Origin of the sequence: Rossellomorea vietnamensis (assembly GCF_008180615.1) — a bacterium.
Classification (GTDB): domain Bacteria; phylum Bacillota; class Bacilli; order Bacillales; family Bacillaceae_B; genus Rossellomorea; species Rossellomorea vietnamensis_D.
In genome coordinates this window covers 1-57671 of sequence record NZ_VTEH01000023.1, presented here as the reverse complement: position 1 = coordinate 57671, position 57671 = coordinate 1, and the positions used below count along the sequence as shown (strand labels likewise).

Here is a 57671-nt window from a genome sequence, read left to right as displayed (position 1 = left end):
GGAGAGGCACCATCTTGTCTATGCGGTTGGCGATGAACTGGTGAACAGGCTGGTCGGTTACGCAGCAACACTGTTTTCGATGCATGCAGGGGAAAACAGCTATGACGCAAAATACAATTAAGTTATGGAGGTTTTAAAATGAATGAAACTGTTATTCAATCAATACGGGAACATTCAAAGGCTTATAAGTCCGAACAGGATCTCGACAAGGTTATCCAAGAGATTGGGGATTCACGGATCGTCCTTCTGGGGGAAGCCTCTCATGGGACATCGGAATATTATAAAATCAGAACAGAGCTCTCTAAACGGCTGATCGAGGAAAAAGGATTCAATATTATTGCAGTGGAAGGAGATTGGCCTGCCTCACAAAACGTAAACAAGTATATTAAAGGAAATGACAAAACAGCCAATCCCCGGGATGTCCTCCAGTCCTTCAAACGCTGGCCGACATGGATGTGGGCCAATGAAGAGGTAGTCGAATTGATTTCCTGGCTGAAAGAGCATAATGCCAAGACAGCTTCTAAACAGAAAGCCGGTTTTTACGGAATAGATGTTTACAGCCTTTGGGAGTCAATGGAGGAAGTCATCCGCTACCTAGAGAAAACAAATTCACCCGATCTGGAAAAAGCAAAGAAAGCGTTCTCCTGTTTCGAACCTTTTAATAAAGAACCACAGGAGTATGCGGTTTCCGCCGGCTATCTTGGTGAGGATTGTACTGAGGAAATTGTCGGGCTGCTCTCCACAATCAGGGCAAACAAAAAGGACTTCGCAGGAAGTCACGAGCAGGAGCTGAACCTGGAAGTAAATGCAATGGTGGCAGCAAATGCCGAACATTATTACAGGGCAATGGTGACAAATGATGAGCAATCTTGGAATATCAGGGATGAACATATGGTAGAAGCTTTGAACGCCGTTATGAAATTCTACGGTGAAGAGGCCAAAGTGATTGTTTGGGAACATAACACACATGTTGGGGATGCTCGGGCAACCGATATGATGGAGGCCGGAATGACCAATGTCGGACAGATCGTCCGCGAACAGAATCCTAAGGAAGATGTATATATTGTCGGGTTTGGCACGCATCGCGGTACCGTCATCGCCTCAGAAGAATGGGGAGTGAATTTTGAGAAGATGGAAGTTCCACCCGCTCGAAGGGGAAGCTGGGAGGACGCAATGCACCAAGCTGGCAATTACAATCAACTATTGTTTTTCAATGATGACAATAGAAAGCTGTTCCACTCGCCGCTAGGCCACAGAGCGATCGGGGTTGTATACCGCCCTCAATATGAGCAGTACGGCAACTATGTACCGTCGATCATGTCTGAGAGATACGACGCGTTCATCTATATAGACGAAACCAACGCACTTGAGCCGCTGGAACTCAGCGATGTAAGATTATAAAACCAAAGTCTTTGCTGTGAAAAATACACCCTTAAACGAAAAAGAAGGCTGATCACAACGGGTTCTGTTTTCGAGTACAAAATTAACTATTACACATCAAAAGGAGTGTCAAATCGCGTTGATTTTGACACTCCTTTGATTTGATTTAGTAGTATTCTTACTGGTAGATCTGTTCAATTGGTTAAACAAAATGCACCCTACCCTAAATAGCAAATGACAGAACTTTTTGTTCTTCAAAATTTTTGACTCAATTTCCTATACACTTACAATCCTACTATTAATAGGAAGGAGAGTTGTTAATTATAAAAACTCCAGCAATGATTCGATTGGAACGGAAGGTGCGTGACCTCCTGCGGGACTAGCGTGACAGGTGAGACCCCACAGGCGAAGCCGAGGAGGCTCATCCAGCTCCAGCGGCCAGCGACTAGCAGATTTCGGTCTCTCTCCTTGCGATAAGTCATCATCGAATCGCTTCGCTCTTCGTGATTCCTTTATCTCATGCGAGAGCCCTAAAATCTGTACGTCGCTGAACGGCCTCTTCCGCTTTTGCTTCACCGCACGCCCCGCGGAGTCACGCATCTGAAGTGGAAATCACTCTACCATCTACCCTTTCTTTGGCTAATTTGAAGTTTGTACTTCAAAATTGAACCCGTTACACTGATCAGCCTTCTTCTGTTTCCACCGGCATTCTAATGACAAACTTAGTACCCTTTCCTTTTTCACTGAATACATCAATAGTACCTTTGTGCATGAGCACCAGCTGCTCTACAATCGAAAGGCCGAGACCGAATTCACCGTACGGATTATTGGTTCGCGATAAATCTGCTTTATAGAATCTCCGCCAAATGGACTGTATTTCTTCGGGATCCATACCCATCCCTGTATCTTCAATCTCAATGATTGTTTCCCCTGAGGATGAACGTCCTCTGAGCCATATGGACCCTCCATTGGTAAATTGAATACTGTTTTTCGTGATGTTGATCAGGATTTGAATGAAGCGGTCATAGTCTGCCTGCACTTTAACATCTGCATCCGCTTCGATATGAATTTCATTTTGTTTTTCTTCTGCCTGTAAATCCAGCTGTTCCTTAATAACTTCAAACACATCCAGCAGTGGAAGACTTACTTTATTGATGCTGATTTGGTTGGAGCGGATTTTTTCGTAATCCAGGTTTTCATTAACAAGTCTGATCAGTCTGCGTGTTTCCTGGCTGACAAGCCCGAAGCTTTTCTCTTTTTGCTCTTCGGGAATCATGTCGTTCCGGATGCCCTCCATGACTCCGCGGATGGTCGTCAGCGGAGTTCTCAGTTCGTGTGAGACATCCGCCATGAACTGCCTTCTGCGGTTTTCGAGGCTGTCTATTTCTTCTTTAGATACCTTCAACTTCATGACCATATTGTTGAAGTCATCTGCGAGGTCACCGATTTCATCGAAGTTCGAACTTGGAACGTGAACATTATAATTTCCCGCGGAAACAAGGGAAGTCGCTTCCCGTATCCGCTGTATCCTTTTTACATGCAGCTTCGATAAGAATAAACTCAGCAAAAATGTAATGGCTAGAGAGATGAGAACGATATATAGCATATATTCATTGATTTCACTCAGCATTTCCCTTGTTCCACTGATTGGCGATATGAGGATCAAGCCGCCGGTCAGTGTTTCATTGATAATCCGTGGCATTATGACCAGCGATACTGCTTGATTAAATCGGCCAAAATCCTTTTTCAGGGGAACGGCCTCGCCGTGTTCAATCATCTGCCACTCTTCCTCGCTTAACTCAATACGAGGATAGATGTTTCCCCGCGAAAAGGATACTACTCCTTCCTGATTGAAGGTAATCAAGTCTATATCCCTGGCTTGAAGCAAGTTGCTGTATTCCTCAAGGTATTGCGGCCTTCGCGGGCTTGGCCTTTCCAGATCTGACAAAATCTTTTCCCCATAGGAGCTCAGTTCCTCCACCTTATTTTGGTAGACTAAGTCTTCAACATAATGTGAAAATAGGGTCCCCAAAATTAACAAGGCAATGATCAGAACACTCGTATGGCTGAGCAGAAGCTGATAAAGATATCTAATTTTCATCAGAAACCGCTGTTTCATCAAATTTGTAGCCTACTCCCCATACCGTATGGAGATAGGGCTGTTCCTTGCTGCCTACCTTATTGCGAAGCCGCTTGATATGGACATCCACTGTCCTTTCATCTCCATAGAAATCATAGCCCCACACCCGCTCGAGCAGCTGTTCTCTGGAAAACACCTGCCGGGGATGCTGCGAAAGATAATAGAGCAGATCAAACTCTTTTGGAGTCAGGTTTGTAAGTGGAACTCCTTTCAGAAGAACTTCACGGGTTTCTTTGCTGATTTGAAAGTCCGCTGTTGATATATCCTTTTTGCCTGGAGAGGAATTCTGGTCAGTTTCATAACGCCTTGTCACTGCCCTGATCCTTGCCATCAGTGCAAGCGGCGAAAATGGTTTTGTGACATAATCGTCCGCCCCAAGTTCCAGTCCCAGAACTTGATCTGATTCACTGTCCTTCGCCGTCAGCATGATGATCGGAACTTTTCCGCCGCCTTCCCTGATTTTCCGGCAAATGGCCACACCGTCCATGCCCGGAAGCATCCAGTCCAATATCACGAGGTCCCATCTGCCTTCCGTGTACCGTTGGTAACCTTGTACTCCGTCATGAACAAATTCCCCTTGAATGCCTTCTTTTATAAAAAACATTTCCAGCATCGAGGTGACACTTTCATTGTCTTCTACTACCAGAACGTCCATCCCTATCGTCCCTTTCCTCTACAAGCTCTAGTATTTAAATTATAGCCCTTTTCTACCTCTTCTTCTATTGATTTCCCCTTTAACAAAGGGAAAAACCCCGCAGAGATGCGGGGATTTCCTGTTTCATTACAGCCTTACAATATATCACCTACAATTAATCTGATTCCTCAGTGTTGTTCAATACCTTTTTCGTGATGGCCTTTTCCATGGCCATGTCCATGATGGCCTCTTTTACCTGCATGGAATAAGAAGCCTTCCTCCTTATTGAACGGGAAAATATCCAATTTCTTTGCTTCTTCTCTATGATCAGTCATGATTTCTTTCATGATCTCTTTTAGTGATTTCCCCTCAGTACTGATGCCCAATTCTTTTGCTGCTTTCATGATTGAAGCATCCATCACTTCATGTTTAAGCTCTTTGTGGTCTTTACCCTCGGTTTCGATCCCCAGCTCTTTCGCTGCTTTGACCAGAGCGGCTTCTCTGACCTCTTGGGCAAGCTTTTCAAGATCCTTGCCGTCAGTTTCGATGCCTAACTCTTTCGCCTTTTGCTTTACTAGCGTTTCCCTGACTTCTTGTGCCAGTTCCTCCTGCTCTTTTCCTTCCGGTGATATTCCAAGTTCCTTTGCTTTTGCTTCAAGTTGGACTCTATGAAATTCTTCCATGAGTGCACGGGAATCCTTGCCATCAGTATCAATTCCTAATTCGTCTGCTTTTTTCTTCAATTCTGCTTCCATGATTTCTTTCGCTAGTTCCCTTGTATCTTTAGCCTCTGGGTCGATGCCAAGTTCTTTCGCTTTCTCTTTTAACTGTTCTTCCCTGTAGTGAAATTTCCCATGGCCGCCAAATACCGGTTCATCCGCTGACACTTCCTTGTTTAATTGAGCGTTGCCCTCTTCAGCTGCGAAAACAGGAATCCCCCCAAGGATACCTATGGTTAATGCACCTGCCATTACATACATGAGTGTTTTTTTCTTGTTCATTTTTTTCCTCCTTATATTTTTGCTAGAAGCTCTAATCCTGATATGTAAAAACACCGCAGAAAGGGATATAGTGCTCTGCAGTGTTAGTATTTCCAAAAGTTATTGCTAAATTATGAACAATCCGCTGCCGGTTTCTTAACTTTTAAGGAGGTTTTCTATTTTATATTCTTCCTTTTGTTCCTGCAGCCAAGCTGGATATTCTGTTTGAAGTGCCTGGTCAAAGAGAATATTTTTGACTTCTTCTTGATGGTCTTCAAGTACCGCTTCCTTCGCGTCTTTCTTGTCCGTTATTTTAATGATATGGTAACCGAACTCCGTTTTGACGGGATCACTTATTTCATCTGTCTTCATTGAAAAAGCCTTCTCTTCGAATTCGGCAACCATGTCTCCTTTGCTAAAGAAACCAAGTTCTCCTCCTGATTCAGCATTGGAACTATCCGTAGAGTATTCTTTGGCCAATTGGGCAAAATCTCCTCCATCGTCCAGCTTTTTCTTTACCTCTTTTGCTGCAGCTTCATCTTCCACCAGGATGTGGCTTGCCTGGACTTGCTCCTGCTGCGCAAAAGTTTCCTTGTTGGCTTCAAAGTATTCTTTGATTTGGTCATCCGTAATAGTCACTCTGTCATTCAGCAACTTTTCAGTTAATAAATAAGATCGGATGTTTTCTTTCACACTCTCCATACTTGCACCGCTGGAGGTTAAAGCCTCGTTGAACGCTTCATCGTTTTCATATGAGCTTTTGAGCGTCTCTAATTCAGCTTCTATTTCACTATCTTTCACTTTTATATCTTTTTCATCGCTTTCTAATTCAACGATTTTATTGGCAATTAGTGTGTCTAATGCAGCTTCGCCGTATTGATCCACCATCATCGTGTACAAGTCATCTTTGCTTATAGAATTGTTCCCCACTTTTGCTACTACTTCCCCTTTTGAAAAAATAAACCCGGTTATAATTAGACTGACGACGACCACACTGCCTATTAAACCTAGTAATTTACTATGATTGTTCTTTTTATCCACGATACCGCTCTCCTTTTTTATAGGCTGTTTTCGTATGAATTTTTGCTTTCAGAAACATCTCTAATCAGAGGGGCTAGCTCTTTTCTTTCTTTATTAAATAGCAGCAAAATTTACGAAAAGAGCCTTTTTATAAGAGGGGCCTGGCAGGTATTATCCCAAGCACCAAGAAGTTTATGTTAGATTAGTTAATCATCATGCTATTGCTTGTAAGAGTCAAACTGATGGACATCTTTTCTGCACCGCGGTAGATTGTCATATCTGCCCTATCGCCTACTTTAAGATCAGAATACAACTGCCTTCTTAAATCTGCTGGTGTTTCAACTGGTTGTCCATTTAATTCAGTAATGACATCTCCAGCTTGAATTCCGGCTTTTGCTGCCGCTGACGTATCGTCGATATTTGCCACAATCACCCCGGCACTTACTGCATCCGGAAGCTCCTCCAAGTAGTTCCTTGGAACATCCGACAGACTCGTCATTCCAATCCCGATATAAGGGCGCTCCACTTTACCTGTTTTAATGATTTCGTTGACAATAGGCATGAACTCTTTACTTGGGATGGCGAACCCGAGACCTTCTACTCCTGAAGTTGAGATCTTCAAGCTGTTAATTCCGACCAATTCACCCTTGCTGTTGATTAAAGCACCGCCGCTATTGCCAGGATTGATAGCTGCATCTGTCTGAATGACATTTAATTCGGACTCACCGGCAGAGGTTGGTACTGCTATCGTACGGTCCACCGCACTGATGATTCCTTGTGTTACGGTTCTCGATAAATCAAGACCTAATGGATTTCCTATTGCGATAACTTGTTCACCGGCACGAAGTTCACTGGTATCTCCGACTTCAAGCAGGTTATCTGCATACTTGCCATCAACTTTCAAGACAGCTAGATCTGTCAACGGATCCGCGCCGATCAGCTCTGCTTTTGTCTTTTCGCCATCATGCAGAGACACTTCTATGTTTGAGGCATCTTCAATGACATGATTATTTGTGATGATATAAGCAAAATCACCTTCTTTTTTGAAGAGGACTCCTGACCCGGTCCCAGCCTTGGCTTCCTGAGAGACTCCAGTATATCGGTTGCTTTGCTCCTGATAGTTAACAATGCCTACGATCGCCTTTGATGCGTCTTCTACAATGTTAGCGATATCCCCTCCGGTTGAGACATTAACAGCATTGATACCTGCTGTTTGGGAGGTTTCCGCCTGCTGCGAGATTCCTGCTGCATTCTGAATGCTGTCCTGAGCAAGATTTTGATAATAATCTGTTTGCGGCAGGACACTCAGTGTAAGGACAGAACCGATGACACCTGCACCCACAGTAGAAAGAAATCCTCTTCCTTTTGATTTTCGATTCTGTTTTTCATATCTATATCTTTCTTCTGTTACAGGCTGCTCTGCTTCGGGCTGTGGTGAAACTGTATGCTGAACTTCTTCATTATTATTTTGATTGTTTTGTTCAAACATTCTATTTCCTCCTCTATAGGTAAAAGCTATTTATCAGCTGATTCATTAAAAGTTTTACGTTGTTGTATCGCTTTCTCTTGGTGCTTGATTTCATCTTAAAGGGAAAATATTACGAAATTATTAACAATCTATGTACAGGTTGGGAAGTTTTCATGAATGGGTATTAAACAAACGTTTGATTAATAAACCCTTAAGCTCCCTATTTTAGAACAGCAGCGTTGATAGCCTGTACTTTGTCAGCCAGTTTTATAGTGCAGCATGAAAAAGCGCAAGCGACTCTTTTAGCCCCGGCAGGTAAATGTTTTCCAGGAAGGAGAAGGGGCGGATTTTCTTGGAGATATGTATGATGAGGAGACTGCTTCGGTCGGGAGGGGCCGATTCTTGTGGAGATATGTATGATGCTGAGGCCGCTTCGGTCAGGAGGGGCAAATTTTCTTGAAGATATGTATGATGAGGAGGCTGCTTCGGTCGGGAGAGGCCGATTTTCTTGGAGATATGTATGATGCTGAGGCCGCTTCGGTCAGGAGGGGCGGATTTTCGTTGAGATATGTATGATGTTGAGGCTGCTTCGGTCGGGAGGGGCGGATTTTCTTGGAGATATGTATGATGAGGAGGCCGTTTCGGTCTGGAGGGGCGGATATTCTTGGAGATATGTATGATGAGGAGGCTGCTTCGATTGCGGTAGCCGCGTTTCCCTTCCAGATTTATATGGTGATACGAAGGGCTAAATTTAGCCAAGTGGATACAAATCCTTTGGCGCTGCAGGCGGCTTAAGGAACCCTGCCATATTTTCAAATCTATAATTTGATACTTTTCTAATCGTAAGAAAGACCGCCAAGTGATGGACGGTCTTAAACATATTTCTATCTTTCTATATAATTGCGGATGTTCTCGAGCACTGCCTGGTAATAGGAGTTTTCATGGGGCACAAAGTCTTTCTTTTGAGCAATTAACTCTTTCTTTTCTTTCTTTCCATCTAAGGTAATCTGGAACCCTTCTAAATGGATGTACTCTATCCCGCCATCTATCAACTTTTCAAATTGGGCAAACTCTGCCCGGAAAATACCGGATACCTCCTCTTCCTCTACAGAGAAGTCCTCCATCGATCCTGTAAACTCATATAAGAAAAGGCGGGCTCTTTCTCTATCAATAAAGTTCTCTGTAGTAACCTCATACGGAATGATCCCCACGGGAACCAAATTTGCAAAAGATACCTCTATCCCTGTCTCTTCCCTTACTTCCCTGATTCCTTCCTCAAATGTTTCATGAGATAAGATATGGCCCGCTGCGGTGATATCAAGCAGATTGGGGTAATCTTTCTTTTGGGGGCTGCGCAGTTGAAAATAGAGATAACAGATGCCTTCTTTTCTTTCAATAAACCAGCAATGAAACGTTTCGTGCCAGTACCCCTTTTGGTGAACCTCATGACGCGGAGCCGTTCCAATTGCTATTCCTTCATTATTAAAAATTGTAAGAGTTTCCTTTTCCAAATCCTTCACTCCTAAGCCTCAGCTCTTTAACGTGCTTAATTTCCGTTTTCTAATAACCTGGTTGATCACTTCTGAAAAGACAAGACCAATAGCAATCGAACCCGAGATCATAAAAGCTTTTGCAGCTAAATTTATTGCCGAGTTATAATCATTCTGCACAAAATTCCTCATCGCATCATAAGCCATCCCGCCCGGAACCAATGGGATGATTCCAGCCACACTGAATATAATGATGGGTGTTCGATAAATTTTAGAATAAATTTGGCTTAGAACAGCGACCAGAAATGACGCGGTTACAGTAGCAAGGACAATATCGACCTCGTTCATTGTCATCACGATATAAACGATCCAGCCGAACATCCCCACACTTCCGCACTTAATCAAAGACTCCCTCGGCGCATTAAAAATAATGCCAAAAGCCGCTGAAGCAATGAAGCTTGTGATAATTTGTTCTATTATATACACTTTGCCGATCATCTCCTATTACTTAATACCTCTCGAAGGGTCAGAGTCCTGTCATGAACCACGGACCGTGATTCTGAAGGGGTATCGACTGATAATATTACTCCTGCCCGTCATAAAACACTGTTTACACGAACGTAAAAACTATCGCAATTCCAGAACCTATGGCAAAAGCCGTCAGAAATGCCTCAGCACCTTTTGACAATCCGGAAACCAGATGCCCCGCCATCAAATCTCTTACTGCATTAGTAATGAGAAGCCCTGGGACAAGAGGCATGACCGAACCAATAATGATTTTGTCGAGCTCAAAACCGACTCCGCTCCAAATGAATCCGAACGAAAGCATCCCAATTGTAAAAGAAGCGAGAAACTCGGCAAAAAATTTAATCGGTACTACTTTGTGAAAGTAAATCAGACTCAAAAACCCTATCCCACCTGTTACTACTGCCGGAAGGAAATCATGCCAGCTTCCTTGGAACATAATCAGAAAGCAACCGCTGGCAATGGCAGCCGCCAGAATCTGAATATAAAAAGGAAACGGCATCGTAGCAGCATCGGCCTCTTCCAATAGCTCATAGGCCCTGTCTATCGAAAGTTCCCCGCTGCTGATTCTTCTGGAAATGCTATTTACTACAGTTACCTTCTTTAAGTCTGTCGTTCTCTCTGAAATCCGGATCAGCTTTGTTTTCGTCGGTTCTGAAGTTTCAATCGAAAAAATGATTCCCGTTGGCGTAACGTAGCTGTGGGACTCTTTTATTCCGAAAGAGGCGGCGATCCTCATCATTGTATCTTCCACCCTGTAGGTTTCCGCCCCGCTCTGCAGCATAATTTTCCCGGCAAGAAGGCAAACCTCCATGATGTCATATTTAATCTCCATTTGTTTTTCCATGCATTCACTCTCTCCAATAAACACCTTAAGGTTATGTAGCTACAATTCTATAGGAAACAGGATTGTATAAGCAACACTTTACTGCTTTAAAGCGTGAAGAGGGACTGTCCCTCTTCACGCTTTAAAGCAGTAAAGTCATCAAACAAAAAGAAGAAGCTGCGGACAGCTTCTTCTTTTCGCTCTATTATTATTTAATTCCGCCCGAAATATTGGATCCTTCGATAAAGTGCTTTTGGAAAAAGAAGAATAACAATACCACCGGTGCCAGCACCATGACGGACATGGACATCAGATAGTGCCACTGCGTCTGCATCTGTCCTTTGAAGGTCTGCAGCCCTATCTGGAGGGTGTACATGCTTTCATCATTAAGATATAGAAGCGGTCCGAGCAGGTCATTCCATGCTCCATTAAAGGAGAAGATCGCAACGGTTATCAATGCCGGCTTTGTCAGCGGCACCATGATATGCCACCAAATTTGAATATGATTCGCTCCATCCAATACAGCCGCATCAAGCAGCTCATTGGGAATGGTAAGTGAAAACTGTCTAAGCAGGAAGATAAAAAAAGCACTTCCCAGGAAAGAGGGAACAATCAAAGGAAGATAGGAATTAATCCAGCCAAGCTTTGAAAACAGAATATACTGCGGCACCATCGTTACAAATCCTGGAATAAGCATAGTAGATAAAACCAGTACGAATAATACGTTCCTGCCTTTAAAAGGAATTTTGGCAAATGCGTAAGCGACCAGTGAGTTAATAAATACACTTCCAATTGTACCTATTGTAGCAACCATCAATGTATTAAGCGTCCATCTCGTAAAAGGTGCAGTCTGCCATGCTTTTACATAGTTTGAAAACTGAAACGTCTCCGGAATGAATGTCGGCGGATACTGAGCAATTTCCTGAGGTGTTTTCAGTGACGTTGAAATCATCCACCACAGCGGAGAAAGAATGACAACGCTCCCCGCTATTAAAATAAAGAGAATGAACCATTTATGCGCTTTTTCCCTGAATTTTTTGGATTGATGAAATTTAAGTTTTTCTGTATTTTCCATTACTTTTTGTCCCCTCCTTCATAATAAACCCATTTCTTCCCAAGCTTCAGGTTGATGAAGGTTAAGAAAAGGACGATAACGAATAAGAACCAGGCCATGGCCGTTGCATAACCCATATCGAAAATTTCAAATGCATTATTCCACATATGCAGGTTGTAGAATAACAATGAATTCGCAGGGCCTCCGCTGCCATTATCCGTCATGACATAAGCTTCCTGGAATATTTGGAACGAACCAATCGTACTTGTAACAATATCAAAGAAAATGATTGGCGTTATCATCGGCAGAGTAATATAGAAAAACTTATGAAAAATATTAGCACCATCTAGTTCTGCCGCTTCATACATTTCTTTAGATACCCCTTGAAGCACTGCCAGATAAAGAAGCATTCCTCCCCCAACGCTCCAGAGCTTCATAATAATAAGGGAAGGCTTGGTCCATTCTGGATCAAACAGCCATGCCGGTCCGTCTACACCAAACCAGGCAAGGAATGTATTGATCATTCCTGTGCTTGGACTCAGAAGCTGCATCCAGAGGAAGTAGACAGCTACTCCGGAAAGAATGGATGGCAGATAAAAGATCGTCCTGAAAAATTTCATCCCTCTGACTTTCTGATTCAACAGGGCCGCCAGGAGAATGGCTCCTGCGGTTGTTGCCGGAACTGAAAAAAGAACAAAATAAAGTGTGTTCCAAAGAGATGTCATAAACATCTCATCGATTGTGAACATCTTTTTATAGTTATCCAAACCAATAAAATTCATTTTGGAAGTGATATTATAGTCCGTAAAACTTGCTGCCAATGAAAATATCATCGGTCCCAGTGTCAACCCAAAGAATCCCAGCAGCCATGGACTGATGAACAAATAACCAAATAGGTTATCCTTTGTTTTTTTGTTAATAATTTTTTTCTTCTTCACAGGCTTATCAACTGCTCTGATTCCGGCTGCTTCGTTTTTTCTTTTTAACTTGACATTTCCAGAGTGAAGGCCGGTTGACCTGCCGGATTCAGTAGTGTCTGAAATTACTTCTGCGTTGGACCCCTTCATAGGAATACCCCCCTTTTTATTAACCCGAGTGCTGGAGCATGACAAAAATGAAAAAGTTTTTTATTGACCAAAAGAGAGAAGGAAACCCTTCTCTCTGGATGGCATTTACCTCTTCACTTTCTCTACTGATTCCTGAGCAGATTTTAGTGCTTCTTCTGCTTCAAGCGAGCCCATCATGAACTCATCGACCTTTGGATTCAGGAGATTCTGATAATCAGGGTATTCAACCGGCATTGGATGAAGTTGAGTGAATTCAAGATTATCAATAGTCGCCTGATAAATTTCTTTATCTTTTCCTTCTAACTCTTCGGCTGCTTGTTCCGCTGCAGCAATATTTGCTACATTATCAAAGTTCTGCTTTGCCCAATACTTTTGGGCTTCTTCCCCTGTTAAATATTTAATGAACTCAGCTGCTGCTTCAGGATTGTCAGCACCTTTAGGAATTTCGGCAACAAACCCGCCTCCATCACTCCATGGCTTGCTGTCTTCGTCAAAAGCCGGAACAGGTGCTACACCAAAGTCCATATCCTGTCCGAATTCTTTAATCTGCGTATAGAAGTTACCAACATTGACCCACATAGCTACTTTGCCGCTGATGAAAGGATTGGACTGCTCGCTTCCAAATTCAGCCTGGAAGCTTTGAACGGTTTTATCTCCGATTCTGTCTTTCCAGCTCTTGATCCATTCAACCGCCTCTACTTTTCTTGGCGTGTTGATAAATACTTCTCCGTCTTCAACTAACTTTTGGCCTTCATCGGCGTTGACCATCCAGGAATTTGCTCCGATGCTTCCCCACAGCGGGTAAAAGCCCACGCGCTCGTAGCGGTCACCGTCTTTAACATCCAGCTTTTGTGCATATTCTTCAAGCTCTTTCCAGGTTTTCGGCGGCTGTTCAGGATCCAATCCAGCATCCTTGAACGCTTCTTTATTGTAGAAAAGCATGCGGGTATCTGTATTGAAAGGCACTGCATACGGCTTTCCTTCATATTCAACCGTATCCCATAGATGTGGATAATATTGTTCCTTAAAATCTTCCCCAAAATATTCGCTTAAGTCTTCAACCTGCTCATTTTCTGCCCGCTGTGCAACCGAGTTGATATCATTGATAATGACATCAGCTGGATCTCCCGCTGCAATGGAAGCAAGGTTTTTTGTCCAAATATCGCCCCAAGGCAGATATGTATGTTTAACAACAATCTCGTCTTGAGATTCGTTAAAGTCCTTAATAATTTTCTCTATCATAGGCTTTCTGGTTTCAGAACCCCAAAACGTCCAGAAATCTACAACCTTTTTACCGTCTTCCGTGACATTTGCACTTGCTCCCTCATCGTTACCGCAGCCGGCTAAAAAGCCTGACATCAGCAGAACAAGAGAAAGAAGCATAGCTAAACTTCTTTTCTTCATTTGTTACTCCCCCTAAACTTGATAAATATTACAATAAACTTACAAATTACTTCTGCTTCTTCTTCTACCCCGCTTCTTCTTCTCCTTAAACATTTATCTACAAAAAAAACTAAAAAAAATTCTGACATTGTCATTTTATGTCTATAGTATGCCTGACTGTCCACTAAGGGAGAAGGACTTGATAGCAGTTTTTACAGGCACATTTGTAAACCAGAGAATTTAACAATCACCTTGGAATTTCTCACACAAATTACCGCAACTTTTTTTGGAATGAATTTATTGACTTTGGATCCTCTTTTCTTGAAAATGATTATATACCTATTTATATAAGGAGTTCACATGAAAACAAAAACCGAGGAACTGTATCATTTTCTAATTGATAATATCCCTTCATTTACCGAAGATTGGCTTCAATTTCAGGAAATAAAGACCGGCTCACATTACTCATTGGATGCACCTCCTGAAGTATTAGGAAAAATCAAGGAACAAAACGGAAAGTATGTTAGACTTGTTGCCGAGTCGCTGCTTCAGAATGAAGAGGAAATGAAAAAAAGCATCGCAGACTGGACCTCCCAAACAGCTTCTGACAGAGCGAACTCTGATACCTCGTTAACGGAAGTGACTAGAAACGGAGGCTATTTCCGTACAATTCTCATTGATTACATCGAGAGATTTGCCACTCAGACTGAACTTGACGTAAGCATAGGAGATTTGTTTCACTGGGTGAAAAAAATTAACACCACTTTTGACTATGTCATGGAAACATTCACAGATAATTTCCTGAAAATCCTGTTAAGCAGACTTTCCTCTCAATCCATGCTCATCAACGAATTAAGCGCCCCTGTCATTACACTTACCGAGGATGTGGGGCTTCTTCCTATCATCGGAGATATCGATACATCGAGAGCCAAGAGTATTTTGGAAACGACTTTGCAGCAGGCGGCTGATTCCGGAATTTCGTACCTTATCATTGATTTATCCGGTGTGGTCATGGTCGATACGATGGTCGCACACCAAATCTTTCAGCTCATAGAATCCCTTAAGTTGATCGGGGTGGAGACCGCTCTGACCGGCATTCGTCCGGAAGTGGCCATGACAGCTGTTCAATTAGGTATCGATTTTTCTGAAATCAAGACAGAAAGTTCTTTGGAAAGAGTCATACTGACTTTAGCCAGGAAATTGGAGAAAAATCTTTAAGGTTTGTTTTGGGGTGCGTTCATCAGGATCGCACCCCTGTTTAGTGTTTCTTCCCTAGACAAGGGGCGACGCGGCAAGGATAAGCTCTTCGTGAAATAGAGATTTGCGGCCCAATGAGACTGCCTTTTAGAAAGATAACGGCCCGGAAAACGGATTTGCCGGCCATTGAGATCCCTTTTTCGAAAGATAACGACCAGGAAAAAAGGAACTGCTGACAAACGAGGTATATACGAAAAAAGCAATAAAAATAAAGGGGGAAGAACCATTGCGAAAATGGTTTTTAGCCGCAGCTGGAATTATTTTATTGGCCATTTTTTTATACTGGCAGAACAATTCTATAGTAAAGACGGGAATAGACATTGCCTCTGGTGATCTCCCGGCTGCATTCAATGGCTATAAAATTATTCAGCTTTCCGACCTCCACAGTAAGTCTTTTGGGAAAAATCAAAAGAACATAATTGAAAAAGTCCGAAGCTCCCAGCCTGACTTAATTGTTTTCACAGGAGATTTAGTCGACGGAAAGAATTACGATGAGGAACCCAGTCTCTTGTTAATGAAGGGACTGCTGCAAATAAGCCCGGTGTATTTTGTAACAGGCAACCATGAATGGTGGTCCGGGAACTTTCAAGAGCTGGAAAAGAAACTTCTGAACTTGGGAGTAACAGTTCTGAGAAATGATCATGTTGAAATTGAAAAGGATAACAGCAAAATTACGATACAAGGAATTGATGATCCCGATGGTCGACTTTCTGTTGAAGAAACCATGGATCTTTCAGCACCTGGGACTGCGGAAGAATTCCGCATCCTTCTTGCTCACAGACCTCAGCATTTCCAACTTTATCAAGAGCACCAGTTCGACTTGATTTTCTCCGGCCACGCCCACGGCGGCCAATTCAGGCTTCCTTTTCTCGGAGGGATTATTGCTCCTGACCAAGGATTCCTGCCGGAGTATGATGGCGGGAGATACCAATCTGGAGACTCAGTCATGATTGTGAACCGTGGACTCGGCAACAGTATTATTCCCCAACGGCTTTTTAACAGGCCGGAAATCATCGAAACCACACTCCTTTCTAAATAACCTTGCAAAGAGCCATGAGGCAGCCGTCGTATGGCTCTTAGTTTCGGGAAGCGATAAGCTAACCTGGTAATCCAGTTTTAGTTCCTGGGTTTTATAATTGCATGACTGGCGCTTAACATCCTCCCTTTATTTCTAGATGCAGTTTTTACCTCTTTTAAAAACAGTTCCATTGCACATATTAAATAATGGTCAATGGACCTAAAAAAGGAGGTAATAACAATGAAGACAAAGCTTAAATCTTTTCTTATATGCGCCATCGCACCCTTGATGATACTGACAGCTTGTAATGGCAATGGAAATAATGAACTTGCGGATCCACAGGATGTAAACTACGATCCTGTAAGCTTCAATGGTGAAAATCCAAACATGAACGAAAACGGCAATGGAAATGCACGTACAAATCGTGATCCTGATGACCCTGCTGTTCAGCGTCAGGGACGCAACCTATTTACACAGCGTTACCTGATTCCAATGGACCCCCGTAATGGCGGACAGCGTTATACCCAGAGAAATGAACAGAGTAATCAAGGTAACCAGGGGAATGGTCAACAAGCCGCTCAGGAACCTGAAACACCTCAGCAGCCTGCAGAAGATAATGAACAGAATGCTGAAGCAAAAAACGGGAACATGGATGAATATGTTCAGCAGGTCATTGATTTAACAAACGGTGAACGCAAAAAGAATGGGCTGCCGGCCTTGAAACCTCATGCTGAATTATCCAATGTGGCCCGCATTAAATCTGAGGACATGGTGAATAAAAATTACTTCTCTCACACGTCTCCAACATATGGATCTCCATTTGAAATGATGGAGAACTTCGGGATCGAGTACAGCACGGCAGCTGAAAATATTGCTGCCGGCCAGAACTCCCCTAAAGAAGTTGTTCAAGCATGGATGGACAGCCCGGGACACCGTAAAAACATCATGAACAATCAAGTGACCCATATTGGAGTCGGCTACGCGGAAGACGGTGGAATGGGAATTTATTGGACACAGATGTTCATTAAATAAGCAGTCCAGACCTTTCAATCTCCCTAAGGAAATTCAGATGAATGAAAGCAGATCACACAAAAAATCCCGGCGAGAAACTCCGCCGGGATTATTTCACTGTTATTACAGGTTGGTGTTCGTACCATTGTTGACTCTTACATTTTCAGGATAAGTGTGAGTATTGACTGCATTGTTGTTTGAGAAATGGCCATAGACTTTATCTTCACGGTTTTCATCCGCTTCAACAAGGACTACAATATTTCCCTTATTTAAATAATTCTCATATTCCTTCGCATGTTCTTCAGGAATACCAGCTCCCGTCAGAGCACCAACAAGTCCTCCTCCGCCGGCACCGATTGCAGCACCGCTCAACGCTGTTGCTAACGGTCCTGCTGCAGCCAGCACACCAATACCAGGGATGGTCAGCAATCCGACCTCGGCAATGATACCAGCGATACCGCCGAGCACACCGCCCGTTCCTGCACCAATACCGAATCCTTTACCAGCGTTCTTGCCGCGTCCGCTGTCTTTTTCAGTTACTTCTGTTTCTGTTTCCTGCTGAATTCCTTTAACATCGTCATTATCTTTTGCAAAAATTGAGATATCTTCTTTCGTATAGCCCATGTCATGAAGTGCTTCAATTGCCCGCACCGCTTCATCTCTGTTTCTGAATACTCCACCGATTATAGACTTTTTCATTTGATATACCTCCTCAAAAGATTTCTACATAAAGTGTAATTCCCTTATAGCCAGCAGCTAAACGTGCAATTATTTAGAAAGCTATTATTCAAATATGAATTTTAGATTTTTTTAAAAAATTCCTGTTGAACCTGCTTTGCAGGCTCTAAAATTTTTCCAGACCCATATAACTTCCTATTCACATATTTGCGGCTTTCTCGCGGAGGATGTGTCGATTTTGTCACAAAGAACTTGGACTTGTTGTTAACGGAGTTTCCACACGCTGTCACTCTAATAATTGCAGAGCTGCATTTCTTCCTGCTCCTAATGGCCAATCAATTTATATAAAAAAGGCATAGGAGAATAACGGATTTTGTTTTCGAGTACAAAACTAAAAAAAGGAGTGTCAAATCGTATTGGTTTTGACACTCCTTTTTGGTTGATTTAGCGGTATCCTTACTGCTAAATCTGTTCAATTGGTTAAACAAAATGCACCCTAAATAGCAAATGACAGACCTTTTTGTTCTTCAAAATTTGTCCACAATTTCCTAGACACTTGCAATCCCATATTAATAAGGAGAGTTGTTAATCCTTAAAAACCCAGCAATGAATTGATTTGAACGGAAGGTGAGTGACCTCCTGCGGGACTAGCGTGACGTCTAGTTTCAGCACTTGGAGTGGAAATCAGTAGACATAGTTTTGGTTGTGAATTACTCAACCATTTCTCTGACTAATTCAAAAATTGTACTTCAAAACAGAACACGGTAAAAGGAGAAGACCCTTTGCCTTTTTGTGTAAGCAGTTTAAAACGCCCAGTTTCCTTTTCTAAAGACAACTTCCTTTGAGCCGTCTTTAAAAAGCCCGTCAATATCCATGTTTTCAGAACCGATCATAAAGTCTTCGTGCACAATGCTGTCATTAAGCCCAACGGCTTTTCTCTCATCTTCGTTTAATGTTTGTCCTCCCTCATAGCAAGTTGGATAGGAAGAACCAATGGCCAGATGGTTAGAAGCATTTTCATCAAACAACGTATTGAAAAACAGGATTCCTGTTTCGGAAATGGGGGATTTGTGCGGAACCAGTGCCACTTCTCCCAAATATTTTGCTCCTTCATCTGTTTCCATCATTTTTTCAAGCAGTTCCTGACCAGTCTCTGCTTCCGCCTTGATGATTTTTCCATCCTCGAAGGTCAGCTTAAAGTCTTCAATTATGTTCCCTTGATACGCCAGCGGCTTGGTGCTGGTAACATAGCCGTTTACCCCATTTTTAAGCGGTACAGTATACACTTCTTCGGTTGGCATATTTGCAATGAAGGTGGTCCCTTCTTTATTCGTTGAACTCCCTGTCAGCCACAAATGCTTTTCCGGAAGTTCAATCGTCAAGTCTGTTCCAGGGGCAGTATAATGAAGCTTCCAAAAATGTTTCTCGTTTAATTGAAAAGCTTTGGCTTGCAGCGTCTCAATATGTTTGCGCCATTCATCGACAGGATCGTCCTTATTGATCCTGACAGCCTCAAAAATTTTATCCCATAGAGCAGACACCCTTTCCTCTTCTGGAAGTTCAGGAAAGACTTTATCTGCCCATTTTTGTGAAGGCATCGCAATGATGGACCAGCTGATCCGGTCTGTCTCTATGGCTTCATAAAAGCTCTCAAGGGCATTGCCTCTCGCCTTTTCAAAGGTTAACAACCTTTCGGGAGGAATACCTTTCAATAAATCAGGATCATCTGCTTCGACCTGTAAGAATGCACCGCCTCTATCAGCAACAGCATCGAAAGCGGATGCCATCCACTCCGGAAATTGTTCAAAGGCACTATCAGGAGCATGTTCATAATGAGTTCTTTTTATCTCTTCGTCGTACCATTGTACATGTACTTCCCCAGCTTCAGCCAGGTAGGCCTGCTTCACGATTTTCCTCACAAGGCGCTCAGTCCCCATAGGTGCAGAAATCCACAAGTATTGGCCTTTTTGTATATTGACGCCGGCTTTCACAGCAAGCTCAGCATATTTATCTAAATTTCGTTCAAAGTCCATTTCAATTCCTCCAATTCATTATTTAACTTCTATACTATATGTGATCAATCATCACAACAGGACTTATCCAAACCTTACTCCTAATCACCAGAAAACATCAAGCTAAAGGCATTTGATTAGCCCTCTAAAGCAAAAAAGGGACAGTCCCTCACCTCGCACAAAGCGGTGAAAAACCGTCCCCATATATCTTTATCAAGCTGAAGGTGATACCTGCGTTTGCTGCTGCAGTTTTTTCCCTCTAGCTTCTTTGATAGTCAAGACCATAGCGATCAATAAGAATGCGCTGGAGATCTGGAAGAGTGTTCCTGTGCCCACGAATTGAGCAAGAATACCAAAGACCAGCCCACTCAAGCCGATTCCGAGGTCAATTGACGAGAAGAACATTCCGTTGGCAACCCCTCTTCTCTTGGCAGGTGTCTTGGAAAGCACCCATGATTGCAGGGTTGGAATCAAAGAACCGAAACCTACCCCGAACAGGACACCGGCAATGATGATCGGCAGGTTTGAATGAGCGAAAGACAACACCCACATACCGATAAAGGTCACTCCTGTACAGAATAATATCAATCCAATCGGCCCTTTTTCGTCAAACCACTTTCCTGCAATAGGACGTGAAAGAGAAGCCATGATAGCATTGAAAAGATAGAAAAGGAAAATCTGGTCAATCCCCCGCTCCTCTCCGAAGATGACGATAAAGGTCACGATCGAGCCATAACCGAATGTGGCAATCATTGTGATGATCGCTGGATAAATACTTGACTTTTCAATGAGAGAACCAATATAAGAAAACTTTAAGTCCTCTTTCTTCGCCTCTTTTACAGCCGGCGGAGTGTAGTAATGCACTGTCGAAAGCAGGATGAGCGCGATAATTCCCAAGGCAGTTGAAATATAAATAAGATTGCTGAACGATGTCACTTGAAACAAGTAAATACCTAAGCTTGGTGCGACGATCATCCCAATGGTAATTGATAAACCATAGTATCCCATTCCTTCACCCAGCCTGGAGTTCGGAACTACATCCACCGCTGCGGTTCCATTCACAGTTGTGGACCAGCCCCATGCAAGCCCATGCACAAAACGGAACAACAGGAAAATCACGACGATTTGCGAGAGCGGATAGATGACCGTGATCAAAAGTAGCGAAAGCGCTCCGATCAGCACCAGCGGCTTCCTCGTTTTATATTCCAGCATATAGCCGATAAAAGGCCTGCTCAATACAGCACCTACGGAAAATAAGGTTGTGACAAGTCCGATCTCCAATCCCGATGCCCCAAGAGATTTAATATAGGGAGGCAAAGTTGGAATCAGCATTTGAAAGGACATGAAAACAAACAAATTCCCCACCATCAGCATGATGAATGATTTGGTCCAGAGTGTTTCTTTCACGTGAAGTACCTCCTGTATCAGCCTTTAGTTTCAGGCTTTTTTCACAAAAATAAAGGCAGTTTTCCAAAAAGCGTTTGTTGTAAGAGGGACATAGAATACCACTGCACAACAAAGCTTTCAAAAACAGCCAAAATAAAAAACAATCTCCTCAGCGGAAGATTATTAATTCATTTAAATAATATTTCGGATTACTAAATAATAGCACAGGTTCATTGAAAATGGAACAATAAAATCAAAAGCGCAAGCGCCTTGGTCAGCCCCGACAGGCAAATGTTCCTCAGAGAAAAAAAGGCGCTCTTTCCTTTTATTCTCTGAGGGTTATTTGACCCCGAGGGGCTAGGTGCTGCAGCTGGACGGATCAAAAGCGTAAGCGCCTTGGTCAACTTCGACAGGAAAATGTTCCCAGGTAGGAGAGGGGCATTTTTGGTTATAGGGCTGCTTCGGTCGGGAGAGACATAATTTTCGTCGAGATATGTATGATGTTGGGACTTCTTCGGTYGGGAGAGACATAATTTCCGTCGAGATATGTATGATGTTGGGACTGCTTCGGTCGGGAGAGACATAATTTCCGTCGAGATATGTATGATGGTGGGACTGCTTCGGTCGGGAGAGACATAATTTTCATCGAGATATGTATGATGTTGGGACTTCTTCGGTCGGGAGAGGCATAATTTCCGTCGAGATATGTATGATGATGGAGCTGCTTCGGTCGGGAGAGACACAATTTCTGGCGAGATATGTATGATGGTGGGACTCCTTCGGTCGGGAGAGACATAATTTCCGTCGAGATATGTATGATGGTGGGACTGCTTCGGTCGGRAGAGGCATAATTTCCGTCGAGATATGTATGATGRTGGGACTKCTTCGGTCGGGAGAGRYATAATTTCCGTCGAGATATGTATGATGTTTGGACTGCTTCGGTCAGGAGTGACCTATTTCCGTCGAGATATGTATGATGTTGGGACTGCTTCGGTCAGGAGTGACCTATTTCCGTCGAGATATGTATGATGATGGAGCTGCTACGGCCGGCAGTGACCTATTCCCGTCGAGATATGTATGATAATGGGACTTTTTCGGTCGGGAGAGGTAACATGCCGATGAGATATGTATAATCTTAAGGCTGTCGATCGTTAGGGAGTCGCTCTTTTCATGATCACCAGTTATTCCGCTGAATTTCTGGTTATTTTTCTCGGATTTAGTATCGAATTGCAACAGATTTCATAAAAAGAGCCTTAAAAAAGAAGCCTCCCGCTGTAAAAAGCAGCAAGAGGCCTTCTTCTCTTTACCTTAAATCTTCCCAATCTGTTTTGAAAGAAAATCTCCATAAAACAGGAGCCATAATAAGCAGGATAGCCAAATAAATAAAGCTTCCGTAATTAATCAGAAGGGCCAGGAAATGAATCCCTACAAAGACTCCGTTTAACAAAAAGTAAGGAACAAGTTTCCATCCTTCACTGTCCTGAGCTGCTTCGAAGGACCTTGAAAAGGGCAATGTCCCTTTAATCATGCTGAATCCGATAGTGATATAGACAATGCTGCTTAAGAAGATGATGACAACATCCTCAAGAATCCTGATTCCAAAGAGGAAGATAAAGATGAGGCTGATAACCACATATACCGGAAGGAAAAGCCTTACCATGACAGCTTTGATGGTTCCAGTATAAATGCTTCTCAACTGTCCTACAGGGGCAGTCCTATAAATCCAGGACGCTTTATGTTTTCCTGAATACTTTACCATCATCAGCACATTCGGAATCATCAGCATGGTGAAATACAAGGACAGAAACCACTTACTCTCCCTGATACTGTCAAAGGAATCCACCTGGAGCTGATTGAAAATGAAAATGAAAGGAAATATCAGAGAAAAGCCAAGTGAAGGATAAACCTTCAGCTTGAAATCACGTTCCGTTTTAATCATCGATCTGGCAAAACGGTAAAATGCCCTCTCCTCTCCATTACGGCAAAAGAAGGCAGCTTCCCAGTTCAAGTACCTCTGCGCCGTCTTCTTTTCCTTTCCGCTATGGCTGGACAACTTCTGCAAATTCCTCTCGAAGGAAGGCATCATTTTAGCATAGATGAACAGTGCTATAATTGGAATAACAAAAGTCAATACGGTAAAAGCAATGATATAGGGGCCGCCTTCTCCTTGTAAAAATAACTGAAAAGGCCCCCCAAACCAGACAGGTGGGATCAGGAACTGCCACCAAGCCGGAGAGAATTCCACTCCGAACTCAACCAATTCAAAAGACCTGGCGACAAACTGATACCCGACTGCCAAGCCGATGGAAAGACCGATCTGGACATAGTTGATGATATCCTTCAGTTTTTCTCCATCAAAAAAGCGTAAAATCGTGAAATACAATATTGCTGTTATCACCACTATCAGGAAATCCATCAAGATAATTTCCACTAAAAACAGCAAAAAGAATAATGGCCCATGAGCAAACAGGCTGACCACAAGAGGAATCGCCGCAATGGCTGCGGTCAGGAAAAACAAATAGATACAGACATGCAGGGTTTTCGCCAGACTAATGGTCCTCTTATCTACAGGCTTCGTATGCAATATATTCCGATCCCGGACATCAAGCAGGACTGAGGAAAAATCTGAAATCATGGAGGTCATAATAATAAACATCAGTACTCCGAATGTAATGCTCATTTGAAATAGATAACTGTCCCCCATAAGCATGAATGGCACAAGAAATAATCCGTATAAAGCATATATCCATAATGACTTGATGAAGCGGTTGTTATCATCTTTTTGTTTCTTATTGGACTGGTTAAATACCGTCGGCACCCTTCTGCCATCCATGGTCAGTTTGACTTGCAGGATTTTTCTCAGCAGCTTGTAGTCAATGCCCTGCTTTGTGAACATCCAGCGAAAAAAATCCAGAAACCGAAGTGTAGGAAAGTCTTTCATCCTTACACCCCGCCTCTGACAATTTCGACAAACCGCTCGGCAATCTGGCCATGTTCATTAAAGCCTGTAAGTTCATTGAAAATTTGTTCCAGGGTGCCATCCATATTCTGCCCCTTTAATTCTGCAAATGTACCATCCGCGACAATGCGGCCATCATGAAGGAGGATGATCCGGCTGCTGATCTTTTCCACAACATCCATGATGTGAGAAGAATAAAAGATGGTCTTCCCTTCTTCTGCCAGCTTCGCTAAAATTTCTTTGAACACCATCACACTATTCGCATCCAGTCCGTTGATCGGCTCATCAAAGAACAAGAGCTCGGGATCATGAAGAAGGCTTGAAATGATGAGTACTTTTTGTTTCATCCCTTTTGAGTAAGAGGCTATTTTTGAATGAAACACACCCTCCAGACCGAATATATTCATCAACTTGAATGCTTTATCTCCCGCTTCCTCTGCGGTCATTCCATAAAGCTCCCCGATAAATGTCATATATTCATTCGCTGTCAAATTATCATAAATCTCCGCAATCTCCGGGACATAGCCAATTTTCCTCTTATAATCTATGTTACTATCAGAAATCTTTTCACCAAAAACCTCTATCTCGCCCCGATCTGCCGTTTCAAGGCCGAGCAGGATTTTGACTGTTGTACTTTTTCCTGCACCATTCGGACCAATATATCCAATGATCTGCCCCTTTTGAACCTCTAAATCGATCCCTTTCAGGACATGCTTCGAACCAAAACTCTTCTGAAGTTCTCTTATCGACAGAACCGTCTCTCCCTGAACTCCCATTACGTCACCCCTTTTTTGGGTTAATTGTAACATATTGGGCAGGGAAAATGTTCCTATTGGTGACAGTCACAACCCGGAATTTGTCGAATACAAAGCCATCTTGCTTCCACAGCCGGTTCCTCTTCCCTTTAATAATGGATTCAATCAAAAAAGGATGGTCGAGGCTCGAACAATTTCTTCAAGGTCGCCATCCATCCATATTATTATTAATTCGCCTTGTTCTACTCTTTAAGCGAGAATCTCATGAACATGCTAAAAAACATCAATATAATAATTCAAACACTCCATTCAACTGATATCCCCGCTCCAGGTCACCAGCTTCATTCGCATGATTGATTTCATTATCAAGAATACTCTCAAGCGAACGGATTTCTTCCTCATTGAGATCCCTGACGAAGGCACCCTCGGATGCGTAATGCCCCTGCTCGATTTTGCGGTTGATCTCCCTCATCAAATCATTGGCTTCAGTATAGTTGGAAAGCACTTCCCGCAAGTATGCTAAATTCTGATCCATTTCCACCCTCCTTTGCACCACTGTATATAGAATTAGGATGAGTAGAAATGGCAGAAATATGCGGCACCTCCATGAATTAAAAAAGAAAGGAATTATTCGACAAATTCCGGGGCGTGACTGTCACTAAGGAGGGTATAATAGAGGAATATTTAACCATAAAAAAGGAGTGAATCCTATGTGGGACAATTTATCTCAAGCATGGAAGACCTGTTTTGAGCAAGCGTGGCTTTCTTATTGCAGCGGCTCTTTCCCTATCGGTGCGGTGATAACGGATGAAAACGGCAAGGTGATCTCGGCCGGCAGGAATAAGGTATATGAGAAGTCACAAGAACCAGGCCAGATCTGCAGCAACAAGATTGCACATGCTGAAATCAATGCCATCTTGAAAATCGATAATCTGGAAACCAACAGAAACAGGAAGAAGTACAGCATCTTTTCCACGATGGAACCCTGCGCCTTATGCTTCGGGGCCATCGTCATGTCAAGCATCAAAACCATTCATTATGCAGCAGGCGACGGCCTGGCTGGAGCCACAAACCTGGTAAATGGGAATAATTATATCACTGGGAAATCCATTTCAGTCCATGGTCCCCATAAAGAGCTGGAAATCGTGCAACTCGTTCTAAAAACCGACTTTGTTCTCCGAAGAGGACATGATATTGAAAGGATCATCACATGGAGAATGGACTGTCCCTCCGGTGTCGAACTCGGAGAACGATGGTTCAACAATGGAACACTTCAAAATGCAAAACAGAATGGCAAGCCCTTTGGAGAAATCTTTGAAGAGATAATGGAGGAAACCAGACGAGCTGTCAAAAAATGAGCCCATTCTCCCTCCCTGCATAAATCCCCTCCTGCTGGAAAGATTATCACTATCTGGATATAGTGCGGGAGGAATCAATATGATTGAAACGTTGAAAGAAACATTGCTTGTCCTTGGAAGGATCATCACCATCCTTCCTCTGCTTTTATTCATTACAATTTATATGGGAAAACGGGCAATCGGCGAACTGCCCATCTTTGATTTTCTGATCATATTGACACTGGGATCCGTTGTCGGTGCAGATATCGCCGATCCGGAAGTTCAGCACCTTCAGACGGGGATTGCTATAATCGCCATCGGAATTCTTCAAAAGGTTGTATCCAAGCTGAAGATTGCCAATCGATTCATTGGAAGACTTTTAACTTTTGAACCGACGATAGTTATTCAAAATGGAAAACTTTTGAGGAAAAACATTAAGAGCATTAATTACTCTGTGGACAATGTGCTTCAAATGCTGAGAGAAAAAGATGTATTTACTATCGACGACATCGAAACCGCCATCATTGAGTCAAGTGGATCTCTCAGCGTCTACAAAAGGGCACAAAAGCAGACGGCGACAGCCGGAGACCTTGGCATCCTCCACTCTTCTCCCGGCATATCCGTACCCGTTATTATGGAAGGAACCATCTATCAGAATGTCCTTCATCAATTCAATCTCAATGACCAATGGCTGGATCACCAGCTGCAGACGAAGGGGATACATGATACCAATGAAGTGTTTTATGCTTCCATTAATAAAAATCTTGAGCTGCATATTTCCCTCAAAGAGGAAAACCCAGGGAATATCCCTTACCTTTATCATTAAAAACAGGTCTCAAGATAGCCCTCTTTTACCCAAGGTAAAGGAACCCGATCAGCTCTGCTGCCGGGTTCCTCAAAGAACTCTGCCCCATTGCACAGATCATAAGCACAGACTGCGGCTGCCGAAAAGCCCTGATTTTAAAACAACTCCCCTGCTAATCATTTTCCCCTTTTGATATAATAGAAGAACACTTTCTTAAAGGAGTCTCCGCCATGTTCGACTTACTTTTCACCATGCTCGAAAGACTCGGAATTATCGTAACGATTGCCTTTATCTTAACGAGATTCCGCTTCTTCCAGAGCATGGTCTACCAAGATAAATTACGCGGAAGGCAGCAAGTTGTTGCCATCCTTTTCTTTGGTTTTTTCGGTATCATCGGAACCTATTCAGGCCTATCCTTCAGTACGGAAACAATGGATTTCAACCGGTGGGCAATGAATCTTGGATCCGATGAGGCGATTGCCAATTCCCGGGTAATCGGGGTGGTTCTTGCCGGTCTTCTCGGAGGCTATCGTGTTGGACTCGGAGCGGGTCTCATTGCAGGAATTCACCGTTTCACCCTGGGCGGATTCACAGACATTGCCTGCGGAATCGCCGCGATTGCCGCTGGGATCGTTTCTGGTACATTTCATCAGCGGAATAAGCATGTGAAACTGCCGGCAGCTTTCCTCATAGGGGCACTCGCCGAAACAATCCAAATGATCATCATCCTTTTGGTGGCAAAGCCGTTTGAAAGAGCCTTGACACTCGTCGAAATGATCGGCGTCCCGATGATCCTTGCTAATGGTCTCGGCTGCGCCCTGTTTTTATTAATTATTAAAAATGTCGTGAATGAAGAAGAAAAAGCAGGTGCACTGCAGGCCCAAAAGACACTGAGAATCGCTGACCAGACACTGGCTTACCTGAGAAAAGGGATGAATACAGACTCTGCTAAAGCAGTCTGCGAAATCCTTTTTAAAGAAATTAATCCATCTGCCGTCGCCATGACCAATAAGACGAGCATCCTTGCTCATACAGGAAAAGGAGACGACCATCACCGGGCAGGCAGTCCGCTCCAGACCCACATTACCAAGGATGTCATCAAGCACGGTAAACTGGTGGTTGCAAATGATGAGACCATCCACTGTGTGAAGAAGGATTGCCCGCTTGGTGCAGCGGTGATCGCTCCTTTAAAGCAGCGCGGGGAAACCATCGGCACATTGAAATTTTATTTTTCATCTGAAAAAGAGATTTCCAATGTCATTCTTGAATTGATTTCCGGCCTGAGCGTCCTTCTCAGCAATCAGCTTGAAATTGCGGAAGCTGATAAAGCCCTTCAATATGCAAAAGAAGCCGAGATCAAAGCCCTTCAGGCGCAAATCAGCCCGCACTTTTTGTTCAATTCCATGAATGTCATCGGCTCCTTGATCCGGATTGATCCTGCTCAGGCACGAAAGCTCCTCATCTCCCTTTCGCATTTTTTAAGGCAGAACCTGACGGGCACAACTGCTGAAATCACGTCTTTGGAACAGGAACTAAAACATGTAAAGGCTTATCTCGCCATTGAGGAAGCTCGTTTTGTTGATAAGCTGAAAGTGGAATATGATATTGATGAGAAATCGTTATCCCAGATGATCCCTCCCCTTACCCTCCAGCCCATAGTGGAAAATGCCATCAAACACGGCATCAAAGATAAGCGGGAAGACTGTCTTGTAAAAATTACGATCACTAAAAAGGTTCAGGGATCAGCCATCTCGGTACATGACAATGGAGAGGGAATTCCTCCCGACCGTTTAAAGCTCCTGGGAGTGAACAGCCTTGAATCCGAAACCGGTACAGGATTCGCTTTATATAATATCAACAGAAGGCTGACAATGATGTTTGGTGAAAAAGCTGCCCTGAACATCTTGAGTGATTACGGAAAAGGAACAGAGGTCTCCTTTTTCATCCCTGAAATGGAGGAATCGGAATGGAAAAAACAATAAAGGTACTGGTCGCTGATGATGAACGGTACAGCCGGGATGAACTCAAGCATCTGCTTAGCGAGTATTCCTCCATTGAAATTGCCGGAGAAGCTGACTCTGGGGAAAGTGCCATCCTTCAGTCCATCCAGCACAGTCCAGACGTCGTATTCCTGGATGTCGAAATGCCGAAGTTGAATGGCATGGAAGCTGCCAAATCCCTTTTGGAACTGAAGAAGCCGCCGCTGATTGTTTTCGCCACAGCTTATCCACAATTTGCGGCAGAAGCATTCCGTTACGAGGCTGTCGACTACTTGTTAAAACCTTATGACGAAGAACAATTAGAACAAACAGTAAAAAGAATTGAAAAGCAGCTGCTTCCTTCCCCCCTTCCTGACACAGAAATTTCCAGACAGCCAGGCAAGCTGGCAGTCGAAGGCGAAGGCGAAATCCTGTATCTAGATCCTGCTCAAATCCTGTATATGTGCAGGGAAGAAAAAGTATCACAAATCATAACCAAGACAGCCCGATATGAAGTCAAAACACCTCTTAAGGATCTGGAAAGCCGCCTCGGCGCCTATTCCTTTTTCCGCATTCATAAAAGTTATATCGTCAATCTGGATTACGTCTCGAAGTTAACCCCCTGGTTCAACGGAGCCTATCAGCTTGAAATCCAAGGATTCAAAGAGAAACTCTCCGTCAGCAGAAATTATGTGAAAGCACTCCGCCAGAAGCTCGAACTGTAACATTAACGAGGCTGGGACAAAACCTTAATAAAAAGCTATCTTCGCAAAGATTGTGGCTGAGTAAAAAGAATGGATTCTGCTCCGTCTACGTTCAGGAAAAATCGATAAATAACCTTAAAAGCAACATCTTTCAAATAGAGCCTATTAAAATGAAAGAACCGCATGAAATCAAGTATAAAACCTTGAACCCATGCGGTTTTATTTTTCTACTATCCCAACTTATGTCCCAGCCTCGTTTTTTTAGAAGTTAGGCAGCGTTTCGGAATCCAGCTCCAAAACCCCAGGCTAGCTCGATAGCCCTGCAATCTGTACCCCTTTGAGCGGGGCGCTTCCGCTTTTTATCCAATCCAGCTTCAGCGACCGAGGGTCCGTACCCACCGGAACGGACTTTGCCTCCCGGGGTCAAATAACCCCCGGCGAATAAAAAGAAAGACCGCCTTTTTTTCGCCGGGGAACATTTGCCTGTCGGGGCAGAACTGGTCGCTTCCGCTTTTTAGTGTAAAGGCTTTCAATCCTCTGCATCTTAATCCTTTCTGACTGCATCTTAATCCTCCATTTTTGCATCTTGCTCTTAAAATACACTATTCTGCGACAATCAATCTTATAATCTATGTAAACGCATTCATATAACTCTTAAGGAGGATTTATCATGTATACATTTCTAGCCGGAATAGCATTATTGATTGTTGGTTATTTTACGTACGGCAAGTTCGTCGAAAAAGTTTTCGGTGTGAACGAAGGAAGAACGACACCTGCTTATACTCATCAGGATGATGTCGACTACCTGCCAATGAATACACCTAAAAACTCATTGATCCAGCTCTTGAATATTGCTGGTGTCGGACCAATTTTCGGGCCGATCATGGGGGCTCTTTACGGACCTGTGGCATTTATCTGGATTGTCATTGGATGTATCTTCGCTGGTGCTGTCCATGACTATCTTACCGGAATGATTTCCATTCGGAACAGGGGCGCTCACCTTCCTGAGCTTGCGGGTAAATTCCTGGGCAAGTTCATGAAACACATTGTGAACGCATTTGCTGTTTTACTTTTATTATTGGTCGGTACGGTTTTCGTTTCAGCACCTGCTGATTTGCTTTTCAACCTTATGGACGGCTGGGCCGCAATCGGATTGATCCTTGGTGCCATTTTCATTTACTACATCCTGGCTACCCTTCTTCCAATAGACAAAATCATTGGGCGCTTCTATCCAATCTTCGGGGCACTTCTATTAATCAGTGCTTTGGGAGTCGGCGGTATGCTTATCTTTACAGGAGCACCTATTCCTGAATTGTCACTTTCTAATTTTCACCCTGACAATGCACCAATCTTCCCGTTACTATTCTTGACTATCTCTTGCGGTGCACTTTCAGGATTTCATGCAACACAAACACCTATTATCTCCCGTACGACTCAAAGCGAGAAGAATGGACGTAAGATTTTCTACGGCATGATGATTGCCGAGGGGATCATTGCCATGATTTGGGCCGCTGCGGCAATGAGTTTATTTGACGGCTATAATGGCCTGAATGATTTGCTTGCAAATGGAGGACCTGCCGGAGTTGTCAGTGAAGCTTCCACTCTTATGCTTGGTGCTGTCGGAGGAACACTCGCTGTTCTGGGTGTCATCATTCTTCCAATCACTTCAGGTGATACAGCATTCAGAAGTGCGCGTATGATTATCGCAGACTACTTCAACTTTTCTCAAAAGAAAGTCTCAAGCCGTCTATGGATCGCTCTTCCATTATTCGCGATTTCCTTTGCTCTGACGAGAATTGACTTTACGCTTCTATGGCGTTACTTCTCTTGGGCAAACCAGTCAACGGCCGTTATCGCCTTGTTCGTTGGTGCAATGTACTTGTATGTGGCCAAAAAGAACTTCTGGATTCCGCTGATTCCTGGTATCTTCATGCTGATGGCTACGACAACGTATATCTTGAATGCGCCTATCGGATTCGGTATGGCACTCAGCACTTCTTATATTGGAGCTGCGGTCATCTCTGTCATCTTAACTGTCACCTTCTTCGTGGCTGCCAAAAAGGCAAGGGCTAACAATATCCCTCTTGAAGATGATGTTTCCAACTGGAAGCCGGCTGCCTGATGGGCTGCTGCAGTCCGGGCTATCGTAAAACAGTGAACGAGGAAGAAGAAAGAATCAATGAGAAAGGGAGCGATACGCTCCCTTTCTCATTGAAAATCATCTTGATAGCAGCTGCTGCAGCTTCCGTGATTGTTATTATACTGATTTGACTAACCAAAACCTCGGGAGCTGTTTTTCCCGGGGTTTTGGGCTTGTTGGAGGTTGATTTTTTGGGTTGGGATAGGTCTGGTTTTTGAGCCTGGCTCAGATCCATCCTTTTGAGCCTGGCTCAGATCCACCTTTTTGAGCCTGGCTCAAATCTACCCTTTTGAGCCAGGTTCAGATTCACCCTTTTGAGCCTGGCTGAGATTCATCTTTTTGAGCCTGGCTCAGATTCATCCTTTTGAGCCTGGCTCAGATTCATCCTTTTGAGCCTGGCTCAGATTCATCCTTTTGAGCCTGGCTCAGATTCACCTTTTTGAGCCTGGCTCAGATTCACCTTTTTGAGCCTGGCTCAGATCCATCCTTTTTGAGCCTGGCTCAGATCCACCTTTTTGAGCCTGGCTCAGATTCACCTTTTTGAGCCTGGCTCAGATTCACCTTTTTGAGCCTGGCTCAGATTCACCCTTTTTGAGCCTGGCTCAGATTCATCCTTTTGAACCTGGCTCAGATTCACCCTTTTGAGCCTGGCTCAAATTCACCCTTTTGAGCCTGGCTCAGATCTACCCTTTTGAGCCAGGCTCAACACAATTACAACTTGTTATAGAAACTGCCTTTACTTAAATTTAGTTCCACATAACTTTTGTAAGTTTTTTTAGATCCACCGCAAAGATTTTCAATGATTTTGTTACTGTTTATTATTGGCTCTTCATAATTGGCTATGAAAATTTTATAACTGCTCCAAGGGTATTTTTCTGGATTTTTCACCATTCCGGCTTTTACTGGGTTTAAGTAAATATACCTGCTTGTATCCATCTTGTGTTTCCAATCTTTAATGATTTTATCATCAAAGCGGTTTTGGAACAGATGCCTAATATATCTATATTTGTTATTGAAATATCTAGCATAAAGGGAGTGGATATAATGGATGATTACTGAGGGTGAATGTGCTTCTGTTTCTATTAATAAGTGGATATGGTTAGGCATGAGGCAATAGGAGTGGAGTTTAAAGGGAAAACATTTTTGAGCTTTTTCAAGCAGATGGAGATAATAAATGTAGTCATCTTTCTCATGAAAGATAGTATCTTTTCGATTTCCGCGAGAAGTTATATGGTACATTGCACCTGGAAACCATATTCTCTTTCTTCTGGGCATTGGATCATCCTCTCAATATTTATATATTATCTATTCTATAAAAAGGGCAGCAATCCTGCTTTGGGATCGCACCCTAAATTCTATAAAAAAGGAGAATGAAAACATGAAGATATTAGTAGTAGGAGCCGGCGCGGTCGGCGGTTATTTCGGCGGACGTCTTGCAGAAAAAGGAGAAGATGTGACTTTTCTTGTACGTGAACGGCGAAGGGAGCAGCTTGAAAAGTCCGGGCTCTCTATTCAGAGTGTTCATGGAAATATTGATGTGAAACCGAAAACTATTGTATCTGGTGATAACCCCATACCCTATGATGCTATTATACTATCTGTGAAAGCGTACCAACTGGAAAGTGCAATGGACAGCATTGAACCTTACGTCGGCAAGGAGACAATGATTCTGCCTCTGTTGAACGGAATGTACCATGTGGATACGCTGGTTGACAGATTCGGTGAGCATAATATCATTGGGGGACTTTGTTTTGTAGAGTCTACTTTGGATTCGGAGGGGCGTGTCGTTCAATCAAGTCCAATCCATGATGTGGTTTTTGGTGAGCGGACAGGGGAGAAAACTCCACGGATTTTAAAGCTGCAAGATGCCTTAAGCGGCACGAAAGCCAGCTTCACTCTCTCTGAAACAATCATTCAGGACATGTGGCATAAATATTTGTTTATAACGACTCTTTCTGGTGTGACTTCACTCTTCCGGGCCCCAATTGGTCCAATCAGAGAAAACAAAATCGGTTTGTCTTCTATCAAAAACACTCTGAGTGAAACCTCGGCTATCATGAGAAAACTTGGGGCTCCTATTGCGGATGATGTTGAGGCTAAGCAATTGGAAAAACTGAACAGCATGGGATTTGAGATGAAATCTTCCCTTCAAAGAGACATGGAAAAGAAACTCCCCATCGAAGCGGACCATTTATACGGATTTCTGCTTAAAGAGGCGGCGAAGTATGATATCCCTGCTCAGACTCTGCAAGTCATTTATGCGAATCTAAAAATTTATGAGAGCTAAAGGAAAGAGCAGGTTCTGTGATATACAGTCCTGCTCGTTTTTGGTTTAAGGTAACCTGAACGTTCAGGCTCTCTTAATAGACTGCTTACAAGGAAAGGGTCTCACCACGACCTCTGTATGAATAGCAGCCTCGCAATATTTTCCGCCGTTCTTTCAACATTTTCAGGTCCTCTTCTCAGTGCCTCCTCCAAACTCATCACACCGCTAACAATACAGAATGCACTGTTTATTCCATGATCAAAGATCTTTTCAAAATCTTTTCCCAGTTCACCGGCTATGGCAATGACGGGTTTATTATATTTTTTGGCATAGCGGGCAACTCCGATGGGAGCTTTTCCATGGATGCTCTGCCCGTCGATTCTGCCCTCACCAGTAATGATGAGGTCTGCATCGGCGACTGCTTCCTCAAACTGAACCATATCCAAAACCAGTTCAACCCCTGGCCTGAACTCAGCTTTAAGGAATCCTTTTGCCCCGGCTCCCATTCCTCCAGCCGCACCTGCTCCCGGGAAATCGAGAACATTTATTCCAGCCGCCTCACTAAGCTTCTGACCGAAATGAATCAAGTTGGCATCAAGCAATCGAACCATTTCTGAAGTGGCACCCTTTTGCGGTCCATATACATGGGATGCCCCTTCTGGACCGGCCAGGGGATTATCCACATCACATGCCACTGTGAACTCAATGCCTTTAAGCCTTGGTTGGAAGGAATTCATGGATAGAGAAGCTATTCTATCAAGTGTCCCCCCGACAGGAATGAATGTCTCACCATCCTCATTGAAAAACTTCACTCCCAAGGCAGCGGCCATTCCTGCTCCACCATCATTGGTAGCCGACCCTCCCAATCCGAGAATAATCTTATCCATCCCTCTGGCAATGGCATCTTTTATTAATTCTCCTGTACCAAAAGAAGTAGCCGTAAGCGGGTTTCTATTTTTTATAGGAACATGCTGGAGACCGGAAGCAGCTGCCATTTCAATAACCGCCGTCCTGCCATCTCCAAGAACCCCATAATACGCATTCACCGGTTTTCCATGTGGACCGGTGACCTCTATATCAACTAGCATGCCATTTGTGGCGCTGACCAGTGCATGTACGGTCCCCTCCCCTCCATCCGCAATGGGGATTTTGTGGACACAAGCTTGCGGAAAGACTTTCCGGAAACCCTTTTCAATAGAATTACAGACTTCCATTGCTGTCATACTTTCTTTGAATGAATCAGGAGCAGCCACTATTTTCATTTATCCTTCTCCAGTTTGATTTTAGAGTCTCTTTTTTGCAGAAATTCATCGAGTACTTCACGATGGCTCTTAACGATATAACCGGGTAGCTCTTCTCTATAAAAATAGTTACATTGAATAGATTCTTCCTTGTCCACCTTAAGGACTCCGTTTACTTCAGCAGTACTATAAGCAATTGTTACAGAATAGAACTGATCACCATTTGCTGCTACGATAAAGTAATTTTTTCCGGAGTACACATTTATCAGGTCCAGCTTCCCTACTTTCAGACCCGTTTCTTCCAAAACCTCGCGGCGTGCGGTGTCTTCTGTGGATTCACCAAGCTCCATCAACCCTCCAGGCAGCCCCCATGCTCCTTCCGGATGTCTTCTCTGTTGAAGCAATATCCTTCCTTCTTTATCTAAAATCACTACCACTGCACCAGTTAAAATTAATGGCTTCTTTCCAACAAGTGTCCTGATATCCTCTATGTATCCCATTAGATAACCACCTCTGTATGAGCAATAACTTTTGTTTCCCTTTCAGTTTACAGTAATTTGGAGGCTGGTTCAGAAAATTGTGGTAACGAAATCTAACAAACCTCCAAGCTCTTTCTATTTATATTGCTCTTTTCGTAAACTTTGCTGCTATTTGATATAATTCCGAAGAGATATCAATAGCAAGTAGGAAAAATACGGTAATATCGAAAAGAAAAAAACTCCTCTTCCTCGATAAGAGGTAAAACTCTTGGTATCCAGGGATAACCGAAAACAATAATATATGCGAAAATAGACATTTATATTTATACAATGATAGTGAAGGAGGACAGATTCAGCTGGCTCCTGACAGTTCTTCTGGATCTAAAGTCTCCAGAACGTACTTTGCCAACTTTGATGAGTTTGAATTCAGATTTTTGCCGTCAGATGACAGTATCCTAATTTCACTATGGGGACTGGACGCCAACGGACAGCTGGCCGGCCCTCACAGACTCGTAAACAACGAACTGACCAGGTTTAGTTCTGAAATCTTATCCCTTCCAGGGGCGGACTCTCTTAAATGAATCTGCCCTCTTTTTTTCATTATAAAAGCCTGAGTATACGCTTCCCTCGTTTAGATATCAGAAAATAGAGGTATCTATACATAATAAGACTATTATTTCGTAATAAGTGCTTACATGAAGCACGAACATATAAATCCAAGGAGGCAAAAGAATGGAAGAGAAACGATCGTACTATGTGGATATGACAAGCGGGGATATCTTGGAGGAGCCTTCCTTTGAAGAAAGTTCGGGGCTGCACATTTTAGCGACTCCGGAAGAGAGAACGGAATTGAAAAAATTTTTTAACGACAACTACGATGATGATGTTTCTACCTTTTTCCGTTCCCATATCCCGTTCAAGCAATATCATGACGACCCCCAGGATGCCAATTATGACAGATCGCTGCAAAAAATATATTCCAAGATTTATAAATTGGGAGACGCGGAGACAAAACGGCATATCGAAAAAATCGGAGTACTGGACGAGCATAAGCCGCATGTGCGGGATGATATTGAAAACCTTAAATAATATTAAAAAAACGCCCTGGCCTGACACGCTTGGGCGTTTTTCATTTCTATAAGGTGGTATTAATCTTTCAAAATGATTGTTCAAATCCCCAATGATTGGTATGCTAAAAAACAAATGAGTATAGATTTAAGCAGACCGCTTACTGCAGCGACTATACCTATCCAAACTGATCATATAGCTGGAGGATCGTACTTGATTATATTAATTAAGACTTTATTGGTCAATATAACCATCCTGTTTTCATTTACCTTCAATGCAAATATTTTCTTTCCCTTTCAGCCCCAGCAGCAGCTGGAGCTGAAACAGAAGATCTCATATGGTTTCATCGGATCATTGGGTGCATTGTTTTGTATGTTTTACCCAATCGAGACCTTAGGGGCCACACATTTTGACTTACGGATGATTGCCATCATGATTACAACCATTTATGGAGGGGTGATCTCAGGCAGCATGGTCCTTCTGGTTGTATGCATAACCCGGTATCTTATCGGTGGACCTTATGTCATTATTGGGCTTGCTGTTTCCATTATAGCTTTCGCCACAGCACTAGTTTTCCGCAGAGTGCTCTTAAGGACACGGTATAAATTACTGGTCAGTGTCTTGATACTTACAATTTACTCGGTTATTTATATCACAATCATTTTTTTCACAGTCACCATGCTGAATCTTTCTTTCTATATCATTTACTTCAGCACCTTCTATATAACCTTCATTTCTTTGGTATTGATTATTGAAAAGCTGATCAAAACCAATGCTCAGATTGAAGAAATGGTCTATCTTGATAAATTGAATATGGTCGGGCAGATGGCTGCATCCATTGCACATGAGATCAGAAACCCGCTCTCAACTGTAAGAGGGTTCATTCAGCATCTGAGCGAAGGGACTAAGGATCAAGAATTCAAGAGGTTTTCACCGCTCATTCTTGAAGAATTGGATCGGACAAACAAAATCATCACCGACTATCTCAACATCACCAAGCCTGAGAAATTTCATCTGTCATCCATAAATCTCTCAAGGGTGATCCAGTCGAGTGTTGACCTTCTCAGGCCTTTTGCTGCCTACTCAAATACATCGATTCTATTCGAGGCAGAAAATGATTATCACATCCAAGGCGATGAGCACCATTTAAAACAGGCAATCATGAATGTCATTAAGAATGGGATTGAATCTACTGAAAACGAACGCGGTACAGTTACAATTGACATTCAATCCGGCAGCACATCCGATATGTTGGAAATCCTTATTTCAGACGATGGTACCGGGATGACGCCGGAACAGCTAAGCAAAATCGGATTGCCTTTTTACACAACGAAAACCAAAGGAACCGGTCTCGGCAGTATGGTCACGAACAAAATCATCCGGGAAATGCACGGAAAAATTGAATACGAAAGCCAGCTGGACAAAGGGACAGTCGTACGGATCACTCTTCCTTTGCATGAGGATGGAGAAAAAGCGGATTCTTAGTGAATTCGCTTTTTTCTATAAGGCTGTTTCCGCAAAGATTGTGGCTGTTTTAAAAGTAATGGATTTCCACTCCTTCTACGTAAGAGGGGAGTAGGATAAATTAGCATTTAAAAGCAACAATCATTTAGAAAGGTTTTCTTCAAATATTGTTTCTTTTAGAAGAATCCCCAAGATACGGGATTTCCCCGGATACGAAGGTTCTCTCTTTAACATGGGGAAAGCAGCTCTTTTCTGACTTGCTTACCAGGGTAGTTCCAGTGAATGTGACGTCACCTTACGAAATTCATACCAAATAGCAACAAAGTTTACGAAAAGAGCCTTCTATAAAGAACGGATTTTCAGTTTCTCCCGTCCTCCCTCCATAGTCCTAAGCCCGTTTGGTATAAGAATACTGCCCGTATTTGGACGGGAACTTGAAGAAATCTAATACTACTATGCCTTGGACAGCCCGCGGTGCACTATCAACGAAATCAAAGGCTCTATCAACGAAACTTGACCTTCTATCAACGAGTTTCGCTCTCCTATCAACGATATGTGTACATCTATCAACGAAAATCAGTATTCTATCAACGAATCAACTCTTTTACGCAGTTCACAGCAGCTTTCATCATCTGCGCTGACAAGTGTTTTTCCACCAACCCAGCGCAAACGACATTTTTTGAATTCTTTCATGCCGCTGAGTTTTTGCATTAAAAAATACTGACTCAAAAGGCTTAATAAAAATAGAATTAATTAATTAATTGAGTGTTGAAAACACTCATCAACCATGCTCATTGATCTCGTCTCTGCACCTTGATTACTTGCTGAAAGCCTATAGAAAAACCGGCAGCCAAAGGCAGCCGGTTCTTTCTATATTACATATTCTTCAGCGTATCTGTCAGTACAGGCACGATTTGTTTCTTACGGGAAACAACGCCCTTCAGTATAGCTGTATTGTTGTTCAGCTTTACATCATAAGCTTTTTCTACAGCTTCAGTTTTTTCGCCTAATGCAAGCGCAACTGAATCGCTGTTAAGGATATCAGTAGTCACAAACAGGAATAGATCCAAGTCTTTTTCTGAAATCGTCTTGGAGATGGCTTCTTCCAGCTCGCCTTGGCGCTGAAGGACTTCATCCGTGTCCACGGCGTTTACCTGTGCCACTTCTACTTTATAGCTTCCCATCTGGAACTCTTTGGCATCCAGGGAAATCAGGTCTGCTGACGTCTTATCCCCTAAGCTCGCTCCCGCTTTAAGCATTTCAAGTCCGTACTCATCAGTATCGACGCCGGCAATTTCAGCAAGTTCGCGTGCTGCTTCCACATCTTCTTCTGTACAAGTAGGAGATTTGAACAGAAGGGAATCAGAAATGATCGCAGACAGCATCAATCCTGCCATCTCCTTGCTGATGCTCAAGCCTTTTTCTTTATAAATTTTATTCAAAATCGTCGCCGTGCAGCCAACTGGCTCAGCACGGTAGTATAATGGATCGCTTGTTTCAAAGTTTGCGATTCTGTGGTGATCGATTACTTCAAGGACCCTTACCTCATCAATATCATCAGCGCTTTGCTGGCGCTCATTATGGTCAACAAGGATGACTTCCTTCGCTTCTGCTGCCACTTTTTCAACAAGACGGGGAGCTTCGACTTTGAAATGGTCAAGAGCATATTGCGTTTCTCCGTTGATTTCACCGAGGCGGACCGGTTCAGCATTCATACCCAATTGTGTTTTCAAGTCTGCGTACACCAGGGCAGAACAGATTGTATCTGTATCAGGGTTCTTATGGCCAAAAATCAATACTTTTTCCATTATGACTCTCCTTTAAACTTTGTTTATGGGATCGAATAAATTCACCATCAAATCATAACATACGACAGTATTTTATCATATTTGGGATGGCATGTCCTTAAAGCAATTCAATCCTCATCCTTAATATCCGGGTCTTCAGGGATCGGCTCATTCTGCCATTGATCAAATAGCTTTTTATAGATTTCCAGCTGCTCATGATAGTTTTGAAAGTTCTCTTTATTCACAAGGTACTGCTCACCATCATGTACGGCTTTGATTTTTTTCTGTTTAATCAACGTTTCAATATATGTTTCGGGAAGCGACAGATAGTCTGCTATTTCTTTTACAGTTAAATACATGGTTTTCACCCCTATGGTCTAAAATTCACTGAATCTTATCGCAGTTCCGGCACTGCTATTTCTCAATTTTAACATACTGGAAAGACAAGCCTTGCTCATTTACAGTCTTTCAAACCATTGGATAAAAAACTGACAAGACAATGAACTAAATAATTGCCTTTTGAGGATGTGTGCTGAAGCTGGCCGCGAATGAATATATAATCTCATACATCAAAAAAAAAAGACTGAGACCGGCTTTCCCGACCTCAATCCTAAACTTCAAAATATAAATGATAGTGAAGAGCACAGCCTGAATTAAAAACAGCCCTGCACTCCGGACAGCTTGACTCTCCATTCATATACTCGTCAATGGTAAGCTCATGCCCGCATGATCCGCAAAGAACCGCCTTTTCGTCTCTCTGCTCCATTCCCCATACTTCCACAGGGTGATCTGCTGTTTCCTCGTGGCATAAATGACACGGATAATAAATACCGCAGCATTTAAATTTTATCGCAATGATGTCTTTATGTGTATGATAGTGCCTGCATCTTGTTTCTCCATCAACCTGAATCCCTTTTACCCTGTGGCCTTTGATCGCAACCGAATTACTTTGCACTTGTTCTCAGCTCCGGATTCTTATCCATCTCTTTTTGAAGCTGCCCAAATAAAATCAAACGGTACATGCGAAAGTCTGCTCTAAGTGACCAGACCGGATGACCGAATGTAGCAGGCTTGTTTCCTTCTATAAAAAAGTGGCTGATCCATGCAAAGGCGTACGCAGTAACCGGAGCCAGCAAAAGCAGCCAGAAATTCAGTGTGAAAACCGTTAAAAGGATAAAGACAAATACAAAGCTCGTTCCGACAAAATGCCATGCCCGCGTTGAAGATTTGCTGTGCTGTGAAAGGTAAAACGGCCAAAACTCTTCATAACTTTTAAAATCCAAATCGTTCTTCCTCCTTTTTTGAAAGCGCTTACTATACTCATTCGGCATAAAGCCATCGATTCCTTTTTCTTTCCCTCTTACAAAAGGCCAATTTCTAAATTTTTGCTGCCCTTCGCTATTAAGCCCGCAAAAACACCAGCATGGTTTACTGCAATTCCCCAATGCCAGCAGAACACCTTCCCTGAAACAAAGGTGACATTATTATAACAAAAATCAAGATCAAGAATAACTGCCCAACTATATTCGAATCCTAGAAAAAAGGAGATGAAATCATGCCAAACGAAAATCAAAATCAGCATTCACAAACAACTCCCCACTTTGACGGTCTAAATGAAACTGTCGTCAATGACAACAAGGGTGCCCAAATGGGGGTAACCATCGATACAAAACAAGATTTCGCCCGTCAAGAAAATCCTTTTCCTATCCAACTTCAAGAGGACAAGAAAATGAAAAAATTAGATTCCCTGATCAAAGGTGAATAATACCTGGATGGTGAATGAATTTTCTTTAGACTCATTTAGAATTGTCAGCTTCGCCATCTCAATGAAAGGATGTGCTACTACATGACTGATTGGAACGAGCAGGCAGCACCCAACAATAACCTGGGCTCAACTGCTTTCAAAAAAGCTTTGTCCCCAAATCCGAAAACAGATTCTCTGAAAGAAAAGGATAAACAGAAAAGGAATGATCAGCGGTAAATACGAAATAGGCGATTTGATTGATCTGGGTACATGTTTCATCACACAAGAAACCACTCATGTACCCACACTCCTCTTCTGGATACATATCTCTCGCCAAAAACCACCTCTCATGTATCCACACCTCTCTTCTGGATACATATCTCCACTCAAAAGCCACCTCTCATGTACCCACACTCCTCTTCTGGATACATATCTCTCACCAAAAGTCCTCACTCATGTATCCACATCCTTCTTCTGGGTACATGTCTCGACTCAAAAGCCACCTCTCATGTACCCACACTCCTCTTCTGGATACATATCTCAACTCACGATAGACCACTCATGTATCCACACTCCTCTTCTGGATACATATCTCTCACCAAAAGCCCTCACTCATGTATCCACACTCCTCTTCTGGATACATATCTCTCACCAAAAGCCCTCACTCATGTATCCACATCCTTCCTCTGGGTACATATCTCTCACCAAAAACCCTCACTCATGTATCCACACCCTGCTTCTGGATACATATCTCTTCTCAAGAGAGACCACTCATGTATCCACAACTCTCTTCTGGATACATATCTCTCACCAAAAGCCCTCACTCATGTATCCACACCCTTCTTCTGGGTACATGTCTCAACTCACGATAGACCACTCATGTATCCACACTCCCTCTTCTGGATATTCAGGGCCGTAGGAAAGACAATGATTTGTGTTGGAATTTTGGGTTACTTCGGTCGGGAGCTAAAGATATGAGGCTTGACTTGACCGATATCGAGGTTACTTCGGTCTGGAGCTAAAGATATGAGGCTTAACTTAACCGATATCGAGGTTACTTCGGTCGGGAGCTAAAGAAATACGGCTTGACTTAACCGAAACCGAGGTTACTTCGGTCGGGAGTAGAAGAATGCGGCGCAGCGTGACCTTCTCTCCGGGTTAATTGACCCCGAGTGGCTAGGCGCTGGCGGTGGATCACACTGTAAAAAGTATCCATAAAGAATAATTTTAAAATTTCTAAGAGACAAAAAAAAGGACGAAATCATAGAGATTCCGCCCATCAATGACATCCTTTTACCTATAGCCGTTCGTCATGAGCCGGGTCGTCACTTAAACATTTGCAAGGGAGGGCTGTTTGTTAGTTGTGTAAATCAACTCATATTGACGCTGCCTGATGTTGAAGAGTGTCAATGGATCCTTGACAGTTTCAGGGTTAGCCTTGAGGGTGCTCACTTCAAACTCATTGTCAGCAATCAGATTCTTCGTGTCCTCTGAGGTTTGCTGCAGTTCTGCCAGCGGTCCCCTGAAGAAGATGGATACGTCTCTTTCAATGGATTGCTGAAACAGCTCAAATTGTCCCATGAACCTTTGCATTACACGCAGTGCGGTATCTTCATAGCTTTCGTTCTCAATGAACCTCGTGTATTGCTGATGAAGCATTTGTTTGTTCTGGCCAATGGAACCGAAGAGTTTCCCGACACTTTTTAACAGCACCTGAGAGGGGTTGCGGCGGAGCAGGATATTGACATTATCTTTCATGACCTTGCTCGTCATCCTGTCAGCATCGCGCCTCCAGTCATTCAGTACCTTAAAGTCGCAAAGCAGCTCAAGCCTTTCTTCCCGGTACATCGCATTAAAACTGTCCCGCATTTCCTCAAGGTGAAGCTGCCCGTTTTCAAGCTCTTCTTTGGAGAAGGAAATCCACTCATCCAGGTTTTCCCGGAGCTTCGGCATAGCTTTTTCATTCAGATACACTTCAATTCTTTTATTCATCTCTTCATTAAGAGACAGATGGAGTGTCCTGAAATCACTTTCTTCGTTGACATAATCACCGCATTTTTTAAGGAGCTTCGGAAGATCCTCCATGATTATACCCTGAACCTCGCTTGTTTTTTCTACAAAAGCGTTCTTAATCGCGGCCGCCTTTTCAACTTCGATGTCTTGAAGCTGCAGTCTGGCTCCATTCAGTTTCTTTTCCATATCTTTATTCCATTGGATGGAGTCTATAAGGTTATTTTCCCTGTCCACTCTCTGTCTTAAGAGATCCTTCAGAATATCTTTGACAAAATATAAAAGCTTCTCTGTTCTTTCCTCCTCGGAAGGAGCAGTGAAATGGAAACGGGCCACAGCAGACAAATCTTCAGATGAAGAAGCCTGAAACACTTGTGCATCAGGGAAGTATTTTCCGAGCAATGACTTTGTTTCAGAAATTGTTTTGTCCGGTACTATCCCATGTTTAACAGACAGCAGGACATTCACTTTCAAGCCAGGTTTTTTTTCTTTAAGCTTGACCAGCCCCTGGAAGATAGATTCTGTCAGCCGCTTCTCTCCATCAATGACGTATAAAATGCTGTCAGACATATTCAGCACGCTGGCGCCGGTCACATTTGAAGCCAATATGAGAGCCAGGCTGTTCTCCTGCAGGAAAGCTGCCGGCTGTTCATACTGAAGCCATACGGATCCTGGCTGGCGGAGAAGCATCGATTCTTCGAGAAATTCTTCTTTGCTGCCGAGGGCTGTGATTCCGTTTTCTGCTATCCTTCTAAATTCTGTTCTATTATTATTCTTCAGGAGAACAGGTGTGGACGGAAGCTCAGTCAGTATATTTTCTCCTGTAATGCGCTGAACCAGGGAGAAGATTTCCTCTTCTGACGAACCTGTAACCAGCAGCCGGTGCACCTCTGTATTTTTCAGTTCAGTCATTATCCATTGGTGCCTTTTATCAATGCTGACTTCATGCTGGTTTGTCCAATGTGCAACTTCATCCAGCAGAGCCATTGCTGCTGTAAATCCATCCTTTTTCGAATCAGTACTGTTGATCAGTTCTCTCGCTTTTCGTACTGCCCAGCCCTCAATGCTTTTAGGAAACATCTCTTCCCAGGAAAGCAGTGCAGATGCAGCATAGACAGCATGGGGGGTATCTGTAATCTTCACCCAGGCCATGAGAAGGCCGGGAACAACCGGGCTGAGGGACTTTATAAAGCGGCCGCTGTTCATCAGGGTGTCAAAGGTTCCCTTATAAAGCGGTGAAAGCTCATGCCATCGGTCTTCCTTTTTCGTCTCAATATCGAGGATGAGCAGGTTCACCTTCGTAATCCATTCATCAAACATTTCACTTCCGCTGTAGCTTTTCCAAAGAGAAGTGATCGACTGTTCAAACAACTGTTTATCAATTGTTGACAGGGTGAAGAGCATTTCCATGAAATAGGCAGGCATGATATCCCGGGTTACACCCGCATTGACATACCCTTTCAGTATTTCGAACCAGCGAAGCTCCTCTGTCCTGATTGCTTCATTCACAGCAAGCTCTGTGGCGCTGTGCCAATCTTCGTTCTCTTCAAAAAAACGTTGAGCAATCAACGTTACATCCGGATAATCCGGATTCATCGAGACGGCGTTTTTAATTACGGCATCCGCATTGACTACATTTTCCTGCTTGATATACAGCGAGAACAATTGAAGGGCTACCTCAGCTTTCAGCGAAGAGCACTCTGTCTGGACAGACTTGTAGACCCCTTCAGCTGTGGAGAGCTGACCCAATTCAAAGAAAGCATCTGCTGTATTTTTTTGAGCCCATCCTGCCAGTTCGTTATGGATATTTTCCCATTTGAATATGGCCGCTTCATAATCTTTATGATGGAAATACACTTCACCCTGAGCAAAGCGGATATACGATAAATCAGCAATCTCCTTTTGCTGTTCCTCAAGGTGGGCTTCCCCCAGAACGGCAATGGGGTGTTTTCCTTCTTTCTCTTTCATGAATTCTTCATAAAATGTCTTTTGTATGTATTGTTCCTCAGTTTTCATGACAATCCTCCGCTAAGTATATTCTCGTATATACTTTTCCAGTTACTTTATTTTATCAAACTTCCGCTTAGGAAAGATTGCAATTTTACAACAATTTTCACCTTATATGTAATATTCTTTGCATAATGCATAATTTTTCATTCCATATCGCCAAAGGGCAGATTTCTTTTTAGTTATCCTGATCAATTTCCTTCAGATTAAAGGAAATCAGTTAAGGGAGTGCGAGCTGACTTAACCTTCTGCTTATTTGGCTTTCCCTTTTCCCCTTAACGAATCAGAGGCTGCCTGCAGATGGTATTGAAAGGAGATTCCTGTTTTGGCTTTGTGTTTTCAACGTTAACATGACTTACCAGCAAAGCATATGGTTATTTAAATGGAATCCATCCATATTAAGAACACACACCGGAAGAAAGGAGGTAATAGTATGGCGTTTATATCCAGGGAACAGTTAATCAATGAACTTCAAACAGCCTTCCCATCCCTATTAGAGGAGTATGGTTTGGAAAATATCGGCATATTCGAGGAAGAAGGCCAAAAGGATCAATATTATTTGGGATATACAGTGAAAAAAGATGGAAATGCCTATATGATCCATCTTCCTTATAAGAAAGATCATGACGGAGGGTTGGAACCCGCATCGGACCAATGGACCATTGAATCTGATGACCCCGAATCAGCTGACACAACAGGATTTGACAGTATGGAAGCTGCATTGAGAGAGATATAGTCGAACGTCTTCAAGTTTGTGCCAGATCTTCACATGATTGTTTCTCAGTCACCCCTCACTCTTGAAATCCTGCATTCGCAGCCGGCGCGAGTTCTATTTTATTCTCCTGGAATATCTTTGCGATGGCATGCCGAAGATCACTTTCAACTTTTTCTTTTATCTGAAAGTTGGTAACCGGGATCAGCACAAGAAAGTCCAAGGCCTGGTTTTTAAAATTGACAAATCGAATATCAGGAGGGGGGCTGTCCAGAATCCCCTCAGCATCCTCCCTTACCTTTTGGACTGCTTCCTCAAGAAGTCCCTCGATTTTCTTGGTATCCATTCTATAACTAACACTGACATTAACCTCTGCACTCATTGCGACATTGGAGCGGTTTCTCACAATCTGCTCTATAAAATATTGATTTGGGACAATCAATGTTCCTTCCTTCGCTGTCCTGATAATCGTAGAACGCAGGCGGATCTTTTCCACCCTGCCATTTTTTCCATTAACCTGTATCACTTCTCCTACTTCAATCGGCCGCTCAAATAAAATGATCACACCTGATATAAAGTTACCGGCGATGTTTCTCATTCCAAACCCAATTCCGATTCCCAGCACACCAAGGACTGCCGCGATGGCTGTAAGATCCAATCCGACAGTTGTCAAGCTGATGATCACCGCAAGGATCATCACCGTATAATAAATGATTCTATTAAAGGTATAACCTAAACCTGTTTCGATTTCATAATACTCATACACAGGTTTTAATACATAAAGGGTGAATATTTTTACCAGCCTGTGGGCCAATGACACAATCATGAACGCCACAAGGATCAGGAAAAATGATACATCCACTCCTCCTTGGGAATAGAGCGTGTAGGTCATCCACTCTTCTCCCCAGAAGTACAGCAGGAACAGGAGCAGCGCACTGTAAAAACTCAGCCAATTTACGACCGAGCGGGCAGTGGCTGCCGTCTTTCCGTTTACTCCGGCATTTCGTTTTTCTATGTAATCAGCAGCCCTTTTGAGAATAAAATTCCCCATTATGATTAGCCCAAGAAAAGCAAGGAACCATATCAAATTGATTTCTGATAATTGACTCATAACCCTATCCATTTGTTTTCACCCTGACTTTTTAAAGATCTGATTGCTTTCTCTCTTAATACCCTATTTCAAGCCTGTCACACTCCTGCCTATTGGTGATTCTAAGGCTGAGGTCTTAGTTTTTTTATGTCTTGCGCTTGATTTGTAAGTTTATTGAATGAGTTACAATAAATCAGGAAGGATTTACCTGTTTTCTAGAGAATCTTTACTATCGGCAGTTGAAGATTTTTTTCCAAAGGAGGCAGGTAAACAAGGGTTTTACAGTTGAAGCAGTTGAAAAAGGAGAGGTAGTATGAAGCTGATGGAGTTCATTGTTAAGAAGAAGATTTTGGTAGGATTGATATCTGTGCTGGTGGTCCTGTTCGGCAGTTATGCGGTCTTGGACCTGGATAAAGAACTGATGCCCCCAATGCAGATGGATGGTGCGTATATTGAGGTGAATGCAGAAGAAAAGTCTGCAGCAGAAATTGAACGCACCATCACCACCCCTTTAGAACAAAAGATACAAGGCGTGGAAGGTGTTGAAAAAATTGAGTCAACAACCAATATAGGGAGCAGTTCCCTGCAGCTGACCTTTTCAAGAGGAAAAGGCGAGGAAGTTTATAAAGAAATAGAGTCGATTGTGAATGCCTCAGCATCCGAGCTGCCGGGAATCGAGGATATTGTGTCAGGACAGTACGGAGCCAGCCAAAGCTTTGAATTCTTCATGGACGTATCCGGCGGCGATATGGAGCAGATGACGGCTTTTGCTAAAGACATTCTTGAACCCCGATTGGAAGAGCTGCCAGAGGTCAGGGATGTTGATTTGTCAGGCATCGTTGAAAATGAAGTAGCCATTGAGTTTAACCGCGGGGAAATGACAAAACGAGGTTTGGACATCAACCAGGTGGCTGGTGTTATCAGTGAAGCCGGAAGTGAAGCGACTCTTGGGGAACTCAGTGCAGATACCGATTCTCCTGCCCTCCGCTGGAATACCAAACTGGAAAAGGTAGAGGACATTGAAAACATTCAAATTCCTGCAGCATCAGGCTTCATTGCTCTAAAGGACATTGCCGAAATTACATTACAGCCTTCCCAGAATACATCTCCGGTTTGGAAAGATGGCAGCAAGGATCTTATCTTTGTGCAAGTCGGCAGAGTTTCGGATGTCTCGCAAATTGAGATGGCTGACGCAGTCAGGGCCGAAATAGAAGACATCCGGAAAGACAAACTAGTGACTGGTTTTGAACTAAATGAAATGGTGGCTCAAGCCGATTATGTTCAAGACTCCATCGATGGTGTGGCAAGCAATATTCTCATTGGAGCTGCCATTGCCTTTGCCATCCTGCTGATCTTCCTGCGCAACATCAGAGCCACCATCATCGTCGGAATATCCATCCCTACCTCTGTGCTGCTGACCTTTGCGGCAATGTGGATCTTCGACTACAGCCTGAACATGCTGACGCTGATCGGCCTGGGGCTTGGCATCGGAATGATGGTCGACTCCTCAATCGTTATACTGGAATCAATTTATAAGAAAAAAGAAAGCGGACTTCTAAGGTTGGACGCGGTTATTCAAGGAACAAAAGAGGTTGCCTCAGCCGTCATCGCCTCCATGCTGACAACGATTGTTGTATTTTTGCCAATCGGACTTCTTGGCGGTGAGATGGGACAGTTCATGATCATGCTGTCTGCCGTCGTCGCCTTTACTCTAATCAGCTCCGTTTTGGTCTCTTTCACCTTGATACCGGCTCTTTCAGAGAACTTTTTGAAAGCCGGCAAGAAGAAGCGTGAGAAAAAAGAAAGTCGTTTCATGCGTTCATACAGCGGGGCCGTATCATGGATTGTTAAGAAAAAACGGTATAGTTTTGCTGTCATCTCTGCCTTCTTCCTGGTGTTTATCAGCTCCATGTTTCTCGTGACAAAAATCCCAATGACCATCATGCCGGATGTATTCAACCGCTATGCAGAATTGCTGATTGACTTGGAAACAGGCATCGATCCGGAGGACAAAGAGAAACTCATCGCTGACATGACAGAAGAACTTTCTTCCATTCAGGATGTGGAATCCAGCTACATCATGGATAACGGAAGCATGCTTTATACCGTCATCAACATGACAAAAGAAGATGACATCACAGCAGAACAGAAAGTTGTGAACGAAGAGATTTTCAAGAAGCTTCGCGCCCTAGAAAAAAACCACCCCGTCGAAAGCGTTCAAAGTGCCATGTCGGCTGGCGGAGGCTACCCTGTCCAAGTAAACATACAGGGAGAAAGTTTTGAAGGGCTTAAATCCGTTACGGATGACTTTGTAAAAGACCTTGAGAAAATCGATGGAATTGTCGGTGTAACAAATTCCATGGAACGAACTTCACTTGAACAGGAAATCATTTTAAAAGAAGAAGCAATAGAAAAAGCCGGTTTGAACAGTTCTATGATCCAGCAGTTCATCAGCCAGGCTTTCATTAAAAGGCCAATTGGCGAAATGAGCCTGGATGGAGAAATTATTCCCTTGGCAGCCCAATGGGATGAAAAAATCAATACAGAAAACGCCCTTTTGGATATGACCATCCAAACACCAGAAGGCGGAAAAAAATTATCCTCCTTCATCGAACTGAAGGGAATCAACACACCAAATGAAATCAGCCATGTAGACGGGGAAAGATTCCTATCGGTTTCTGCCGATATTGAAGGAAAAGACCTGGGAGCGGTGAATCGTGAAGTTCAGAAGCTGATCAGCGATTTCGACTCCCCTGCAGGATACTCCGTGTCCATTGCAGGCGATTTGGAACAGCAGCAGGAACTGATGAAGGAAATGCTGCTTATCCTGGGCATCTCCATCTTCCTTGTTTACCTTGTCATGGCAGTCCAGTTCAATCACCTGGCCCATCCGATCATTGTAATGTCCGTCATACCGATGACGTTTACCGGCGTGATCCTTGGCTTGTTCCTCACTCAAAGGGAATTAAGCGTTATGTCCGGAATGGGGATCGTCATGTTGATAGGCATTGTCTTAAATAACGCAATTCTCCTGATCGATAGAACAAATCAGCTTCGAAATGAAGGATATTCAGTTGAAGAAGCATTGATCGAAGCAGGAAAAAACCGCATCCGCCCCATCTTCATGACGACATTGACGACCGCCGGCGGAATGCTTCCACTTGCGCTTGCATCCGGCACATCCGGTAACTATCAGGCACCAATGGCTACTGTCATCATTTCCGGGCTGATGTTCGCTACATTCATCACCCTGCTATTGATACCGGCGGTTTATCGTTTGTTTACAACGATGAGCTTCAGCTTCAGTTTTAAAAAGAATCGTAGAAAACGCAAAGCTGCGGCATTGAAAGAAACAGAAGCCGTAAGCTGATTTACATGAGAAATGCCCTTTCCAAACCGGAAAGGGCTTTTCTGTATAGGTCATTTATGACAATTTACTGCCATCAATCTTCATAGATTTGAAAATTGATCATCCGACAAATAATGACAAATACCGGGGAGTGACTGTCACCGGAACCAGCCTTTCTCCTTCGATTGAGTAATGGCCTCTATCCGGTTTTTAACCTGCAGTTTATCAAGGATGGTGGAGATATAATTCCGGACAGTACCTGTTTTGATGCTGAGCTCATCAGCAATTTCCTTAGTGTTCTTTCCATCGGCCACCAATTCAAGCACTTCTATCTCCCGGACAGTCAATGGATTTCCTTCCCCATAGGCATCCTCTATGAGCTCTGGTGCATACATACGCTTTCCTGCCATCACGCTCCGAATAGAATTGGCCAGGTCTTCACTCGGACTGTCTTTTAGAAGGTAGCCATCCACTCCGGCTTTTAAAGCACGTTGGAAATAACCGGCCCGGGCAAAGGTTGTTAATATAATGATCTTGCACCCGCTGCCCTTCAGTTCTTCGGCTGCATCCAGGCCTGTTTTTCCCGGCATTTCAATGTCCATTATACAGATGTCAGGCTGGAATTTTTGAACAAGGCTCAATGCTTCTTCACCATTGGATGCCTTCCCGACTACTTCCATATCATCTTCCAAATCAAGTAAAGAGCCAAAGGCCCCTAGCAGCATCTGCTGATCTTCAGCAATGACGATTTTGATCACTGTAATTCCCCCTATTCGGCCTGTTTGACATCGTTTGGTACGGTGATGACCAGCGTTGTTCCTTTTTCTTTAAGTATCTCCATATCTCCATTTATAAATTGCAGCCTTTCCCTCATACCTACAAGTCCAAGGCCCTTCCTTTCTTCCTGGCCTGGATTTCGGAAATTCCCATTATCTTTGATCACCATGACGATTTCTTCCCATGATTGATCGATCCTTATTTCACAAGCCGTTGCTCCGCTATGCTTAACAATATTCGTCACAGCTTCCTTTAAGCACATGCTCAGGATATTTTCTGTCAGGAGGGACACGTTTTTCAGGTCGAGCTCCTTGACGCCGGAAAATTCGATTTCGGCCGTCTTCAAAATTTTCGTCACAGTGATGAGCTCATCTTCCAGACGGATTCCCCTCATGGAAGAGACCATTTTCCGCACCTCATTCAAAGCTGTACGTGCAGTCTGCTGCACATCTTTTAATTCATCTTTTGCTCTTTCAGGATCTTTATTGATCAACTTCCGGGCTAGGTCACTTTTCAATCCGATCAGAGATAATTTTTGGCCGAGCGTATCATGAAGGTCGCGGGCAATCCTCTGCCTCTCTTCAAGCTTGCCCAATTCGGAAATCCTTTTGTTCGCATCCTCGAGTTTTTCTTCCAGCTGCCCGCGCTCTTTCCGGTTATGAATATTGAACGGAAGAAGAATTACGCTGATCCAAATAATGATGACAAATGGAAACTGTTTTATGAAGAAAGCCTCATCCTGGATTATGGTAATGTTAATCGAAACAGTGGTACTGAGCAGATGGGCAAAGTACAAAATCAAAAAGGTTTTACGGTCCCTGATGTTCCCGATATAATGCGCCAGAAAAAAAGCAAAATACACATAACTGAACAGTGATGTGGACGCAGTGGAAATTGCAATTAAGATAAAGGTCCAGAGATAGACCAGCCAGCCTTTTGAAAAGAAAGCGAGTTGATAAAAAACAAAAAATAGAATAGTCAAGATGATCCCGCTGACAATGACAATCATGGAGGAGGATTGAAATATAAAGTAAAACGGGAGGATATACAATATAATCCATATATACGGGGAAACCCCGCTGTTGCGCTGAAACTCCAAATACCTTTTAAACATTAGAGAACCTCATTTTTTCGTATCTTTATTCTTCTTACATCTTATCCTTTTTGCCATAACATTTCCATAACTAAAAAGCGGAAGCGCCTTGATCAGCCCAGACAGGCAAATGTTCTTTGAAGAAAAAAAGGCTGTCTTTCCTTTTATTCTCCAGGGGTTATTTGACCCCAAGGGGCTGGACGTTGGACGTCACAAACACAACCCGTTTCCCTTCCGAAACATTTCTTTTTACCAAGGCTGTTTTCACATCTATTGCTGCTTTCGGATATCCCAGGATACTAAGAGTTATCTCTTACTGGGGAAGAGCTGCTCTTTTCTTTTCGTTATCACCGTATTTTTTTCTTCTTGAGAGTGATATTTCTTCGGAATTAGTATCAAATAGAAACAAAGTTTACGAAAGGGGGCCTTACAAAACAAATACGATCCAGCGGTTAAGCTGGATCGCACGAATAACTCAGTCTGACACTGTCATATTTTCTACTTTTGAAGCAGCCTTGAGGTCCTTAAAGCGGACGAACTTTTTGTTAGTTTCATCCCATAATTTGAACTTCAATGAACTTATGCTTGTACCAAGAGTGATCGTCGGTACGTGCTGCAGGGATTCATTGCTCCGGTGAGCCTCTTCAAGTTTGTAATTAGGGACTCTCGGTGCAAGATGGTGTACATGGTGAAAACCAATATTGCCGGTAAACCATTGAAGGATTTTCGGAAGCTTGTAAAAGGAACTGCCCTCTACAGCAGCCAGCACAAAATCCCACTCCTTATTTTCCTCAAAGTAAGAATCCTCAAAGGTATGCTGCACATAGAATAACCAGATTCCCATAATTCCAGCTATATAGAAGATCGTTCCGTGTACCAGCAGGAATGCCTGCCATCCGACAGCCAAGCAAAGCACTGTTACGATTGCGGCAATAGCTGCATTCGTGATGTAGGTATTGATGCGCTCTTTCTTTCTTGCCCCTTTTCGATTAAAGCGGTTGGTAATCAGAAATACATAAATCGGTCCCAGCCCGAACATCACAAGAGGATTGCGGTATAGACGATAGGAGACCTTCGTCCAGAAGGATGCATTTTTATATTCATCTACCGTCATCATCCAGATGTCACCCGTTCCGCGTTTGTCCAGATTCGAACTCGTCGCATGATGAACAGCATGATCATGCTGCCATTGATAAAATGGGAAAAGAGTAATAATCCCCGTGATAGTACCAATAATCTGATTCGCCTTCCTTTTCTTGAAAAAAGAGTAATGGCAGCAATCATGAAATATAATGAAGATACGCGTCAACAAACCAGCACCGACCACCCCAATGAGCAGTGTTAGAAGGTAGGAGACAGAAAGACTTATGTAGGCTAGAATCCAAACGGAAATGAACAGGGCCAGAGTTGTTGCAAGCTGAAAGACACTTTTAGCAGTCTCCGAACCTTCAAATGGTGAAACTTGTTTTCTCAATAAATTTGTCTTTTGTTTAGTCATTGTTTCTATTCCTTTCACACTTTTTATTTAATCTCTTTCTCAATAGAAGAAAGTAATAATGACAGAGATACAGGTGATACCGAAAAGAATTATAGGTATTACAGGCCGCGTGACCAGTATAAATCCCCTTTACGGAGATTTCGGCTGATTTTCTTCTTTAGCATGAACAATTTTTCCAGTGATTATTTCTTTTTTTCATTTTGGTGATTCCGCTATTAAAACAGCTGAATCTCGACACGACAGTGTTTGGTCGTATGTCAGGCAGCATTTTATATAGCAAACTCGTTACCCGTTTCGAAAAACTAAAATTCTTTTACCCCAAATTTAGGCTGTTTCAAACCTACCTGCCTCAGGACTTATTCCTGTCATCTCGTTTTTCCACATTGATATAATGGAAGTGAAGTATCCACGAGTCGTGCCCGCGAAAGAATTATGAATTTATTTCAGGAGGCGTTAGTTATGGAGAAATACATGATGAGAATTAATGGAGAGGAGGCGGGCCAAGGGCTCCCTGCAATCGAGGTCCAGAATCCTGCTGACTCAAAAGTGATTGCAACCGTTCCAGACGGAGGAAGAGATGAAGCGGAGGCGGCCGTCGATGCAGCACATTCGGCTTTCAAGGAGTGGTCCGGCTATTCTGCTTATGAACGAAGTCAGCTCCTATTTAAATGGCATGAACTTATTGAAAAAAACAAAGATTATTTGGCAAAGACCATGACCATGGAGCAGGGAAAACCACTTAAGGAAGCTGCCGGAGAAATTAGTTATGCAAATGGGTTCATCTCCTGGTATGCAGAAGAAGGTAAACGGGTTTACGGAGAAACCATCCCTGCTACTCAAAGAAATAAGCGGCTTTTTGTGCAAAAGCAGCCGGTGGGTGTGGTGGCCGTAATTACTCCATGGAATTTTCCTGCCGCCATGATTACCAGGAAAGTTGCCCCTGCCCTGGCCACTGGATGTACAGCGGTTATAAAACCGGCAGAACAAACACCGCTGACTGCACTGAAGCTGGTTCAGCTTGCTGAAGAGGCAGGAATACCAAAAGGAGTACTCAATGTGGTGACCGGCGATGCCAAGGAGATCGGTGAAGCCTGGCTTTCCGACACCCGGGTACGTAAATTAACCTTCACTGGGTCGACTGAGGTCGGCAAGCTCTTGATGAAAGGCTCGGCTGAAACGGTGAAAAAGGTGTCATTGGAGCTTGGCGGCCATGCACCTGTCCTCGTCCTGGATGACTGTGACATCGACAAAGCGGTGGACGGCGTTATTGCAGCCAAGTTCAGAAATGCCGGCCAGACGTGTGTCTGCTCGAACCGCATCTACGTACACGAATCCATAGAAGAACCTTTCACAAAAAAGCTGGTCGAAAAAGTAAAGCAGTTAAAAGTAGGAAACGGATTGGAAGAAGGAGTGGATATCGGCCCACTTATTGATACAGCCGCGGTAGAAAAAGTGAAGAAACACTTGGAAGATGCCCTTAAAGCAGGAGCAGTCCTTGAGTATGGCGGAAACCAAGAGGAAGGATTGTACTTCGGTCCGACGATCATTTCCAAGGTAAAAGATTATATGCTCTGCATGACCGAGGAAACATTCGGCCCACTGGCTCCCATCACAACCTTTTCATCCATAGAGGAAGCCATCCAACGTGCAAATGATTCTATCTATGGTTTGGCCGCTTATGTTTTCACTGAAAATATCACAAAGGGCATTACTGTTTGCGAAGCCCTCGAATACGGAATTGTCGGTTTGAACGACGGAATGCCTTCCACTCCGCAAGCACCTTTCGGAGGTTTCAAGCAAAGCGGACTTGGACGCGAAGGCGGACACCATGGGATTGAAGAGTATCTTGAAGTAAAATATATTTCACTGGGGTTATAGACTCTCACTTAGTTTTGTGTGAGCTGGTTTTCTTGAGTGTTTAACTTTCACGAGTATATTAGGGGAGTTAGTGTGGTTGGGGGGTAATCGTACCATCTTCTTTACTGCACTCTCTGTTAATGGTACGTTTCCTTGCTTATCGTGCCATTATCTTTGCTGCACTCGCCGTTGATGGTACGTTTCACTGCTAATCGTGCCTTTATCTTTGCTGCACTCGCCGTTGATGGTACATTTCCTTGCTTATCGTACCATTATCTTTACTGCACTCGCACTTAATGGTACGTTTCCTTGCTAATCATGCCATTATCTTTACTGCACTCGCACTTAATGGTACGTTTCCTTGCTTATCGTACCATCAACTTACACTTTCTCGAAGATAATGGTACGTATGAGACCCAGCCTGCTCAGCATGAAAGCTGAACAGGCTGGGCCTCTCTTTTTATCATAGATTAAATCAAAGGAGTAGCAAATTACATTAATTTTGAGACTCCTTCTTTGTTGATTTAACGGTATTCTCGCAGGTAAATCTGCTCAATTGGCGGTACGATGCATCCTAAATAGCAAATGACGGAACTTTTTGTTGTTCAAAATTTGTGGCACAATTTCCTATACACTTTCAATTCTAATATTAGCATTAAGGAGCGTTGTACATTATAAAAAATCTAGCAATGATTTGATTGGAACGGAAGGTGCGTGACCTCCTGCGGGACTAGCGTGACAGGTGAGACCCCACAGGCGAAGCCGAGGAGCATTCCTGTTTATAAACTTTTAGAGGTCTTGAAAAAGAAAAAGTCCTCTTGTATGATGCATGAGTGTCAACGACCAAATCGAAACTCACTACCATACAGGAGGACCATAATGAATCGTAATATGAATCACAAAATTAATCAAGTCTCTGAAGACACCCTGGTCATTGGAATCGATATTGCCAAAAAGAAACACTTCGCATGTGCGATGGATGATCGTGGTCGTGTTTTACAAAAGTCTTTTCCATTTTTTCAATCACAAGCTGGATTTGAACAGCTGGACAAAAGAATTCAATCTCTACAAGCTTTACATGAAAAATCAAAGGTTATAGTGGGCTTTGAACCCACCGGACACTACTGGATGAACTTAGCTGCGTATTTGGTCGACCAGCACATTCAGTTTGTCATGGTGAACCCTATGCATGTGAATAGAACGAAAGAGTTAGATGATAAC

Annotated in this window: 50 protein-coding genes (1 of these 50 running past the window's edge); 21 read left to right on the top strand and 29 right to left on the bottom strand. The window is 43.2% G+C overall.

The features are described from left to right. Both FZC79_RS20855 and FZC79_RS20850 read left to right on the top strand, forming a co-directional pair. Positions 1–121, top strand: the 3' portion of a protein-coding gene (locus FZC79_RS20855; protein ID WP_148948603.1) for a hypothetical protein. 254 nt of this gene lie to the left of the window's left edge; the window shows 121 of its 375 coding nt (coding positions 255–375); its start codon lies off the left edge, out of view; the stop codon is at positions 119–121. Positions 122–138: 17 nt separating this feature from the next. Then, positions 139–1401 (top strand): erythromycin esterase family protein, encoded by a 1263-nt coding sequence (locus FZC79_RS20850; protein ID WP_148948602.1) that lies wholly within the window; start codon positions 139–141, stop codon positions 1399–1401. 661 nt (positions 1402–2062) lie between these two features. Here FZC79_RS20850 and FZC79_RS20845 read toward each other — a convergent pair. From FZC79_RS20845 to FZC79_RS20825, 5 genes are all read right to left on the bottom strand, one after another. Next, on the bottom strand, positions 2063–3481 hold the full coding sequence (locus FZC79_RS20845; RefSeq protein WP_148948601.1) for a sensor histidine kinase: 1419 nt from the start codon (positions 3479–3481) through the stop codon (positions 2063–2065). After that, positions 3471–4175 (bottom strand): response regulator transcription factor, encoded by a 705-nt coding sequence (locus FZC79_RS20840; protein WP_148948600.1) that lies wholly within the window; start codon positions 4173–4175, stop codon positions 3471–3473. The genes FZC79_RS20845 and FZC79_RS20840 overlap by 11 nt, the downstream gene beginning before the upstream one ends. Before the next feature lie 167 nt (positions 4176–4342). Continuing rightward, positions 4343–5155 carry a hypothetical protein gene (locus tag FZC79_RS20835; protein ID WP_148948599.1) on the bottom strand — a complete coding sequence of 271 codons (813 nt, stop codon included), beginning with the start codon at positions 5153–5155 and terminating at the stop codon, positions 4343–4345. Positions 5156–5290: 135 nt separating this feature from the next. Next, positions 5291–6175, bottom strand: coding sequence for a foldase protein PrsA (locus FZC79_RS20830; RefSeq protein WP_252183421.1), 885 nt, complete (start codon positions 6173–6175; stop codon positions 5291–5293). Between the two features lie 181 nt (positions 6176–6356). Then, positions 6357–7643 (bottom strand): S1C family serine protease, encoded by a 1287-nt coding sequence (locus FZC79_RS20825; protein WP_148948597.1) that lies wholly within the window; start codon positions 7641–7643, stop codon positions 6357–6359. A 591-nt stretch (positions 7644–8234) separates the two neighbouring features. Here FZC79_RS20825 and FZC79_RS20820 point away from each other — a divergent pair. Beyond that, entirely contained in the window at positions 8235–8417 is a 183-nt protein-coding gene (locus FZC79_RS20820; RefSeq protein ID WP_148948596.1) for a hypothetical protein, read from the top strand. 89 nt (positions 8418–8506) lie between these two features. Here FZC79_RS20820 and FZC79_RS20815 read toward each other — a convergent pair whose 3' ends face one another. The 6 genes from FZC79_RS20815 to FZC79_RS20790 all read right to left on the bottom strand — a co-directional run bounded on the left by FZC79_RS20815 (position 8507) and on the right by FZC79_RS20790 (position 13988). Then, positions 8507–9133, bottom strand: a complete 627-nt coding sequence (locus FZC79_RS20815; protein ID WP_148948595.1) for an NUDIX hydrolase — start codon at positions 9131–9133, stop codon at positions 8507–8509. An 18-nt stretch (positions 9134–9151) separates the two neighbouring features. Next, complete coding sequence (locus FZC79_RS20810; protein WP_148948594.1) at positions 9152–9598, bottom strand: threonine/serine exporter family protein; 447 nt, start codon at positions 9596–9598, stop codon at positions 9152–9154. Positions 9599–9722: 124 nt separating this feature from the next. Next, on the bottom strand, positions 9723–10484 hold the full coding sequence (locus tag FZC79_RS20805) for a threonine/serine exporter family protein (protein WP_148948593.1): 762 nt from the start codon (positions 10482–10484) through the stop codon (positions 9723–9725). Positions 10485–10671: 187 nt separating this feature from the next. After that, positions 10672–11538: a carbohydrate ABC transporter permease gene (locus FZC79_RS20800; protein ID WP_148948592.1), complete on the bottom strand. Its 867-nt coding sequence runs from the start codon at positions 11536–11538 to the stop codon at positions 10672–10674. Then, a complete protein-coding gene (locus tag FZC79_RS20795) occupies positions 11538–12584 on the bottom strand; it encodes a carbohydrate ABC transporter permease (protein ID WP_148948591.1) in 1047 nt (348 codons plus the stop codon). The genes FZC79_RS20800 and FZC79_RS20795 overlap by 1 nt, the downstream gene beginning before the upstream one ends. Positions 12585–12689: 105 nt before the next feature. Continuing rightward, positions 12690–13988 (bottom strand): ABC transporter substrate-binding protein, encoded by a 1299-nt coding sequence (locus FZC79_RS20790; RefSeq protein ID WP_148948590.1) that lies wholly within the window; start codon positions 13986–13988, stop codon positions 12690–12692. Between the two features lie 339 nt (positions 13989–14327). Here FZC79_RS20790 and FZC79_RS23925 point away from each other — a divergent pair, with 339 nt between their 5' ends. The 3 genes from FZC79_RS23925 to FZC79_RS20775 all read left to right on the top strand — a co-directional run bounded on the left by FZC79_RS23925 (position 14328) and on the right by FZC79_RS20775 (position 17274). Then, positions 14328–15185: an STAS domain-containing protein gene (locus tag FZC79_RS23925; protein ID WP_148948589.1), complete on the top strand. Its 858-nt coding sequence runs from the start codon at positions 14328–14330 to the stop codon at positions 15183–15185. 265 nt (positions 15186–15450) lie between these two features. Continuing rightward, positions 15451–16263 (top strand): metallophosphoesterase, encoded by an 813-nt coding sequence (locus FZC79_RS20780; RefSeq protein ID WP_148948588.1) that lies wholly within the window; start codon positions 15451–15453, stop codon positions 16261–16263. Positions 16264–16482: 219 nt separating this feature from the next. Beyond that, a complete protein-coding gene (locus FZC79_RS20775; protein WP_252183420.1) occupies positions 16483–17274 on the top strand; it encodes a CAP domain-containing protein in 792 nt (263 codons plus the stop codon). Between the two features lie 102 nt (positions 17275–17376). On the opposite strand, the gene FZC79_RS20770 is transcribed toward FZC79_RS20775, so the two are convergent. From FZC79_RS20770 to FZC79_RS20740, 6 genes are all read right to left on the bottom strand, one after another. Further along, positions 17377–17952 carry a general stress protein gene (locus FZC79_RS20770; RefSeq protein WP_148948586.1) on the bottom strand — a complete coding sequence of 192 codons (576 nt, stop codon included), beginning with the start codon at positions 17950–17952 and terminating at the stop codon, positions 17377–17379. A 782-nt stretch (positions 17953–18734) separates the two neighbouring features. Then, positions 18735–19964 carry an aminopeptidase gene (locus tag FZC79_RS20765; RefSeq protein ID WP_148948585.1) on the bottom strand — a complete coding sequence of 410 codons (1230 nt, stop codon included), beginning with the start codon at positions 19962–19964 and terminating at the stop codon, positions 18735–18737. Positions 19965–20156: 192 nt separating this feature from the next. Further along, complete coding sequence (locus tag FZC79_RS20760; protein WP_148948584.1) at positions 20157–21350, bottom strand: MFS transporter; 1194 nt, start codon at positions 21348–21350, stop codon at positions 20157–20159. Positions 21351–22632: 1282 nt separating this feature from the next. Next, positions 22633–24270: a hypothetical protein gene (locus FZC79_RS20750; protein WP_148948583.1), complete on the bottom strand. Its 1638-nt coding sequence runs from the start codon at positions 24268–24270 to the stop codon at positions 22633–22635. 2 nt (positions 24271–24272) lie between these two features. Further along, the gene (locus FZC79_RS20745; RefSeq protein ID WP_148948582.1) at positions 24273–25064 is read right to left on the bottom strand and encodes an ABC transporter ATP-binding protein; all 792 of its coding nucleotides are present in this window, start codon (positions 25062–25064) and stop codon (positions 24273–24275) included. A 262-nt stretch (positions 25065–25326) separates the two neighbouring features. After that, positions 25327–25578 carry a sigma-G-dependent sporulation-specific acid-soluble spore protein CsgA gene (locus FZC79_RS20740; protein ID WP_148948581.1) on the bottom strand — a complete coding sequence of 84 codons (252 nt, stop codon included), beginning with the start codon at positions 25576–25578 and terminating at the stop codon, positions 25327–25329. A gap of 175 nt (positions 25579–25753) precedes the next feature. Between FZC79_RS20740 and FZC79_RS20735 the strand changes: the two genes are divergently transcribed. The 6 genes from FZC79_RS20735 (at position 25754) to FZC79_RS23395 (ending at position 32139) form a co-directional block, all read left to right on the top strand. Next, positions 25754–26401 carry a nucleoside deaminase gene (locus FZC79_RS20735; protein WP_148948580.1) on the top strand — a complete coding sequence of 216 codons (648 nt, stop codon included), beginning with the start codon at positions 25754–25756 and terminating at the stop codon, positions 26399–26401. Positions 26402–26480: 79 nt separating this feature from the next. Next, positions 26481–27206 carry a DUF421 domain-containing protein gene (locus FZC79_RS20730; protein ID WP_148948579.1) on the top strand — a complete coding sequence of 242 codons (726 nt, stop codon included), beginning with the start codon at positions 26481–26483 and terminating at the stop codon, positions 27204–27206. 209 nt (positions 27207–27415) lie between these two features. Next, positions 27416–29167 carry a sensor histidine kinase gene (locus FZC79_RS20725; RefSeq protein ID WP_148948578.1) on the top strand — a complete coding sequence of 584 codons (1752 nt, stop codon included), beginning with the start codon at positions 27416–27418 and terminating at the stop codon, positions 29165–29167. Then, the gene (locus tag FZC79_RS20720) at positions 29152–29889 is read left to right on the top strand and encodes a LytR/AlgR family response regulator transcription factor (RefSeq protein WP_148948577.1); all 738 of its coding nucleotides are present in this window, start codon (positions 29152–29154) and stop codon (positions 29887–29889) included. The genes FZC79_RS20725 and FZC79_RS20720 overlap by 16 nt, the downstream gene beginning before the upstream one ends. Before the next feature lie 649 nt (positions 29890–30538). Then, positions 30539–31990, top strand: coding sequence for a carbon starvation CstA family protein (locus FZC79_RS20715; protein WP_148948576.1), 1452 nt, complete (start codon positions 30539–30541; stop codon positions 31988–31990). Continuing rightward, a complete protein-coding gene (locus FZC79_RS23395; RefSeq protein WP_187442911.1) occupies positions 31990–32139 on the top strand; it encodes a hypothetical protein in 150 nt (49 codons plus the stop codon). Before FZC79_RS20715 ends, FZC79_RS23395 begins: the two co-directional genes overlap by 1 nt. Positions 32140–32719: 580 nt before the next feature. Here the strand turns inward: FZC79_RS23395 and FZC79_RS20710 are convergent. Continuing rightward, on the bottom strand, positions 32720–33283 hold the full coding sequence (locus FZC79_RS20710) for an REP-associated tyrosine transposase (RefSeq protein ID WP_148948575.1): 564 nt from the start codon (positions 33281–33283) through the stop codon (positions 32720–32722). A 103-nt stretch (positions 33284–33386) separates the two neighbouring features. On the opposite strand from FZC79_RS20710, the gene FZC79_RS20705 reads away from it, so the two are divergent. After that, positions 33387–34295, top strand: coding sequence for a ketopantoate reductase family protein (locus tag FZC79_RS20705; protein WP_148948574.1), 909 nt, complete (start codon positions 33387–33389; stop codon positions 34293–34295). 101 nt (positions 34296–34396) lie between these two features. On the opposite strand, the gene FZC79_RS20700 is transcribed toward FZC79_RS20705, so the two are convergent. Continuing rightward, entirely contained in the window at positions 34397–35536 is a 1140-nt protein-coding gene (locus FZC79_RS20700; RefSeq protein ID WP_148948573.1) for a glycerate kinase, read from the bottom strand. Beyond that, positions 35533–36015, bottom strand: coding sequence for an NUDIX hydrolase (locus FZC79_RS20695; protein WP_148948572.1), 483 nt, complete (start codon positions 36013–36015; stop codon positions 35533–35535). The genes FZC79_RS20700 and FZC79_RS20695 overlap by 4 nt, the downstream gene beginning before the upstream one ends. Positions 36016–36726: 711 nt before the next feature. Here FZC79_RS20695 and FZC79_RS20690 point away from each other — a divergent pair. Further along, on the top strand, positions 36727–37083 hold the full coding sequence (locus tag FZC79_RS20690; protein ID WP_148948571.1) for a hydrolase: 357 nt from the start codon (positions 36727–36729) through the stop codon (positions 37081–37083). 192 nt (positions 37084–37275) lie between these two features. After that, positions 37276–38547: an ATP-binding protein gene (locus FZC79_RS20685; protein WP_148948570.1), complete on the top strand. Its 1272-nt coding sequence runs from the start codon at positions 37276–37278 to the stop codon at positions 38545–38547. 854 nt (positions 38548–39401) lie between these two features. On the opposite strand, the gene FZC79_RS20680 is transcribed toward FZC79_RS20685, so the two are convergent. The 4 genes from FZC79_RS20680 to FZC79_RS20665 all read right to left on the bottom strand — a co-directional run bounded on the left by FZC79_RS20680 (position 39402) and on the right by FZC79_RS20665 (position 41596). Further along, positions 39402–40334, bottom strand: coding sequence for a manganese-dependent inorganic pyrophosphatase (locus FZC79_RS20680; protein WP_148948569.1), 933 nt, complete (start codon positions 40332–40334; stop codon positions 39402–39404). Between the two features lie 107 nt (positions 40335–40441). Beyond that, positions 40442–40672, bottom strand: a complete 231-nt coding sequence (locus FZC79_RS20675) for an excisionase family DNA-binding protein (protein ID WP_148948568.1) — start codon at positions 40670–40672, stop codon at positions 40442–40444. 251 nt (positions 40673–40923) lie between these two features. Beyond that, positions 40924–41268: a CHY zinc finger protein gene (locus FZC79_RS20670; protein WP_252183419.1), complete on the bottom strand. Its 345-nt coding sequence runs from the start codon at positions 41266–41268 to the stop codon at positions 40924–40926. After that, positions 41258–41596, bottom strand: coding sequence for a DUF962 domain-containing protein (locus tag FZC79_RS20665; RefSeq protein ID WP_148948567.1), 339 nt, complete (start codon positions 41594–41596; stop codon positions 41258–41260). Before FZC79_RS20665 ends, FZC79_RS20670 begins: the two co-directional genes overlap by 11 nt. Positions 41597–41868: 272 nt before the next feature. Between FZC79_RS20665 and FZC79_RS20660 the strand changes: the two genes are divergently transcribed. Both FZC79_RS20660 and FZC79_RS23920 read left to right on the top strand, forming a co-directional pair. Continuing rightward, entirely contained in the window at positions 41869–42078 is a 210-nt protein-coding gene (locus FZC79_RS20660; protein WP_148948566.1) for a hypothetical protein, read from the top strand. Positions 42079–42159: 81 nt separating this feature from the next. Beyond that, the gene (locus FZC79_RS23920) at positions 42160–42294 is read left to right on the top strand and encodes a hypothetical protein (protein ID WP_262372128.1); all 135 of its coding nucleotides are present in this window, start codon (positions 42160–42162) and stop codon (positions 42292–42294) included. A gap of 1092 nt (positions 42295–43386) precedes the next feature. On the opposite strand, the gene FZC79_RS20655 is transcribed toward FZC79_RS23920, so the two are convergent. Continuing rightward, positions 43387–46083: a GTP-binding protein gene (locus FZC79_RS20655; RefSeq protein WP_148948565.1), complete on the bottom strand. Its 2697-nt coding sequence runs from the start codon at positions 46081–46083 to the stop codon at positions 43387–43389. A 424-nt stretch (positions 46084–46507) separates the two neighbouring features. Here FZC79_RS20655 and FZC79_RS20650 point away from each other — a divergent pair, with 424 nt between their 5' ends. Then, positions 46508–46810 carry a DUF5634 family protein gene (locus tag FZC79_RS20650; RefSeq protein ID WP_148948564.1) on the top strand — a complete coding sequence of 101 codons (303 nt, stop codon included), beginning with the start codon at positions 46508–46510 and terminating at the stop codon, positions 46808–46810. Positions 46811–46865: 55 nt separating this feature from the next. Here the strand turns inward: FZC79_RS20650 and FZC79_RS20645 are convergent, their stop codons facing one another. Further along, on the bottom strand, positions 46866–47909 hold the full coding sequence (locus FZC79_RS20645; RefSeq protein WP_252183418.1) for a mechanosensitive ion channel family protein: 1044 nt from the start codon (positions 47907–47909) through the stop codon (positions 46866–46868). Between the two features lie 280 nt (positions 47910–48189). Here FZC79_RS20645 and FZC79_RS20640 point away from each other — a divergent pair, with 280 nt between their 5' ends. Beyond that, positions 48190–51246, top strand: coding sequence for an efflux RND transporter permease subunit (locus FZC79_RS20640; RefSeq protein WP_148948563.1), 3057 nt, complete (start codon positions 48190–48192; stop codon positions 51244–51246). Between the two features lie 137 nt (positions 51247–51383). Here FZC79_RS20640 and FZC79_RS20635 read toward each other — a convergent pair whose 3' ends face one another. The 3 genes from FZC79_RS20635 to FZC79_RS20620 all read right to left on the bottom strand — a co-directional run bounded on the left by FZC79_RS20635 (position 51384) and on the right by FZC79_RS20620 (position 54593). After that, entirely contained in the window at positions 51384–51983 is a 600-nt protein-coding gene (locus tag FZC79_RS20635; protein ID WP_148948562.1) for a response regulator transcription factor, read from the bottom strand. Between the two features lie 11 nt (positions 51984–51994). Beyond that, the gene (locus FZC79_RS20630) at positions 51995–53116 is read right to left on the bottom strand and encodes a sensor histidine kinase (RefSeq protein ID WP_148948561.1); all 1122 of its coding nucleotides are present in this window, start codon (positions 53114–53116) and stop codon (positions 51995–51997) included. 454 nt (positions 53117–53570) lie between these two features. After that, positions 53571–54593: a fatty acid desaturase gene (locus FZC79_RS20620; RefSeq protein WP_148948559.1), complete on the bottom strand. Its 1023-nt coding sequence runs from the start codon at positions 54591–54593 to the stop codon at positions 53571–53573. Between the two features lie 459 nt (positions 54594–55052). Here FZC79_RS20620 and FZC79_RS20615 point away from each other — a divergent pair, with 459 nt between their 5' ends. Further along, positions 55053–56471 carry an NAD-dependent succinate-semialdehyde dehydrogenase gene (locus tag FZC79_RS20615; protein WP_148948558.1) on the top strand — a complete coding sequence of 473 codons (1419 nt, stop codon included), beginning with the start codon at positions 55053–55055 and terminating at the stop codon, positions 56469–56471. Positions 56472–57329: 858 nt separating this feature from the next. Beyond that, the coding region (locus FZC79_RS20610; RefSeq protein WP_252183417.1) for an IS110 family transposase at positions 57330–57671 on the top strand (342 nt) is incomplete at its 3' end.

Bases quoted from the DNA above. Each gene is read 5' to 3' on its own strand.
- FZC79_RS20725 (WP_148948578.1), top strand. From the start codon at position 27,416: ATGTTCGACTTACTTTTCACCATGCTCGAAAGACTCGGAATTATCGTA.
- FZC79_RS20795 (WP_148948591.1), bottom strand. From the start codon at position 12,584: ATGAAGGGGTCCAACGCAGAAGTAATTTCAGACACTACTGAATCCGGC.
- FZC79_RS20825 (WP_148948597.1), bottom strand. From the start codon at position 7,643: ATGTTTGAACAAAACAATCAAAATAATAATGAAGAAGTTCAGCATACA.
- FZC79_RS20710 (WP_148948575.1), bottom strand. From the start codon at position 33,283: ATGCCCAGAAGAAAGAGAATATGGTTTCCAGGTGCAATGTACCATATA.
- FZC79_RS23925 (WP_148948589.1), top strand. From the start codon at position 14,328: ATGAAAACAAAAACCGAGGAACTGTATCATTTTCTAATTGATAATATC.
- FZC79_RS20620 (WP_148948559.1), bottom strand. From the start codon at position 54,593: ATGACTAAACAAAAGACAAATTTATTGAGAAAACAAGTTTCACCATTT.
- FZC79_RS20660 (WP_148948566.1), top strand. From the start codon at position 41,869: ATGCCAAACGAAAATCAAAATCAGCATTCACAAACAACTCCCCACTTT.
- FZC79_RS20800 (WP_148948592.1), bottom strand. From the start codon at position 11,538: ATGGAAAATACAGAAAAACTTAAATTTCATCAATCCAAAAAATTCAGG.
- FZC79_RS20680 (WP_148948569.1), bottom strand. From the start codon at position 40,334: ATGGAAAAAGTATTGATTTTTGGCCATAAGAACCCTGATACAGATACA.
- FZC79_RS20630 (WP_148948561.1), bottom strand. From the start codon at position 53,116: ATGTTTAAAAGGTATTTGGAGTTTCAGCGCAACAGCGGGGTTTCCCCG.
- FZC79_RS20695 (WP_148948572.1), bottom strand. From the start codon at position 36,015: ATGGGATACATAGAGGATATCAGGACACTTGTTGGAAAGAAGCCATTA.
- FZC79_RS20705 (WP_148948574.1), top strand. From the start codon at position 33,387: ATGAAGATATTAGTAGTAGGAGCCGGCGCGGTCGGCGGTTATTTCGGC.
- FZC79_RS20740 (WP_148948581.1), bottom strand. From the start codon at position 25,578: ATGGATCAGAATTTAGCATACTTGCGGGAAGTGCTTTCCAACTATACT.
- FZC79_RS20675 (WP_148948568.1), bottom strand. From the start codon at position 40,672: ATGTATTTAACTGTAAAAGAAATAGCAGACTATCTGTCGCTTCCCGAA.
- FZC79_RS20850 (WP_148948602.1), top strand. From the start codon at position 139: ATGAATGAAACTGTTATTCAATCAATACGGGAACATTCAAAGGCTTAT.
- FZC79_RS20645 (WP_252183418.1), bottom strand. From the start codon at position 47,909: ATGGATAGGGTTATGAGTCAATTATCAGAAATCAATTTGATATGGTTC.
- FZC79_RS20770 (WP_148948586.1), bottom strand. From the start codon at position 17,952: ATGAAAAAGTCTATAATCGGTGGAGTATTCAGAAACAGAGATGAAGCG.
- FZC79_RS23920 (WP_262372128.1), top strand. From the start codon at position 42,160: ATGACTGATTGGAACGAGCAGGCAGCACCCAACAATAACCTGGGCTCA.
- FZC79_RS20690 (WP_148948571.1), top strand. From the start codon at position 36,727: ATGGAAGAGAAACGATCGTACTATGTGGATATGACAAGCGGGGATATC.
- FZC79_RS20730 (WP_148948579.1), top strand. From the start codon at position 26,481: ATGATTGAAACGTTGAAAGAAACATTGCTTGTCCTTGGAAGGATCATC.
- FZC79_RS20640 (WP_148948563.1), top strand. From the start codon at position 48,190: ATGAAGCTGATGGAGTTCATTGTTAAGAAGAAGATTTTGGTAGGATTG.
- FZC79_RS20720 (WP_148948577.1), top strand. From the start codon at position 29,152: ATGGAAAAAACAATAAAGGTACTGGTCGCTGATGATGAACGGTACAGC.
- FZC79_RS20745 (WP_148948582.1), bottom strand. From the start codon at position 25,064: ATGGGAGTTCAGGGAGAGACGGTTCTGTCGATAAGAGAACTTCAGAAG.
- FZC79_RS20835 (WP_148948599.1), bottom strand. From the start codon at position 5,155: ATGAACAAGAAAAAAACACTCATGTATGTAATGGCAGGTGCATTAACC.
- FZC79_RS20615 (WP_148948558.1), top strand. From the start codon at position 55,053: ATGGAGAAATACATGATGAGAATTAATGGAGAGGAGGCGGGCCAAGGG.
- FZC79_RS20845 (WP_148948601.1), bottom strand. From the start codon at position 3,481: ATGAAAATTAGATATCTTTATCAGCTTCTGCTCAGCCATACGAGTGTT.
- FZC79_RS20805 (WP_148948593.1), bottom strand. From the start codon at position 10,484: ATGGAAAAACAAATGGAGATTAAATATGACATCATGGAGGTTTGCCTT.
- FZC79_RS20735 (WP_148948580.1), top strand. From the start codon at position 25,754: ATGTGGGACAATTTATCTCAAGCATGGAAGACCTGTTTTGAGCAAGCG.
- FZC79_RS20775 (WP_252183420.1), top strand. From the start codon at position 16,483: ATGAAGACAAAGCTTAAATCTTTTCTTATATGCGCCATCGCACCCTTG.
- FZC79_RS20700 (WP_148948573.1), bottom strand. From the start codon at position 35,536: ATGAAAATAGTGGCTGCTCCTGATTCATTCAAAGAAAGTATGACAGCA.
- FZC79_RS20790 (WP_148948590.1), bottom strand. From the start codon at position 13,988: ATGAAGAAAAGAAGTTTAGCTATGCTTCTTTCTCTTGTTCTGCTGATG.
- FZC79_RS20840 (WP_148948600.1), bottom strand. From the start codon at position 4,175: ATGGACGTTCTGGTAGTAGAAGACAATGAAAGTGTCACCTCGATGCTG.
- FZC79_RS20750 (WP_148948583.1), bottom strand. From the start codon at position 24,270: ATGAAAGACTTTCCTACACTTCGGTTTCTGGATTTTTTTCGCTGGATG.
- FZC79_RS20655 (WP_148948565.1), bottom strand. From the start codon at position 46,083: ATGAAAACTGAGGAACAATACATACAAAAGACATTTTATGAAGAATTC.
- FZC79_RS23395 (WP_187442911.1), top strand. From the start codon at position 31,990: ATGGGCTGCTGCAGTCCGGGCTATCGTAAAACAGTGAACGAGGAAGAA.
- FZC79_RS20765 (WP_148948585.1), bottom strand. From the start codon at position 19,964: ATGGACTTTGAACGAAATTTAGATAAATATGCTGAGCTTGCTGTGAAA.
- FZC79_RS20650 (WP_148948564.1), top strand. From the start codon at position 46,508: ATGGCGTTTATATCCAGGGAACAGTTAATCAATGAACTTCAAACAGCC.
- FZC79_RS20715 (WP_148948576.1), top strand. From the start codon at position 30,539: ATGTATACATTTCTAGCCGGAATAGCATTATTGATTGTTGGTTATTTT.